The organism is Vibrio sp. T9, assembly GCF_003123985.1.
Classification (GTDB): Bacteria; Pseudomonadota; Gammaproteobacteria; order Enterobacterales; family Vibrionaceae; genus Vibrio; species Vibrio diabolicus.
Genome location: NZ_NIGY01000003.1, coordinates 288,357 through 346,027 on the forward strand (window position 1 = coordinate 288,357; position 57,671 = coordinate 346,027).

Below are 57,671 nucleotides of genomic sequence, written 5' to 3' on the forward strand. Positions count from 1 at the left end.
AACCATACCATCGGCAGTCAATTCGCTTAGAGTCGCAACTGGTAGAGCTTGGCCTTGTTGAATCATGATTTTATTCCTTTTTGTGTGCTAGTTTAGCTTTCTCAGTCTAGCGCTTATAAATGCGGTTAACCACAGAGCTTTTGTAAGGTTTTAGCACCTAAGTGTTTGACCCAAGATGTAGCACTGATGGCTTTATTACAACGCTTCATGCTGACTTACGTATTGACTAACGAGATGGCGATACTTCGCTTTCAACTCATTATCGATGAAGCTAGCATCAATCGCATTCATTGTGAATTGAGCTAGTTCATTCTTACTCATTGGGTGTGCGTTGTTGACGGCCAAAAAGTTATCTGTCATGTAACCACCAAAGTATACCGGATCGTCCGAATTAATTGTCACAGCGACACCTTTGCGCAGTAGCTCGACAATATTGTGATCGTTCATATCGTCAAATACACACAATTTAAGGTTCGATAATGGACATACCGTCAGTGGCATTTTGCTTTCAATTAACGACTCGACTAATGCTTCATCCTCAACACAGCGAACACCATGATCCACGCGGCTGACGTGAAGCATTTCAATTGCATCGGTAATGTTTTGTGCCGGACCTTCTTCACCTGCGTGAGCAACAGTCAGTAAGCCTGCTTCTACTGCTTGTTTAAATACTCGTTTGAACTTAGCTGGTGGATGGCCTTGTTCTGAAGAATCTAGACCGACACCAATGATCTTATCACGGTGTTTCAGAACGGCTTGCAGAGTCTCCATGGCGCTTTCTTCTGAAAGGTGACGGAGAAAACACGCAATGATTTGTGAAGTAATGCCGAGCTTCTCGTGCCCATCTTGTAGTGCGCGAGCGATCCCGTGGATAACGGTGTCAAAGTCAATACCGCGCTCTGTATGCGTTTGTGGGTCAAAAAAGATTTCGGTATGAATAACGTTATCCGCTTTACAGTGCAGTAAGTATTCCCAAGTGAGATCGTAAAAGTCTTGCTCTGTACGCAAAACATCCGCCCCTTGGTAATAAAGGTCAAGGAATGACTGTAAGTCTTCGAACTGATACGCGCTGCGTAGTTCACTCGGAGAAGAGTAAGGAATGTCGATGCCGTTTCGTTGTGCTAACTTGAAGAGAAGTTCTGGCTCAAGTGAACCTTCGATATGTAAGTGCAGCTCTACTTTTGGAAGACCTTGAATAAATGCGTTCATATTCCACCTTATGTGTATTGTGGATGCAGTTACTCTAAGAATAGGTATAGATAAGAATAAATCGAACGCTATCACAAAGAGTAAGACCCACGATGATCTCAACTCTTCGTAATCAGCACTTTGCGGGAACTGGTAGAGACCCCCAAACCATATCATTGGGGTTATACGAAGCAAACGAGGCGATTATACGCAAAATTCTCAATTTGGCTATACGCAAATAACCTAGTTGTCAGTAGTCGAAGGATTTTTCTAAGAAAAGTAACTGGCAACCGTATAAGTCACTTGGGTATAGAGGAGCAAATTGGTTTTTGAGCGTGAACGAGGCTTATCGTGTTGTTATAAGCGAGGAAAAGAGTGAGGCTTCGTTTGAGCAAAGGTAGGTGGCGGTACCTTGTACAACGATGGAGCAGAGAGAGAATTGAAAGAGTCAAGGATAGCTTATAGATCAAATAACTTGTCAAATTCTCTTTGTTCCATAATGTCTTCTATACGGCGTCGCGTTTTTTGTTTTACCGCCGCCGCGTTTTGCTCCGACTCTTTCTTGTCTTTTTCTGCTTGCTTCTTACTTTTTCTAGCCATTGGATACCTTCCAAATTAGTTGCATCATTCATTAATGCATGAAAACTGAATTAGTTAACAGTAAAACTTCCTAACTTTGAACCTGAATCACAGAGAATAGTTCCAGATTGCGTTTTCTCACAATATTCAAAATCGATCATGTAGCTATGAGAATGAAGCTTAGGTAATACGTGCCTTCGTAAAATATCACCATTTAATTGATGTATTTTAGCGTTCCAAGAGGTGTGAGGTTGTTCTAGATTAAATTCAATTTCTAACATTTATTCTCCTGTTTCTTAGTGATTTTGTCTTTGTTAAGTAATTGATACCAATGCCTTTGACGGCCTGTTCTTTTTGAGGACATGATTTTTCCTATAAATAATAAATTAAGCAGTACTATCCTATTTATTTTAGGTAGCACAAAGCAATGCCTGATATTAGGCTGAGTGATTAAAGTGAGAATATTTTTGAAGGAGAGAGATTTGGTGCAGCATGGGCATGCTACACCAAGAAAAGCAGTCTTATAGAGGAGTTACTTCAGTCGCTTGAGGACCTTTTTTACCTTGCTCTACGTTGAAGCTTACTTTCTGACCTTCAGTCAGTGTTTTGAAACCGTCAGAAACGATAGCGTTGAAGTGTACGAATACATCTTGACCACCGTTGTCTTGAGATAGGAAGCCAAAGCCTTTAGTTTCGTTAAACCATTTTACTGAGCCGTTTACTTTAGACATAAAAATACCTTTGAATTAAACATTAAAATTTGAATTTGTTTTGTGGATCTTTTCTAAGCTATTGAATGTTCAATCAAGAGGAAGTTGTACGCAGGTGTCTGAATTGGGGGATTCAAGATTTTACTGAGAGGAAACTTAAACTAAATGTTGCATTAACAGCTCTCTTCTAAGAGCCAAGGCCTACTATACACCTTGTTTAGGAAATAGCTACACTTATTTTTAAATATATGTCGACAGCTTGGATAAGTGGGCTGTTCGAAAAATTTGAATAAGTAGCTCAAATAGCAAGGCTCATGATTATTTTTCTTCAATCTAAAATAGAACCATATCGATAGCCATGGCTGAACATGCGGTTTGCAAGCGGCCACAAAGGTAAACGAGGAGAAATAGTATGAGCACATTCAGAGAAATTCGTCAGCTTATTCACTCACAACCCACTGCTGATGGTGACGGAGTGAAAATTCGTCGAGTAGCAGGGTTTAATAATGCGAGCTTTTCTCCATTTTTGATGATGGATGAACTTAAGTCTGACGACCGTGCTGATTATGTTGGTGGCTTTCCTCCTCATCCGCATCGCGGCATCGAGACGCTCACTTACATGTTGAAAGGTCATTTCCAGCATCGTGACCACATGGATAATGTTGGTGAGCTTCGTTCTGGTGGCGCTCAATGGATGGCGGCAGGAAGAGGCGTCATTCATAGTGAGATGCCTATTATGCAGGAAGGTGAATTGCATGGTTTCCAAATTTGGATAAACCAGCCTGCGAAAAATAAGATGGCACCGGCTCAATATCATGACTTTCAACCTGAAACGATAACGGAATTCGAAACTCAAAGCTCGGGCGTTGTGCGCTTGATTGCTGGTCATCTGACTATAAACAACGAACGTATTCAGGGGCCTTTAACAGAAACAGGTGTTGCTGCCACGGTAGCCGATTGGAGAGCGATGGTTGGTCACGCTTTGAATTTGACCACGGAGCAAGACCACAACATGATGATTTACGTTTATAAAGGACGTATTCAGGTAAAAGATCGTGAGATCAATCAAGGCGAAATGGCGATTCTATCGAAAGGTGAATGGGTTGAATTACAAGCCGAAAAGGAGAGTGGTGCTCTGATTTTTATTGGCGAACCAATCAATGAACCAGTGGTTCACTATGGCCCTTTTGTAATGAATAGCATGGAAGAAATAGAACAAGCAATCCAAGACTACAATTCAGGATTGTTTGAAAGCTACTAGCATCAACATCCTAACTCCCTTTTCTGTGAGTAGCGCAGTTATCAACAGTTTTGAGCCTGACCATTGGGCTCGACCAGAAGCAAATACGATAATCCACTGCCATCGAATTTGCGTTAGCCACGTCTAATCCACGTGGCTTTTTTCTACTTCTGATTCCATCGCATGATGGCTTCTTTTCCTGCTTCAATACCTAACTCATAAGCTTGACGCAATGGTGCTGGCGAGCGACTCAATCGTTTTAATTTAAATGATTCAGGAGGACAAACTTGGATGATTTCGACTCCCGATGGTGGATTGTCGATCAGTGCTAAAGTTTGATTGTAGCGAACTTCACGCGTCAACATCGGCTCAATTAATCCGGGCGTTTCTTTCAACATCCGTTTGGTTAGTGCGCTGAACTTTCCTTTCGGCTTTTGATAGCTAGAGGGTTGACTGCGTAAAACCATAATCTTTTTGGCTCCTCGCTTTATTGCTTCTGCGACAGGAAGTGCATCAGAAACCCCACCATCAACGTATCGGGTGCCGTTCAGTAAGACACCATTTCGGTAAAGCACGGGAAGCGCGCTGCTGGCTTTCATTGTTTCTGCGAGCTCGTCGACATTAGGAGTATGGTACTCGGCTTGGCCATTGTCTTGACGTGTTACGCCTAAAAAGAAAGGTCTCGAATCCGCTTTTAGTGCGGACTTGTCGATACCAAGCTCTTCGAGAGTGACGTTCCACATCCAATCTAAGTTCATCATATCGCCGCCACGTAGAATCTGAGATGGTGAGATGAATTCTTTCCTTAAACTGTAATCGAGATAGATTTTTAAGTTGCGCCCGGGCATTTTAGCTAAATACGCCGCCAAGTTACTTGCGCCCGCCGATACGCCCCAAAAGCTATCAAATGGAGAGAAATCGTTAGCGAGAAAATGATCGAGTATGCCGCAAGAAAATACACCTCGCATCGCACCACCTTCGACAATCAACGCACGCTCTCCTACTTGTTCCATCACTGTGTTCCATTCTTTACCTATTGGATGAATAGAATGCAGCTTAACGCATAACGGTTTTATACCCAAGTGGCCCTAAGTGCTAGGGCATCTCCTTAAGTAAAAGAAAAGGGCATCGATGGATGCCCTTTTCATATTAAGCCTAGGGAGTTACAGGTTATTGAGCAGCTCATTTAGTGAAAGCGCACTGAATAAATATGTCACTCCCACACAGAAAGCGGCGCCTGTAATTCCGATACTGATCGTTGTTGTAATTAAAAGAAGTGTCATCTTAGACATACAAGATCAAACTCCTTTTTTATATTTAAGTGGGGCGTTGTGCGTCTGGTTATCGTTTTGAATCATGATGCAAGCGCCCTAAGTTTATTGTTCTAATAAAAGTGATGATCACTTGTCAAAAAAGCAGATAAATAGCACCCAAACTGTCGTTAATGCGAGCAGCGGAGTGAATACTTTCTGTATAGAGGCGCCATCGGTTAGGTTGTAGATTTTGATGGATTCGTTATAGAACGCCCGCTTGAACGCCTTAAAAGAAATATCATTTTTCACATGAGATTGTTCATAGTGTAGGTGTGCTGCGTCTGACAGTTGGTATTCTAAGTCTTGGAGTTCGTACTCTTTGTTAAGAAATGCCTCCCAAGCCGAAAGACGGGCTATCGTTTTTGGAGATTGATTACCCTTTAACTTCTCTAGACGTTTGGCATAAGCAGCTTGATATTTATCCACGGTGTATTCCTGTCTGAATAGACGTTGAGTTAGAACATTTGTAAAAAGAAAAACGAGCAAAAAAAGGGGCTTTACGTTCTATGTCTGTGATAAATGCTAAGGAGCTCAATGATCTATTTCTCTGATGTCGCGAATAATATTGATTGAACTTAAATGCGACAAACAAAATAATTTACTCAAGATAACAACGAATATTTGTTGCCTTTTAAAGAAAAACGATAGTGATGCGAAGTGGTGGCTTTGATCGGGAAGAAACCTGCTTTCGTAACGGCTTGCGTTTACTGAGAAAAAGTAAACTCTGGAACTATCGCTGGATTGGTGTGAGTTATTTATCGTCAAAAATCATTAATATCAACTATGCTTATAGTTCGACTTTTCGTAAATGAACTCAATTTGGAGGAGCAGAAATAATACTTATTTTTGAGCGTGGGTGAGCTTGGAGAGTTAAGCTAATCCATTGATTAATAAAAAGTAAAGTAGTACAGAGCTAGGGTGAACTTCAACTTAAAGGTGACGGTATGGATATACAATCAACCATTATTGAATATGCGATAGCGATAATAGGCTTACTTTTGACGGGAGTTGCCCTCTGAGCACGATTGCCCAGAGGATAGAAAGTATATTGGCTGTTTGTTAGCGGTTGATATTGTACCGAGCCATTGCAGCTTCTTCTGACGACACAACCGTTTTACCAATTGGTGCGAGTGAAATAACCGCAAGCTTCAGGTGTTGGAGTGCAAACGGAATACCAATGATGGTTACAAAACACGCTGCGGCGGAAAGTACGTGACCGATTGCCAACCAAAGGCCTGCAAAGACAAACCAAAGGACGTTACCGATAACGCCTAGAGGGCTCGTACCAATGTCCATTTCATTGGTCAATTCATCGCGTGAAATGGCTTCTTTTCCGAATGGGAAAAAGGAAAAATTACCCATAACGATACACGCACGCCCCCAAGGTATTCCGATGATGCTAATAAAGGCTAAGATACCGAAAAACCACCATAGCAACCCCATAAATACGCCACCAAATACAAACCAAATGATGTTACCGAGTGTTCTCATTCTATTTCCTTTACTCTTGAATGTGATGATGCTGGTTCCTGAGGGGATCGTAATGTAAAACTAAAACCACCAACCGATCCGTTAATGAACGTGAGCCGTTCCCTCATTCACTTGCTTGATAGAATAGCCGCATAAGTATTAACAGAGAATGAATGACTCTCTGAAGCTACGTTTGTTTTAGTATAGAGCGTAATACTCGATTAAGCACATAGCCAAGAATTAAGCTACCTAGAGGTAACTTTCTCGATATATTGACAAATTTGCTCTGCTAACTGATGGCTAGCAATGTTGCGTTTCACTACTTCACTAGCGATTTTTCCAGATTCAACGACGCTAAACCAGTCGAGCAACATCGCATGAAAACCTTTGCTCGTCAGCATTGGCGTCCAATCTTTCAAATTGATTTTTTGCTCTTGGTTCGCTTGCCATCGTTTCCCTTCAACGAAAGAGTCGAATTCCACTGCTTTGTTAGCATAACAAGCTTGAACGCGCTCCATAGTCACACCGAAGTGACGATTCATCGAAGCGTGGAGTAAAGTATCTCCGTGTTGCCACTGAATGTCTAAACGCGCCAATTGGGCACCCTCAAGTTGATGCGTTATATAAGCCTCTTTTAAATCGGTCTTGGCTGTCACGTTAATACTGTCTAATGGGTGAATAAAATCATCAAATATAAAGGTACGAATATCGCCTGGTAGTTGGTGACGGTTCTTTTCCCAGCGTAGCGATTTTAGGTCAGAAATGTTGCCTTGCTGTACCTCTGGCATGTGTTGGTTGTAAAGCGGAATATGACGTCGGTTGAAGCCCACATAAAGTGGTTGTTTTTCTTTTTCGGCAATATCGTACAGTTTTTCCACGTCATCAGCATTGTCCGCTAATGGTTTGTCGACAAAGGTTGGGATTCCATGTTGCAAAAAGAATGCTGCGATTTGAGGATGTACGCTTGTTGCCGCATGAATCATGACAGCATCTACGCCAAAGTGCAGAAGCTGCTGGTAGTCTTGACAGGTCTCTGAGATTCGATATTGCTTAGCCAGACTCTCAAGTGCATTTGCGTTGCGGGTACAAAATACAAGTTCGATATTTGGAAGCTGAGTGATAACGGGAAGGTATGCTTTCTGAGCAATATCTCCTAAACCAATAATACCAATTTTCATCCTAGTCCTTATTTCGATGTATGGATGGCAGGTTGTAGTATAACGCTTGGCAAGCTGATGAGTTTAAATGCCTTGTTAGAAAAGAGCCTGACTCACATTTTGAGTCAGGCTTTGTTGGTCCACTTAGGAAGTCGTGCGGCAATCTTTGAATATATCCAACTTGCCGTCGTAGGCTTGGGTTTGTACATCCATAACGCCTAATAAAGAGTGGAACACGTTATCATGTGAGTACTGGCCTGCCTTTTGCGCTTCATTCGACAAACAGTCGGTGTTTATTTGTTTCACTTGCTTAAAGCCGGAAGATAGCCACATGAGCAAAGGAACACGTTTTTGGAAGTCTGGTGCAAGGCCGTAAGGCATGCCATGTAAGAACAATCCGTTTTCGCCTAATGATTCACCATGATCCGATACGTAGATGAGAGCGGTATTATATTGAGACTCTAATGCTTTGAGTTTGTTGATAGTTTCTGCCAACACAAGATCAGTGTAGCGTATCGTATTGTCGTACGTATTCACGATTTGTTCGACGCTACAGTTTTCTATATCTGCACGTGGGCAGTCTGGTTTGAAAAACGCTTTGTCTCTAGGATAACGCTGGAAGTAGGTAGGACCATGGCTTCCTATAAGATGCATGGCGACAACGCGATTGCCGTGCATATCCGCAACTTCTTGATCAAAGTGATCTAACAGCGCCATATCGTAACAGGTTTGACCGTTACACAGAGGACTTGCTTGCTTTCGGTTCACTTCAATTTTCTTGATCTTGTGGGCGACTTCTTTGTCTCCGCCATCATTTTCTTTCCAGATGAGGTCAACTCCAGCGCGCTGCATGATGTCGAGAGCATTATCTTGGTTATCTGCCTTGGTCCGTTCAAACTCGCTTCGCGTGAGCTGAGAAAACATGCAAGGCACAGATACTGCAGTTGCAGTGCCACAAGACGCAACCTCTTGAAATGAAATCACATCCAGCTTACTGGTGTAAGGGTTTGTCTCTCGCTTATAGCCATTGAGTTGGTAGTTCTGTGTTCGAGCGGTTTCTCCGACAACAAACACCAGTAGTGTCGGCTTGTTCTGTGCTTGCTTTACTGCGCTATCTGACTGCTTTGCATCGATTCCAATCTCGCGATACGGCTCTGGCGTGGTGAAGTATTTCTCCTTTACATACCCAGTCGCGCTGTAAACGAATTGAGTGGGAATAATGATTTTTTTCAGATAGCTGTTATTGCGACCGACAGATGCATAGTCTTGGTAGTAAACACTGGCAATAACAGCAATTACTGCAAGAGATGACAACATCGACACCAACTTCGTGAGAGAAAAATACAGCAATTGGTGGCGCTGAGATTGCAACTTGACCTTATAGACAATCATCGCAGGGACGCCCCCCATAAGTAGCGTCCAGATTACAGAATAAGCACTCAGGTAAGAGCTTGCCTCGCTCGAATCGGTTTCAGCAATATTAGCAATCATTCCAGAATCGAAAAGCGTGCCATAGTTGTAACTTGCGTAGCTCACCATACTCGAAATTATGAGCAAAATAATAAAGAATGGCTTTCCAACCCAAGGCCAACTAAATAAGTTAAAAAGGAAATTGAGCGCGGCAAGAAAGAAAATGGGTATCGTAATAATAAAACCAATTTTGACATTATCTAGGCTTGAAAAAATACCATTCAGCTCTTTGTAAATAGGAATGTTTACAACCAGCGCGAAATAGAGTGCCAACAAGAAAGTAAAGGTAACGTACGAGATACCTTTTTGTTGCAAATTATGTGTCTTCATAAGTAAATGTCTTGAATCAAAATTAGAGCAAGAACGAAGCCCAAACAAAAAGGGCAAGAGTGAGCGCAACAAATACTGCAGCCGAGCCGATATCTTTGGCTCTACCACTGAGCTCGTGCCAGTCATCGCTAACACGGTCGACAACCGCTTCTACGGCGGAATTAATAAGTTCGACGATCAGGACCAATAACAGGCTACTGATCATCAGTACTCTTTCAAATGTGGTGACTGGAAGGAAAAAAGCACAGACGGAAAGCACTAAGGCTAGAATCAATTCTTGTCTGAAGGCGGCTTCGTATTTCCATGCGGCTTTCAATCCCTGAAATGAATAGCCGGTCGCATCCATGACACGGCGTAGACCTGTTTTACCTGGCTTCAAAATATGACCTTACTACAGCTTAATAATTTAGATTGTGCATCTATCCAAACGATGAAATGAGACTAATCGTTCTTGCGTGAAACATTTGTGAATGGCATTCATCACACAACGATATAGGGTTTGAATAAGAAAAAAGAGTTGAATTACTCAAGGTCGTAGACGGTATAGCCTTTATTCTGAAGGCATTTTCGCAGTACAAGAGATTGTGTTTTGGTGGAGTCATTGCTTCCACTCAACGCTCCGGCCCCTGCTCCTACAGCACCGCCTGCAGCGGCACCCACAGCAGCCCCACCTATCCCGCTTTCTAGCGCTCCAGCTGCTGCCCCAATTAGTGCACCTGTAACTGCGCCATTAGCGGCTTCAGATTTTGCAGCTTCCGTTTTGTCTACGTTGTCCGCATACCCTTGGCAATAAAGAAAATCTTGTTCATATTTAGCAGGATCAACATTAGTCATGTCGACAACAGGCTTTTGATTATAAGTACAAGCGCTAAGAGTAGAGGCAAGCGTCATAACCAGAATAAAAGGTTTGTACATGAGTATTATCCATTTGTTCTGTGAATTTATGGATTAAATGTACACTGTTTTATTGTTGGGCTCTGTCGCTGGAGTGTATTGAAGTGTCGTCTTCTGTAAAGGAGGAAAGACGTTAACTTAACTGTCTGATTTTGGAAGACGAAGTGTGAAGCAAGCACCACCAAGTGGGCTATGAGAAATCGAAACCTCACCATGTTGAAGTTCCATTATCTGCCTGACGATCGCCAAACCGAGCCCAAATCCACTCGTGTTTTTGTTTCGGGATTCATCCGCGCTATAAAATGCTTCGAAAAGGTGAGGCCAATGTTGCTCTTCTATACCTATACCATCATCATGTACATGGATTAAACAGCTTTGCTGATCACTTTTTATCTCAACCATAATTTGAGTATTTGCGTATCGCATTGCATTGCGTAGCAGATTATCCAAGGCACGTTTTAGCAGTTTTGGATCAGCGAATGCGCGTGCGTTTTCAGAGTTTGTTTCATTGAGTGAGATAGATAATTTGGTCTCTTTTTGCCATCTCTGTTTTAACTCACTAACTAACTTGGCGAGTGCTACGTTTTCTGTTTGCAACGCCGTATCTGGGCGTTCCATTTTGGCGTAATAAAGCAGCTCTTCAACCATGTCTTCCATCTCGTCAATGTCCTCGACGATACTACGTACATGCTTTTTCTGTTGTTCGGTTAATGTAGAGTCCGATAACAAGTCAGCTTGCCACTGTAAACGAAAAATAGGAGTGCGTAATTCATGCGCAACTGCATTGGTCAGCATTTTATTGCTAGTGATCAGGCGAGAAACTTTGTCAGCCATCGTATTAAAGCTTTTGTTCAGTGTCCCAACGGATTTGGCGCTTGAGGTGCTTGCTCGTGCTTTGAAGTTGCCTGAAGCAAACTCGACCGTGACTCTTTCTAACTCACGAATTCGACGACTCAAAAACCAGATCAGCAGTATGCAATACAGAGCAAATCCGGCTAAAAAGAATAACCATACAATGTTGTCATCAAAGTTAATCGCCTGAATAACTGAGCTATCCGGATCATCGATCATTTTGAAAATAGGGGTGTCCGCATCTAGGCGGAACCATATATCCCTTTCTTCGTCGTAAGCCACGTTAACAGAGGTGTCACTTTCAAATGCTTTTCTGATGTCCTCTGGAAGTTCTTCGAGCGTGTGAGGAATCAACAAGCGATGGCTGGACGTGGCAAATTGCTCAAGCTGTTGTTGAGTGTATTCTAGTCCGTGCTCTTCGTAGATAGGATAGATAAGATCGTGGAAAGCTTGACCTTCTTGCTCTTGTAGCAGGTAATCGTAATCTGTGTTGATCTCATAGACCAAGAATTCGTAACCCCACAAACTCACCATAAATAGAATGATAAGACCGACAAAGCTTTCCAGATAAATCCGTCTCATTATTCATTCCATGCATCAGGCATAAATAGGTAGCCTTTGCCGCGAACCGTGATGATTTTTTGTGGAGAGCAAGAGGCATCGCCTAATTTTTTTCTCAATGTCACAATACGGTTGTCAATGGTGCGATCTGTACCGTCGTACTCAATACCACGTAGTGTTTTCGTTAACCACTCACGTGAGAGTGTTTTTTCTGCGTGTGTTGCGAGAACCCATAATAAATCGAACTCACCGTCAGTCAGCGCAATTTCTTCCTGGTTCATGACGCATGATTTACGTAATCGGTTTAAACACAGCACTCCAATTTGTAGACCGTTTTCGGACTCGGTAGAGGCTGCCTCTTTTCTTCTCAATAGCATGCGAATGCGCGCCAGTAGCACGCGAGGTTTGATTGGCTTGGTAACAAAGTCATCGGCGCCAATTTCTAATGCGGCGACGTGATCGAAGTCGTCATCACTCGCTGTCAGCATCAACACTTTGCCTTTGTAGCATTCACGGATTTGACGACATACGCTCAGGCCGTCTTGTCCAGGTAGCATCAAATCTAACAAAACCACGTCTGGCTGTGTGTCAATAATCGCTTCCGGTGCGTCTGTCCCGTTGTCGATACATTTGACCTGGAAACCTTGTTCAACAAAATACTCTCCCAGCATAGCTTGTAATTTGGGATCGTCTTCCACAATGATTAAAGATGGTTTGACTTGTTGTGCGTTCATTTGAGTGATGTATACAATATTTAATATCACTGGAACTTAAACAAATTTACGAATTATTTCAAATAAAGCTTTCTCAGAATAAGGTTATCGGATGAGTTGATTCGATAAATACCCCAAGTAATGATTCAAACTTAATCATTAATCACATTATGAAGTGTCTAAAAAAGGCGCAACTGTTGCGCCTTAATATGGAATATTAGAGTGAACTTACGTTTTATTCGGTGGTGCACACGACACTGTTGTCGCTGCCAAAAGCATTGGGAACATAAGCGTCGGCTTGAGGGTCGTTTTCCCACTTTGCATCATTGAGCAAGTAGCGGAACTGAACATTCTGCTCTTTAGGTAAGCGCGTTTTAAATTTAAATTGACGGCTTTTCTTCACTAATTTCATCGGTTCTGGCTGCCAGTTGTTAAAATCCCCAGCAATATGAATGGAGTCCCACTGGTCTTTATCTAGCTCGAACGTGACTTCAACTTCATCTTTTGTCTTAAAGAATCTCTTTTTAAGCATTGATCTTTCCTTGTTCGTACAAAAACTGTTCTAACTATTACTCGTGTTTCATAACGATTTCAAGTTTTATCGAATTGTCGCTGGTATCAGGTGAAGAACTATCTAAATGATGAATAGCTTAATCGCTATGAGTTCTTGTGAGAGGGGAGCGGTATTGAGAAGCCTCAAGGGTAAGGAACCGTTAACGTACCAAGTTTTTAGGCGAGGCGGAACTCAGAGTCCGTATCTTGAAGTCAAACCGTTATCATGTATTATCTTAAATCACCATTTTTGTTGATGTAGCTATGTTGAAGTTTAACCGTACATTGTTGACCGCGATAGTTTGTTTAGCCGCTATGCTTTTGAGCAGTGTCGCTCCTATGGCGAAGGCTTCAGCCCCGGTGAAAACAATTGAAGTACGCGATATTATTGTTCAACAGGCTGCTCTGCACAAACAACTTGGCGTCAATGACGACTGCGTAGAATTACATCACGATGAGTCAGCCATCAATAAGGCACAACAATCTCACACGAGTTGTAGCTCTTCCTGCATGGTCAAAATTCCCGCCAACTTATCTCAAAACGACTTACTGCTTCTTCCTTATAGCCTTGCATTGATTGATAGGCCTCTAGTCGAAAAAGTAGTGACAGTGATCACCAAGCTTTATCGCCCTCCGATTGTTTAATTTCCCATCTCAAATTACTTGGGGTCCCCCCTTTTTACCAAATGAAATGATTTGGCATTTGAATGCCACGAGGAAATAAACAATGAAAAAACTACTTGCCTTATGTAGTGCACTTTTACTGACTTTTACCGCTCACGCAGCGCAATTTGAAGAAGGGAAGCACTACAAAGTTCTGGATGTTAAGAAAGCATCGAAACCTGTTGTGACGGAATTCTTTTCTTTTTATTGCCCACATTGTTACAAGTTTGAGTCGCTTATTGAGCGTTTAAAACCTGCTCTGCCAAAAGAGGCAAAGTTTGAAAAGGTACATGTGGGGTTCATGGGCGGAGATATGGCGATTCCGATGGCCAAGTCCTACGCGACGATGGTGTCGCTCGGGGTTGAAGATACAATGATTCCTGCCATGTTTGCCCAAATTCATCAAAAGCGACAAGCGCCAAAAGATGAAGCTGAGCTGAAACAGCTCTTCGTTGATAATGGCGTAGAAGGTAAGAAGTTTGATGCCGCTTACAATAGCTTTGCCGTAAACTCAATGCAGAAGGGCTTTGATAAGCAATTCTCTGCCAGCACGTTAAGAGGGGTTCCGGGTGTGGTTGTGAACAATAAATACATTGTTTTGGCCAACGAAATTCGTACTTACGACGAGTACAATCAATTAGTTAATTACTTATTGACGCTGTAACTGTAAATAGCATTGATGCTTAAAAATGGCGACGGTAGAGTCGCCATTTTTTATGCTTATCACACTCGTATTATCTAAGAACGCTTGTACATGCTTGAGTCGGAACACTAGTCATAAATATGGCATGCGGATAAAACAAGCTAGCAGCAGTGATTGCAACATTACATGGCTGAGCAATCGTAGTTTTAATCACATGGTAAGCACGGCTCCTGTATTATTTACTGTTTGAGCGGCGGCTTGTTGTGCTTGGTAAGACACGCAACCTGTCGTTGCATTGATCATCGCAGTGCTAAACAAAAGTTTGCGAAAAAACATATTCATATCCTTTGTGAATGCTTTGAATTACTTATATGTGGATTGATTCATAAATGAAACAAAACAGTGTTCAAAATATGTGTGCATTCACGAAATGAACATTGTTTTATAAAAAGACGTTTTTTTGTGATCTTAGTACTGGACAGACCAGGTTATGAAACTAAAGCCAATCCGTGCATTACGATTACGCCGAAGGTCAGTTTGCTCCTCATTCCTTGATATCCCTTGGGCTCGGCGTCTTGTTCGACTTTCCTCACGAGTTTTTCTGCATACCAAACAGCAAGATACCCAATTGCTAAGAGTAGGGTAGCGACCGCGTAATGTTTGTGACCCTGCAGTAATGCGCCCCAAGCAAGTAAGACAAAAAGGTTGCTGAGAATTAATATATTTCTGCTAAGGCGGTGGTAGTAATGCTCAATGCCGTTACCCCAAAGGATGCCGGATAAAAAACTTAATATAACGGCGCTGTATGCGATGAAAAATTGCTGGCCACTTAAATTGAACAGTGAGATGTCAGTGAAAATCAGCCCTAAACTAAACACAAATGGAACCAGACCTAAGTAACCGAGTTGTAGCATGGTTGAGCGTGTTGTCATGGTCGTCACCTTACAATTGTTGCTCTATCATATTGGTAAGCGTAGTACTTGTCGGTGATGTGGAGCTTGGAAAAGTGGCAATAACTTTGCCTTCAGAGCTAATTAGAAACTTATAGAAGTTCCATTTTGGTTTGATGCCAGCTTGGTTAGTAATCTCGCTGAATACGGGGTTTGCATCTACGCCTAATACTGAGGAGCGAGCCATCATTGGAAAGGTGACCCCGTAATCGAGATAACATACTTTCGCAGTGTTTGTTTCGCTTCCTCTATCCTGTCGGAAGTCATTGCTCGGGAAGCCTATAACGGTGAAGTTTTGGTCTTTGTAAGTTTGATAGAGGGTTTCTAACTGTTCGAACTGAGGAGTGAAGCCACACTGGCTTGCTGTATTGACGACTAGTAGTGTCTTTCCCTTAAAGCTTTCGCATAGATCGACTTCTTCTGTTGAGTTTAACAACCTTTGCTTACCTTGAAGAATATCAGGGCACTCAGATGCAAGAGTAAGCGAATTCATGGAGATAAAGCCAACGAGAGCGACGAGTTTCAGTAATCCTTTCATGGTGTTGTTCCCTTTGTTTTCAATAAGTATAACTACTCAAGCGCAAAGAGGATCGATCAAAAAAGCCGCACAAATGCGCGGCTTTTTTCAGAGCTGGGATTTAATTATGCCAGTTTTAATTCGAACTGGTTGCGGTACATCACCATGTCTTCAATCGTCAGCACTGGCATGTTGTGCAGGCGACCAAACGCAACGATCTCTGGTGCTTTTGCCATCGTGCCATCTGGGTTGGTCACTTCACATAGTACGCCAGCGGGTTGAAGCCCTGCCATTTGCATCAGGTCAATCGTACCTTCTGTGTGACCACGGCGAGTCATTACACCACCTGGACGTGCGCGCAGAGGGAATACGTGGCCCGGGCGAGCAAGATCTTCAGGTTTCGCATGCGGGTTTGCCGCCGTTTTAATGGTCGTCACTCGGTCTGCTGCTGAAACTCCCGTTGTTACACCAACTTTCGCTTCAATAGAAACCGTAAATGCGGTTTGGTTTGCACTGTTGTTGTTTACCACCATTGGAGGCAGTTCCAGTTTGTCTGCTTGAGCATCTGTTAAGCACAAACAAACGATGCCGCTACATTCGCGGATCATCAATGCCATTTGCTCGTTAGTGAGGTGCTCGACTGAATAAATAATATCGCCTTCGTTTTCGCGATCTTCATCATCAAGAAGTAGTACGCCACGGCCTTCTTTTAAAGCGATAAGTGCGTTTTCAACGCGAGTAATTGGGTCGCCGAATTCGGCAAGTAGTGATGACTGATTCATGGTTAACTCCTAAATTTCACCAGAATCAGGGCGGTATGAGAGATCGTCGTAAAATACGATCAAAAAGAAGTGCACCAGCACTCTTAGCAATCTGACTCGCTATGCTGGTGTATTCTTATTCTCTTTCATCCGGACTATAACCGTCGGCTCTGGCATCTCACCAGATCTGCTGACCTCGACGAATCGAGCGCTCGCGGGCTCACTTGAAAAAGTATACCGCCGGTGGGGAATTTCGCCCCGCCCTGAGAACAATTAAAAATGTGCCACTTCATCCAAGTTGTGAGGAAGTGGAGCTAGGATAGTACTGCGAACTGAATAGCTTGGAAAGTCGATTCCATCTGTATGATGGAAAAGTGTGCTATCGACGGAAATAATCTGTGCGAATAAAGTGATCAATCTGCTGTGGCACGAAGGTGTTGTAAATCAGGCTCGTATGCGTTTGCTTCACTTCGATATGATCTTGCATACCGTCCAGTCTTGTCTCTTCTACGGTAACCGTACCGTCCGACATAGTGTTGTCATTACGGATCAACAATGGGCGAGCGCCAATCGGCATCGTTCCTGCGATACTGCCGAGTTTTTGAGGGAAATCCCAAGCGTCATCATGTCTGTTTAATCCGTGGTGTGGCGAATTGCCTAAAATTGCACCCAATCCGAGATCTTGAATCCGACCTACTATGGACGCGCCTTTAAGAGGCGAACCGATAGCGACAACATGAGAGACTAAGCTGGTGCTCGGTTGTCTGTTGGCGAGATAGCGCTTAATCATCAAGCCTCCCAAGCTGTGCCCCACGAGCACGTTTGCGGTCAGTGGGTTAAGCGAATGGTCAATAGAATCAAACAGTGAAGACTCATCGATAGCAACAGTGTTATAGCTGAGTACTTGCGTTTCGTATCCGAGCTTTCGCAGCTTTTGGCTAAGAGGCTGCATGACCAGCCCATGCATATAAAGACCATGTAAGATGATGATTTTCATAATACCTCCTAGATTTATGACGTTGTAGATATCCTACTCTAATTAACAAAGAACTACTTGTGCTTTGTGGTGCATATTTACGTTTTGCTGAAAAGTTTGATCGGTATAGCAAGCGTATTAGCCCAGTAAATCCTGTACTTGTTGTTGCAATTGATGACGATTTAAAGAAGCTGGGCTTAACACTTCACCAATAATAACGTCCACTTTTGACCAAATACGAGTCGGTCGTTTTGTGAGAGCATGTCCGCCTTTGTGGCTGAAAAAAGAACCCCAAAGCCCCTTTAACGCCATAGGGATGACAGGAACAGGATTACGTTCAAGGATTTTTTCCACACCAGGGCGAAACTCACCCAATTCACCGTTAGACGTTAAACGACCCTCAGGGAAGATACAGACAACCTCACCGTCGTTAAGCGCTTGTTCAATCTGTTCAAATGCTCGACGGTAAGTGTCGGCACACTTACGTGGAGAACAGATCGGGATAACACCGGCATGACGGAAAACATATTTAAGAACAGGCAGCTCGCTGATGGACTTGTCCATCACAAAACGAACCGGGCGAGTAGAGGTTCCCATCAAAATCAACGCATCGACATAGCTAACATGGTTAGCCACGATTAACGCAGCACCTTGTTCAGGAATATGTTGGCGCCCCTGTACTGACACACGATACATACAATGGCTGAGTAAATAACTGATAAAGCGTTGTGTAAATTCCGGTACTTGACGATAGACATAGATTGCCACGAAGAAGTTACCTATTGCCATCATGGCAAACAGTTCCACAATAGAAAGCTCTAGTGCGCTGAGTACAACGATCGAAACCAAAGCAGACACCACCATAAACAACGCATTCATGATGTTGTTAGCAGCAATGGCACGTGCACATTCCCCTTTGTTTGAACGCGATTGGATGAACGCATAAAGAGGAACAATAAAGACACCGCCGCTTACACCAACAAGGAACAGGTCAATCATGACGCGCAGATGTTTGGATTCAGCAACGAAGCTTTGCACATCATAAAAGTGAATCGGAAGTGATGGATAACTAGGGACGGCCCATAGCAAGTCGACGCCAAAGACTGTCAGACCAAGGATACCGAATGGCAAAATACCAAGCTCAACGTGGTTGAAAGAGAGCTTTTCACACAACCAAGAGCCTGTAGCGATACCAATGGAAAACAATGCCAACAGTAAAGAAACGACAGTACTGTCTGCAAACAAATGTTCACGCGCAAAGTTAGGGAATTGAGTCAGGTAAGTCGCACCCATGAACCAAAACCAACTGATGGCTAGAATAGACATCCAAATGCCTCTCTGTTTTTTTGCCACTTTTAACGTGTTCTTTAAACCAGAAATTGGTTCAAACTTCGCTTTGTCAGTCGATTGGCTAGGCATCGTTGGAATATTCACACTGCTCATAAAACCAAGCAAAGACAAGGCAATCACGACACAAGAAGCAATCAAGGTACCATTAGGAATGGCTAGCAGCAGGCCTGCGCTTAGCGTACCTATAAGAATCGAAAGGAACGTGCCCATTTCAACCCAAGCATTTCCTTTAACAAGCTCATTTGGTTTGAGCGCTTGTGGTAGCAAGGCGTATTTCACGGGACCAAAATAGGCCGATTGAGTGCCTGTCATAAACAGCAGAACCAGCATCAGCATGGCACTTTGAGTGGCAATAGCGGTTGCAGCGCAAGACATGATAGCCAGCTCGATGAGCTTTAAACGTCGTATTAATTTGGCTTTGTCCATGCTGTCAGCGACGGCACCAGCATGCGCAGAGAATAGAAAGAAAGGTAAGATGAATAAGCCTGCCGCCAAATTAACAAATAGATTAACGGATATTGGTAGGTTATCAATTTGGCTGTAAGTCACCATCAATAACAGAACGTTTTTGTAGATGTTGTCATTGAGTGCGCCAAGGCATTGCGTCACAAAGTAAGGAAAAAAGCGTTTTGAGAAAAACATGCTGGCCCCGATTAAACAAAGTCGAATGAGATAGGAGCACTTTATGCTCAATGGACGATTAAACCAGCTTTCTCTTTCAAGTGACGTTGCATGCCACCAAAAGTAACGAAATTCGTTACTTTCATTTTCATTTGTTTGTTGAGTTACTAATTTCGAGACTTCTGAGTGGGTTTTCTTTCCCATGGTTCAAATAGAGGGAACGTCCAGCGACGCATCGCAATAATGAGAGAGGTGCCGTGTTTCTCTTCCATATCGAGAGAGCTATCACTTTGGCAAGCCTGATAAAACTCATCGATGACCTTTTGCAGTTTCTGTTGCAGCTTCTTGTTGGTTGGTACGCTCATCAATCCTGTTGCCATGGACAACTGTTCATCTTCACCGGAAAAGTAGCTTTGGAAAAAGGCGTCTTGAACTTGCTGTTGGAAGAACCGTTGAATAGGGCCGCCCACCTGCCACTTAAATGTCGGAGATATACGCAAACGAATTTTGTTATTTGGCTGCAAGTCGATGATGTTCAGACGATCCAACTGAGCAAGTTTTTGCACCAGTTCCAACTCATTGAAGGTGTATTGCTGAACGATTTGTTCAAACTGATAGCCATTTACAACACAGATCGCCACGAGTAGCAGGGCTTTATCGTCAACCAACTGCTTTTCTTGCTCTAACGTTAGCGACTCTAGACCTTTATTGTGCGCAGCCGCGAGCTTAAACAGTTCCGCCATTTCTAAACCAATCAATTGGCAAATTCGTTCTAAGCGTTCAAGGCTAATGTGTTGACCTTCAGCCAGTAACCGTTTGACGCTGCCTTCACTTAAATCAAGGTGTTGTGCAACATCGATATAATGCAGCCCAGCTAATTTTAGCTGGCGTTTAAGCTCTTTAATTAACGTACGGCTTTCAGACATTTACGCTGTCACCTCGTCGTGTAATTGCTCTATATACGCTTGCATAAAGACTTTGCGTTTTTGCGCTTCGCGTCTCGCTGACTCCGTGTTCATAGTTTCAGCGATTTTGAATAACTTGGTTTGAAAGTGATCCAGAGTGAATTGTTTATCGTCGAGTTCTCGCTGTTGAGCAAAGATGTCTTTGTCATCGTAAAGTTGCGCATCAAACTCAGTGCTCACTTGTATACAGCGAGTAATGCCAATTGCGCCTAAAGCGTCCAGACGGTCGGCATCTTGAACGACTTTTGCCTCCAATGTGTTGGGTCTGATATTAGCGCTAAAGCTGTGTGCTTCTATCGCATGGGCAATGGCATCATGGTATTGCTGCGGATAATCGATACTTTCTAAAAACGCGACCGCTTTTTTGGCTGCAATGATTGAGCTCTGCTTGCGGTTGGGATGACCTTTCGGATAGGTAAAACAATCATGTAAATAAGCGGCGGGAAGCACAATAGATAAGTCGGCGCCTTCTTCCATAGCCAGTTTTTTTGCGGTGTTTACGACCCGTTGAACATGGCTTATGTCATGCGCCGCATCGACTTGCATCTCTTGCTGCATAAATTCCAAAAATTGCGATTCTATCTGGCTTAATAAGGTCATGAGTTATATCTACAACTAAAGTGAAGGCAGAAGTATGCCGAACGCAGAGAGGAATTTCCAAGTTCAATAGTGTAATTGAGATTTAGCCATCAGAACCTTATGCAACCTAGTGAGTTTCGGGTCATCTTAAATAGCATTTTTGTGCGTTCGGTTGGCTACTAAGGTGGTAAGACACAGAACAGCAGTGACGTTTGCCAATAGCAAAAGGGCCTGAAGATTTCGTCAGACCCTTTTTCGTTTTAGTAGGTACTTTTACGAACCTTAGCGCTTGAACGTCACTTGCTCTGCTTGTTCAAGATGAATATGAGTCGTCGCAGGCTGTGTCTCTGCAATGACTTTACCGTGACGAACCGAGTAGCGAACCGGCACTTGGCGACGTACTGCATCAAAGCCATTTTCAGCTGGAAGAATCAGAAGACTACCTGGTTTGCCTTCTTCAATTCCGTACTTGTCTTGAATGTTCAATGTGCGCGCTGAGTTGGTACTGATGAGATCTAGTGAATTATTGATTTGCTCGTAACCCATGACCTGACATACATGTAGGCCCATGTGTAGCACTTGCAGCATGTTTGCTGTACCAAGTGGATACCATGGGTCGAATACGTCATCGTGTCCAAAGCAGACGTTGATGTTGGCATTCAGCATCTCTTTTACTCGTGTTACGCCACGACGTTTCGGATAATCATCAAAACGGCCTTGTAAGTGAATGTTCACCAGAGGGTTTGCCACGAAGTTGATACCGGACATGCGTAATAAACGGAACAGGCGAGATGCATACGCGCCGTTGTAGGAACCCATCGCTGTTGTGTGACTGGCCGTGACTTTACTTCCCATATCGAACTTGTGCGCTAATGCTGCCAACGTTTCAACGAAGCGAGATTGCTCGTCATCGATTTCATCACAATGCACGTCGATCAGACGGTCGTATTTTTGTGCTAATTCGAATACGTAGTGCAGTGATTCAATGCCATATTCGCGTGTGAATTCAAAGTGTGGAATCGCGCCAATAACGTCCGCCCCCAATTTGACGGCTTCTTCTAGCAGCTCTTTGCCATTTGGGTAAGAGAGAATACCTTCCTGCGGAAACGCAACGATTTGGATGTCTACCCACTCTTTCATCTCTTCACGCACTTCTACCATCGCTTTTAGGGCAATTAGGGTAGGGTCTGAAACGTCTACGTGAGTTCGAACGTGTTGTACGCCGTTTGCGATCTGCCATTTTAAGGTTTGTTTTGCGCGCGTTTTCACGTCTTCAATCGACAGCATTTCTTTGCGCTCAGCCCAACGTTCAATACCCTCAAACAATGTGCCAGAGATGTTCCAGCTTGGCTCGCCTGCGGTTTGCGTTGTATCTAGGTGGATGTGCGGCTCGCAGAAAGGCGCCACCGCCATGCCCCCTTCAGCATCGATGGTGTCACCGTTATGATTAAGCTCCACATCGTTGCTTTCAATGCGCTTGAATTGACCATCTTCAATCAAAATTTGCTGCAGACCTTTTTGTCCTTTTAGCGTTACGTTTTTGATCAGTAGTGTTGTCATGATGGTTCCTTACGCTGGCTGTGTAGCCAGTGCTTTTTTGTTGAGAATAGGATTAAGAATCAGGAAGCTAATTGCGCCGCCAAGTACAGCGTTAATCGGTACTACGCCAGGAAGGAAGTGTCCCGCACCAACGCCAATCACGACAGCGATAATGCCAGCCCAGTTTATGCTTTGGAACTGGGCGGCTTCAAAGTTTGCGTAGCGCTTACGGTTCGTGAAGAAGTCAGCGATGATCACGCCGCCAATCGGTGGAATTGCCAACGATAAGAAGGTCAGCCAGCCAACAAAGTTATTGTAGAGCCAGAGAGCGCAAAGTGTGCCAACAAGACCGTTCGCCATTGAGATGTATTTACTTGGTAAGCCCGTGATGTTGGAAAATCCAAGACCCGATGCGTAGAGCGCGTTGTCGTTAGTCGTCCAAATGTTTAATCCAAGTACGATGATGGCGGGAATTAATAAGCCTTGCGCAATCATCACTTCAGAGATGTCTGATTGACCAGTCACCGACGCACCTGCCGCGCCAAAGATAAACATTAACGAGTTACCGATGAAAAATGCCACCATTGTGATCATCACAGCGCTGCGCGGCTTTTTGCCAAAGCGCACGAAATCTGCCGTTAATGTACCAGCACTGACAAAAGAGCCGACAACCATCGCGAGAGCTATTGAAAAATCGAGTGGCTCGGTTGGTTGAACCTGTTGTAGTTCGCTAATACCGCCAACGCTATTTACTGCCTCGATGACAGAGTAGCCGCCAAGTAGCGCAATGGCAGGAACGGCAATTGCTGACAACACCATCAGTGCTGAGATGCCAAAGTAAACGGTCGCGGTCATGAGCAAACCGGAGACAAGGATCAAAGTATTGGTATCGATGCCCGTTGCTTTATGCACCGGAATCGCAAACATCGCGACACCAACTCCAAACCACCCAACTTGAGTACCGCCAAGAAGAGCAGAAGGAAGCCAAGAGCCTTTAGAACCAAAAGAGAAACGAGCAAGAAGGTGAGTAGAGAGACCAGTAGAAGCGCCGATGTAACCGAGGAAAGAAGTGTAAATACCGAGGATTAGGTTACCGATGAGAACAGCGAGGAAAAAATCATTAAAGGAGAGCCCAGTACCGAGAGAACCCCCTGTCCACATACTTGCGGAGAAAAAAGTGAGTCCTAACATCACCATGGTTAGTGATGCCACGCCTTTTCTGGCCGTGTTGGGAACTGGTCCAAGACTGTAGTTATTGTCTCCAGCCATTATTACCTCCGCACATTGAAATATTAAATTATAGCACCTGGTTTTCAGGCAAACGGCGCGTATTATCGTGATGTAAATTTAATAGTCAATGATAAAATTGCAATTTAAACGTTTGCTTGGTTTTTGGCGTCTGTTTTTTCTTTAAATAACAATGGTTTGGTTTTTAAGTTCTAAAAATTAAAAGTTTATTTTTACGTGTTTTATATGATTTATAGACAGGTTTTCTATGTGAAATGAATGTTTTGAATTGCTATTTATGTTTATGGATTAAATTTATCTATAACTCTAGATTGTTCAGTCGATTTCTATGAAAAGAAAACGATTTCATGATGAGCGTTTTGGTTTGGACGTTATTTTTTCTTTTTTGGGTATGTTTTCTTGGTTTTATTTTATGTAGGTAATTTGTTTTTGTTGAAGCTGGTATTTCTAATGGTTTAGTGGGCGAATATTTGAATTTTATAAACAGTAAACAATCTGTTGTGGGCAGGAAAAGTACAACCGAGCTCGGTCAGAGGATAAGAGAGCAATAGCCACATAAAAAAATAGCCAACCGCAAAGAGTGCGATTGGCTTATATACATGTGAACAAAATCAAGTTCACTAACAACGTCAGTTGGCTAGGTGACCCTCGGCTTAAGAAGGGTCGATTTATATAATGCAGTTACTGTGCCAACTTTAATATGCCCTAAAATACGTAGTTTCTGTGACATGCGTTGCTTAAAGTTTGAGTTTGTTTGCAACTTGCAACTGCGTTATGCAATTTGACTCTATTATGCTAATGATTGATTAATAAACAGTGGGCTTTTTAGAGCATGACTAAACTCGCCGTTCCCAAAAAGGCGAAGAAACCAACCACATCTGTCACCGTCGTTAGAATAACCGAACCTGCTAAGGCTGGATCCAATTTAAACTTATCCAAAATAATGGGTATCAACACGCCAAATAAAGCAGCGGTAATAATGTTGACGATAATGGCCAGCGCGATGGTTCCACCTAAAACTGGCGATTGGAACCACAATCCGGCTAACCCGCCGATGATTAGCGCCCAAGCAATGCCGTTCAGTGAGCCAATACCCAGCTCATTTTTTAAGAATTTGAATCGGTTACCTGGGGTAATCTGATTAAGCGCCATCGCACGAACCATTAGAGTCAGCGTTTGGCTGCCTGCAATGCCACCCATCGATGCAACAATTGGCATTAGTACGGCCAAAGCCACCACTTGAGCAATCACGTCTTCAAATAGCCCGATAGTGACAGACGCTAAAATTGCAGTCAGCAAATTGATGCCCAGCCACACGCCGCGTTTTTGTGAGCTTTTTAATATTGGCGCAAACAAGTCATCGCCTTCATCCATACCAGTACCGGCCATTAAGCGCGCTTCGTAGATTTCACGTTGCGTACTTAATGCAAATTGCCAATCGACTTCACCAATCAGAGTTTGGTCTGCATCAGTCACAGGCAGAGCGGGCAGTGTGCTGTGCTCTAATGCTTCTACCGCTTCGGGAAGCATCATCTTACTGTCTAGCACCGTCACCGCTTCAATAACGAGTGTTTTCAAGCGAGTATCAGGATTACTACGTAAAATTTCGTAGTAATTGACTGTCCCTCGATACTGTTTATTACGGTTGATCAGGTAGACCTGTTGAGGCGTGTCGTAGCTATAGCGCTCCATTAACTGCTTAGCCGTTCCAATCGTAATATTAAAGGGCAGGGTGATGATTTTACGCTCAGCCCAGTGGCCGAGTTCTTCATCTTCATATTCGTTTGCTTGATCGTAAAGCTCTAACTCATCTTTTTCGATTAACGCGAGCGCTTCGTTGATGATCGACTCAGGCAACGAATCCGCCCATTCGATCAGCGATAAGTTATCAAGTTTAGCGAGGGTGAGTTTTAGCTCGACTTCAGATAATGCATTGATGATAGAAAAACGTACGTCGGCACGCATTTCCGTTAACACGTCGATATGCAGTTCTAGTGGCAAAGCTCGCCATAAGCGAACACGATCATCGATTGGAAAGGCTTCCAGAATTAGGGCGACTGCGCCAGGTTCGAGACCCGCTTCAATAGATTCATTGAGCGTTGCGACTTGATCCGCTTCTTCGGCTTGGCCAATTTGCTGGATTAGAGTGGAGAGATCTTGAAACTTGCTCACCTAGTACCCCGATAGTTAATTCGTTTTATGGAAGTATGGCATGTTATTGAGATGCACAACTATGCATCTTAACCTTGCTCAAGGTACTTGAAAGTAACAGAAAAACAATAGGCTATTCGCTGTTGATAGTGAGATATGGCTGTACCAATTGGCGAATGTTCACTTTTGCGCCAATTCTCGCTGCGAGCAAATACATGCCACCAATTTTACGATGTAAAAATAGGGCATCGGCAGGTGGGGTATGCCAGTACTCTTGTTCCATGCTCAAAATAGTGCCAGCTTCGCGAAGTTTTTGCGCTAAGCCACTGGCTTTAAAATCATATGGCTCATCGACTAACATGGGTTCACATGCCATTTTTACTAAATCGAGAATCGCTTGGCGCTGATCAGGTAAGATGGTTTGGCTGAAGAAGCCAATTTGCTCAAGCGCGTCATTCAAGCATTGTTCGTCATTATTCATGACGGACGCAAAGGCTTGGCGATAGCCGGCACTGAATCGTTCGCTGTATTCGCGAGTTGCACCGAAATCTAACAAGCCGATTTGGCGAGTACTTTCAATGTACAAGTAATTGGCGAAGTTAGGATCGGTTTGCACCATCTTGAATTCGAACAGCTCTCTGAACAGCAATTCGAGCAAACTGTGCATGACAAAATCTCGCGTACTTTGATCATAATGTTCGATGTGTTCAATGGGTACGCCGTCAATAAATTCCATGGCGAGAACGGAGTCTGAGCAACTTTCAGTGTGAATCTTTGGTACGACAAAGTGAGGATGCTCCTTCAAAGCATCATGGTAACGAATCGCAAATTGCGCTTCTCGGGTGTAATCGGCTTCATCATGCAGTTGCTTTTTGGCTTCTTCTAGTAACCCTTTGTAGTCGACGGATTCTGGAATCAACCCAACCACTTTAAGCAGCGTACCTACGTTGTCTACGTCGCTATCGATACTTTTTCGTATGCCCGGATATTGCACTTTGACGGCTAGGTTATCGCCCGCATCGCTGTAGGCTTGGTGCACCTGTCCTATTGATGCACTGGCGATTGGTTTGAAGTTAAATGATAGAAACTCAGCTTTCCAACTCGTTCCTAGCGAACTTTCCATAACTCCGTTCAGTTGCTTTGCAGGCATTGGGTCTGCGTTGGAGCGAAGGCGGGAGAGAATATCGGCGAGTTCAGGTTCTAAAACATCACCAGCATCCATTGAAAGCATTTGACCAAGCTTCATTGCAGCGCCACGTAGGTGAGCAAGTTGGTCTGTCAACCGTGCGATGTTTTGTGGCGTCAGCAAGAGGTCTTTCGCTTTTGGTTTATTGCCTTTGGCGATTTGTTTCGTGCCTTCTGCAATCACATTGCCTGCGACACGGGTAGCAAGTGAAGCGAACTTGCTGAACCTTGAGATACGATGGGTAGGTAGGCTTCTTTCCTTTGCCGACATGAATCTTCTCCGCTGTCTACTAACTAATTGTTATACGGGAAAAGGATGTGTTTGGATACAAATGAAAAAACCGCCAGCGAAACTGGCGGTTTGTGAGTTTAGATGGAGTAGAAGAAGTACAGCTGAGACTTCATTCGAATGATGATCCCGCGAATCACATCTAAGAAGGCCATGAAGCCTATCGGTTTTTCACCGCTGACCCATGCGAGGCCAACAGAGCCAACAGGAATGTCGTAGCCTTCTGGCTCATCAATCTTAAGACGAACAAAGTGGTGTTTGTTCTGTAAATTCTTTCCAGTGGTGATACGTACGGAATCATCGAAACCCAGCAGATTACCTTGTGACTCACCTGTTGCTTCAACAATGCCTTCGACGGTCGCTGAGAAGATCTTACCTGGGTAAACGGACGAAGAGAATTCCGCTGGCTGACCCGGTTTGATGTTACGAATCGCCTGGTGGTTGACTCGCATCAGCACATACTTCTCGTTAGTGTACATGTTGATACGCGGCATTATCGATACACGCTGACCTTCACGCAGGATAAAGTTGGTGACAAAGCCATCTGTTGGGGCATGAACTTTTGTGCTATTCAAATCCCATTGCGCTTTTGCAATTTGCTCTTCAGCTTGGCGCAGTTCGGCTTGTTTGGTTTCAACTGCAAGTTCCGCTTTATGAATCGCCAGTTTTGCACGGGAAATATCGACTTGTTTCTTCTTAATTTGAGACTCAAGGGTAAACACGTTGTGACGTGCCATATCAACCGCACTCGATTGTTTGTCGATATCGCTTTCCGTGATGGTGTTTTGCACCACTCGGTTTTGCTCAAGATAACGATCTAGCATTTTTTTCTGCAATTTGTAGTCAACTTTCGCCGCTTCCAACTGGCTCTTGGATGTTTCTAGATCTTGCACTAGCGCTTTGTGGTTAGCTTCTTCAATCTCGATGTCGCCTTTTGCCGTAGCTAATGCGACTCGTGCAGAATCGGCGGATACGCTCGCCTGATTTAATGCGATTTCGTATTGTGTTGGGTCAAGTTCATAAATAAGCTGACCTTCTTTAACTTGTTGATTTGGCTTAATGTAAATGTGGTCAACTTTACCCTTCACATTGGTTGAATCCGGACGCAACTGGATGTGTGGTGACTGCACCACTGAGCCGCCGGATAGATCCATCGGCGTGAAGTTGATGAGGCCTACCCAGACGAACATTAACCAACCCAAGCCGCCTAGGTAAGCGAACGATTTGGTTGCTTTGTTCCAAGGCATGCCGACTAAACGGAGCAGATAGATGAAGAGTGCCCATACCGCTAAACCTTCTAACATTATGCCTCCTCTTGTGGCTGTGTTTCTGTTTGCGGTTTACTTTTCCATGTATCACGCAGATTGATGATGGCTTTTTCCATATCAACGAATGCAAAGATCACGGCTAGCACCCATACCCAGTGCCAGACAAACCCTATCCAGGTCAGCGCAGTGATGAGCCCTATCTGATGATGGTCTTTGCTGTGTGCTTTATTGATAGGTAATTCATGGATTTTCCAAAAGCCGTAACACGCGCCCGCGACACTCGCGATTAAAACGACAGCAGCGACAACATGTAACGCCGTATCTGCGCCTGTACCGACAAATGGGACACTCAGTAAACTCATTAAACACTCCTCTATCAAACGGTTGGCGTATTGTGATCTGGATTTGATTTAGGTCTTTCTTTGTGACAGATTCAATCAATAGAGAGTTAAATTTGATGTGATTGGTAATGAAGACGGTTCGATTTATTCGCGCGATGGGCATTCTAAACATGCATAACCTCGCGTTATCTAAATATAATTTGGGCTCGGATGAACTGGGGATTCCGTCGTCGGTGTTTCACAACCCAATGACACTGATCCCGCTAACAGCAGTCGCAGAATGGTATCGTTGTGTTGAACAAGCCAGTGGTGACCCGGATGTGGTGTTGAGTCTCAGCCGAGGAATTGAACTGCAAAAGCTTGGACCTGTGGGACGCTGGCTATTTTCTGGGAATGATTTAGCCAGCGCGATTCGACGCGTTAATTATGGTGCGAGTAACTTACAATCTGGGGCGTTTTTTGCTGGCGAACAGTCGGGCAAAATCATCAAATGGACTTACCACAATCCGTTTATAGAAACGTCAGTAAAGGTGCACGATAGTATCCGCTGTGCGGTATTTATGATTAAAGTGCTACGCGAATTTCTTGGTAAAGACTATCAGCCTTTGCGCGTCAAGATTTCAGGGTCGAGAAAAAATACTGAACCATACCGAGAATATTTCGGCTGCGAGGTGGAATGGAGTCAGCCAAAAACAGAAATATGGATCCCGGGAGATGACCGATTAGCTTCCCGCCAAGTGAGCCATCGCGAAGACAGCCGTCTAGCGATGAGTTTTTCCGATTTGGATGATTTGCTTAATATGCCCGACCCAGAAGATGAGTTGAAAGTGATTTATGAAGTGGTGAACTACAGCAGCCATTATGGATTGCCAACGTTAGAGCGCGTTTCTTCTCTGCTTGATTTATCTGAACAGCAGTTTCAACGTCGTTTGCACAAATTAGGCCTCAACTTCTCGATGGTATCCGGCTATGTATTGAGTAATGTTGCGGCTGGATTATTGAGTAAGCGCGTGAGTATTGATGACATAGCTATGCGCCTTGGTTACACCAATGTGGCGAGCTTCAATCGTATGTTTAAGAAGCATCGTGGATTAACACCCAAGCAGTACGCAGGAAGATTAGAAAAGTAATGCTTCACTTGTCTTTATGAAAACAAGCAATAAAAGCCCTCAAGGTAGAGGGCTTTATTATTTTTTGTGTGGTGTTGTTTAATGTAATGGCTATTTCTTAGGGCGCCAGCTTAGTGCACTTGCAACAGCGCCGATGGCAATCACATCCTTTTTTTGTTCACTAAGTTCTGGGAGCATCTGTACCGCAATGGTACCGTTCGTCTGTACAGCGGCAATTTCTTGTGTGCCTTCCTTAAAGCTATAACCCAATGGAATGTCTACCGCCATCATGGCGTCGGGACTAGTATGTACGGTTTCTACATTAAAGTGGGTGCTGCCGATACGCACTACGCCAGTCTCTTTTTTCTCGAAGCTGATGTCGATGAGAGCGGATTTTGGCTCCATAGCAAATTCTCCCACTTTGACGCCATCTTGGGTGATATCACAGGTGTAAGGATCATTCCCACCAAAATCGACGCCCATGTAGTTAACCGACATACCGCCCCCAGTGCAGTTCAAAAGCCAAGTTTCCCCGTTGTCGATACGAGTCACTTCTGCGCCCATCGCACCTTCTTTGAAAGATATATGGTTAAACCAACTTGAGTTAGAAGCACTGCGTGAATAGTTGCCTTTGTACTTACCAGCAAAATCAAAATGACCATCTGCACCGAATCCCCAAAAATCTCCGTCGGTTTTGATCAGCATTTCTGGTTGTGCTTTTACGGCGTCAGTACGATCCATGACGGCTAGGCCACCACAACCTACAAGGAGTAGGGGAGCGAATAGAGTAAGTTTCTTCATGTTTTTCATCGTTTATAGCTCGGTTACATCTAAGATTTGGTCGGTGAATTGGATCTTTTGAATGTCGTACAACTCATCAGAGCCTGTACTCGGGCACTTAACAGAAACGCTCTTTGCTTTGATAACAGTACATTCTGCCAGTTTGTGTGGCACGATATAGGTGTTGATACCACCTTCACCATAAATGCTGTTGTCTTTGCTGTTGCCTTCAAAGGTATTGTCTTGGTCATTACCGATGACATTCATCGCGTCGTCGCCAATGATCTTCACTTTTGTCAGCCACTGAGATTTGTAGGTGTATGCTTCTATCAAGCCGTCTTTGTTGGGAGCCATACGAAAGGTAGGCACTGTGCCTGGATTTGTCTTTTCTGTGTAAAGTTTGACGCCCGCAGAGTCGATGTTCGCGGTGTATTGCAAGTATCCGTGGAATAAGCCGCTGATCCAATCAACGGCTTGTGGATCTTGAGTTTGCATTTCTTCACGTGTTAACGCTTGGTAGCCATCTAAACCTTGTCCGTTTGCTTTTGCTACACCCATGTAAGCTTCAAAAGCGGCAGCAAAGTATTCGTGAGAATATGAAGGGCCCGTTTGTTTAACACTTTCAGGATCGAAGTCGTCCGATTTCCAATCGTCCCAGTCATACTGAGTTGGGCGCCACACCGTCGGTTTGCCCGCTTGAATATCGTTATAGATTTTTAACGCATGAGCTTGAATGTCATTTTGCAGTGCCGCAGTCCCCGTGTTAGGTGCAATACCTTGCGCTTGGACCAAGTGTAAAATTTCTTCAAAAGCGGCGTCTCGTTCGGCTTTTTTACCAAGATTGGCACAGTAATCGGCAAAATTACTCATGTAATGGCAATCGCCTTCAACTGTCAGTTCTCGATACATCAAAGATTGGCTGTTCCTTAGCCAGTTTGGTGTTTCTTTACTATTTACTAATGTTGCCACGATAGATGTGACAAGTGTATCCATATCTTCTTCGTTAAGTACCATCATACTTACAACAAACTTTTCTAGAGAACTCGTATCAAAAGAGTGTGCTAAGCCCGAGTTTGTCACTGCATCGTTCAGTTTGTCTTGGCGAATCAGTTCGTTGATAAAGATTTTGGTTAACATCTCATCATTCTGTTCGTCGTTTTCGGTCAGCATTAGTGTGGCATCACGCTCGGCTAATGTCTTAGCGATACGAGACTTGTCAGCACCGTACTTAGAGTCTGGTTGGTTTGTTAGAAGGTGTTGGATGATTTTGGCTGCACGAAAGATTTTTTCATTATTCGCACCGTCATCAACAGCCACAATGTGAAATGCATCATTGTTATTTGCTTCAGAAAGGGAGATTTTCACATAGTGGGTGAAGCCCGCATCAGCAGCCACTTTTAACTTGGCTGGAAGCTCTGTAGAAACGACAGTTGGGATTGTGACAGTGCTCAATGTTGGCGCTGGTGGTGTTGGAGGTGTCGTTGTCGATGGTTTCGAATTAGATTCACTGCCGCCGCAAGCAGTTAGACTTATCGCGCAAAATATGGCTAAAGGTGTTAATTGGGAATATCTCATTTCATGTTACTCGTAGACTTTATTAGAGCAAGAAACTTAGAAGTAACATAAAGTCCTGTCTATATAAGCAAATAAAGTCATATATATCGATGTTGTTTTTTGGTAAGGAATATCATTCGATACATTTAAAAATATAGTAGATTTTTATTCCGAAATTTATTTTTATGTGAAGCTATATTCTGCCAATAAATAAAACATCAGGTTATTGCATGGTTTTAGGGGCGTAGAATGATTAGGATTATCGTATATGTATGGTTTGTAAGCGTATGTAAGCCTGCTTTTTATTAAAATTATCACTTAAGTGGTTTGCGCAGTATAGGACGAGCGATATACTCCCTCCATCATATTGGTGGAGTAAATGATTCATGGTGGGCAATACAATCTTACTGGTAGAAGACGACTCTGAGATTGCTCGATTAACCAAAATGTACCTCGAAGCCGAAGGCTATACAGTAACTGTTATCGATAACGGTCAAAATGCATTAGAAACGATTAAGGAACTCAAGCCGGACCTAGTGCTGTTAGATTTGATGTTACCAGGAAAAAATGGCGCAGAAATATGCCAAGAGGCACGTAAATTTTATCATGGGATTATCATTGTTTTGACTGCAACCGATGATGAAATGAGCGAGGTGAGCTTATTTAAGTTCGGTGCTGATGATTACCTTACCAAACCGATAAAAGGCAACATCCTTCTCGCCCGTATTGAAGCGGCGTTGCGTCGCTATCGTCGTCAAGTTGATACCGTTGAAGAAGAAAAGCTGAGCCGATATGGCATTAGCCTTTGTCTTCGTCGCTCCCAAGCATTTTATTTGCAAAAAGATATTGGTTTGACGAGTTCTGAGTTTGAAATTTTAGAGCTCCTGATGCTGAATGTCGATAAGCCAGTATCTCGTGAATCATGTTGCCGTCTTGCCAGAGGTATTGAATACTGCATTACTGATCGTTCGATTGATATGCGTATATCCTCACTAAGGAAGAAATTCTCTAAGGCTCATATCCATACCGCTACCATTAAGACCATACGTCACCACGGCTATATGCTGACAGGTAAATGACGCATGTTTTCCCTGTTTACTCGTCTATATGTGGGGTTAGTTACTGGCCTTGCGCTGACTGTTGCTTTGTTTCTCTTTATGGGGGAAGAGTACATGCGCAAAACAGAAGTCGGTGTTTTTTTGAGTGATGGTGCTTATTTTGTCGATCAATACATTGAGCAACGAGGCACTCCGGATTCTCTCTACAAGAAGTTAACCGAAAACGGCAAGCAAGATTTCTTTATCTTTGATTTAACATTGGTTGAAAACTGGGACGGATCACCGCCTTGTCGAGATTGTAAGCTGCTGTACCGAATACAAGGGGTACCTGTTTATCTTATTGATGGCAGTACTTATGCTGCGGTATTCCCTTTACCTAACACCTCGAAGAGTTTAGTTTTCAAAGAAAAAACGGATTTCTTTAGCCCAGATGTTGATTGGAATGAAGATTCTGAGATTGTATTTATACTGACTCTACTTTTGGTTGTTGTGTGCAGTTTAGGCATTATGGTTTACATACCTGTACGACGTCTTGACCGCCAAATTCGACAACTAACGGCTGCACAACAACAATTTGGTTATGGTGAGTTGAATACGCGAGTCGATCTAAAGCAATTTTCGCAACCCGTGAAAGAGCTCGCCCAAGGCTTCAACTGCATGTCTGAAGAGATTGAGAGACGAGTACGTCAAACACACATCTTTACTCAAGCTATTCCTCATGAAGTGCGCACTCCGCTGAGTCGTATTCAGCTAGCGACGGATTTAGCTAGGCGCACGAGTGGTGAAATGCAGGCAGAGTTACATGACGATATTGAACGATACGTTGATGTAGTGACGGATTTAACGTCCGACATTGTCATGCTGTCTCGCTTGAGTGTGAAAAACCATTCTTTGAGCGATTCTGTTGAAACCATGGAACTGCCTCTTTGGTGTAAAAGCCGCATGAATTACCTAGGCTTAGAGTCCGCCATGTTGAGAGCAGAAAATGAACTCGCGAGCCAATTGATTCACTTTCAGCCTACTTTGGGTAACCTCGTCCTCGATAATTTATTGCAAAACGCCAAGCGTTACGGTGAATCCTGCGTTGAGGTGACGATTCGAATGGTAGCGGATTGCTGGAGCATCGATATTGAGGACGATGGTCCGGGCGTACCTGAAGCGATGCGAGAAGAAGTATTTATGCCATTTTCGCGTTTAGACAAAAGCCGCAACGCCGACGTGAAAGGCTTTGGTTTAGGGCTTGCCATCGCTACCAGTGCAGCGAGGCAATTAGGTTGGGAACTTTCTGTCGGCGAGAGTCACTTAGGCGGCGCACGTTTTACGGTGCTTATTCCTGCCAACGATTAGAGTAGGCACTGTGGTAGTCTGGTTCAGCGATACCTTCATACAAATCTTCACAAGCTTGCAGTGGACCTACGACAGTTCGGTAGGGTAGGACACCTGCCCAAACAGGAATGTCCATGTCTTCCGCATCGTCGTTGACGCCAAAATTGCTGATTTTCACAGATGCCTCTGTGAGTGGGATACGCAGCAGCATGGTGGCTTTGAGCTCTTTTTCATTGCTCAAACGGACTTGTTTTGTTCTCCCTGGAGCGATCTGTTCGATAAAGTGATTCAACAACCTGTCTTTCTCTTGGTTATCCTCCACCATCTCAAACTGGCCAAAGACCACTGCACTGCGATAATGCGCACTGTGGTGAAATGCACTTCGAGCCAATACCCAACCATCAAGCAAAGTAAAGGTTAAGCACGTTTGCACTCCTTGTTTGAGTGAGCGTAACAGTCGACTGTTGTTGGCACCATGGATATACACGTAATCATCGACACGCCATGCCAGCATAGGGATGACCACAGGGCCTGACTCGTTGGTTATCGCAATATGAGCGATTAGGCTTTCATCTATGATGGCGTGCAGTTTGCTAACATCAGAGACGGCTTTATGTGCGCCTTTCTTAATTTCCGTTCTATTGGTGTTGGATAGCATTTTCTCTCCTTGTTTGCTCACGATTACGAGCGATTGATCCTCATTCTTTGATTGCAATGTAGCGTTTAACTGGTAGCTTAAAGAGAGCCACTTTTAACTAATGGATGGATCCAGTTTGTCTTTGATTGATATCGGTGACCTGCATTTAAAAGACAGTGATGGAACGCGTCAGCAAGCGTTGTTTTTTGCTATTCGCAAGAAAATTGTTCAAGGATTGTGGGTGAAGAATGGGAAGTTGCCTTCTACGCGGAAGCTTTCACAAGCGCTTAATCTAAGTAGGAATACCGTGATTTCTGCTTACGAGCAGTTAGTGGCGGAAGGTTACTTGAACAGCCAAAAAGGTTCGGGTTTTTATGTTGCCGTAGAACTGCCGGAGCAGTACTTGCCTGAACCTAATTCAGTTCAGAGAGACTCACCACCGAAAACCAACTTTGACATCAACCGCGCATTTGCACCGGGTGTGCCGGATTTGGACGCATTTCCGATGGCGCAATGGCAAAAGTTACTTGCTCGCCACATGTCCCGCCCCTGCTTGTTGGGGAATCAAGATATTCAGGGTAGTTGGGCATTGCGCAGTGCTTTAGCTGACTACCTCGCATCAAGTCGCTCAGTGAATTGTTCTCCAGAGCGCATTATTATTACCTCTGGGGCACAGCAAGCGTTGTCAATCGCGACGATGGTAGCTCTAAAACAAGGTGATAAGGTTCTGATGGAGCAACCGGGTTACGCGCAAATGCGGAAGTTGATTCAGTTCCAAAACTATCAATTTGAGCCTTTGTTCGTAAGAGAGAAATTAGGCTTTGATGTGGAAGCTGTGACCTCAAGCGATGCCGATGCGCTGTATATCACACCAAGTAATCAATATCCGATGGGGACCACACTCAATACCGAGCAAAGAGGAAAGATCATCAACTGGGCGGTCGAGCAATCAAGTTGGATCATCGAGGACGATTATGACAGCGAATTTCAGTTTGCTCATCGTCCCTACACCAGCTTACAGGGGCTAGCCGCTCAAATGGGTCGAGATGAGCATGTGTTGTATGTGGGTTCCTTCAGTAAAGTGATGTTTAACGGATTGCGGCTTGGCTACCTGGTGGTTCCTGAACGTTTAGTAGAGCAATGCTTAGTGGTTAAAGATGCGTTAAGTGGTGATTCACCGACGCACACTCAAGAAGCGTTGGCAGATTTTATTACCGAGGGTGGGTTGTTGCGCCATATCCGAAAAATGCGCCGACTATATAAAACCAAGCATGAACAGATGCATTTATCCATTCAACAGCATTTTGGCGACAGTGTTTGCGTCGTTAGCCAAGCGGCTGGGCTTCATATTACGTTGAAATGGCAAAACGGTATAGATGAGCTGCGTTTTACAAAACTGGCAGAGCATGAAGGGATCATATTGCGACCTTTGAGCTATTATGAACATCCAGGTTTCCAAGCACGTCACTGGCATGGTGCCGTGCTTGGTTATGGTAATATCGCGTTAGAGAACATAGACGCTGGTATCCAACGTTTAGCCCAAATTTTTCGACATGGGAAGCGGTGACTATTCAACTGCGCGTGTTTGTCGTTTATGTCGCCACTGTTTCCAAGGCAGTAAAAGTAGAGTGAAAATGCCAAGTGCATAAAACATTGACCAGCCTAAACATATAAAAACACCGGTACAAAGCAGTAGAGAAAGTCCCGCAAGCGCTTTACCAAACCCACGGAGCAATTTATAAGCGGCTAACATCGCCAACATGTAAACCAAAACGAATACACTATTTGCTAGTTTTAGGAAAAACTCCAGATCGAGCTGCGATAGCGTTCCTATCACGCAAGATATTAGCAGTACGCCGCCAACTAATAAGGTGGCTGAGAAAGGGACACCACGACGCGAAATCTTGGCTAGTGGGCTGTAAGGACGATGTTCCCGAGCTTGAGCCCAGACCATTCGCGCTAGGCTCTGTGTGTATAAGTTAACGCTCGCGAAACAAGCGGAGAATCCGATCAAACTGATTATCCATTTGGCCCCATCGCCAAGTAGTTGAGCACTCAACCATGGAATCGATGCATTATCGAATTGAGCATTACCATATGCACCAAACTTTAAAATAACAACAGAGCAAGCCCAGTACGTAGCTCCCGCTACAAAACAACCGACAATAATGGCGATAGGGAAGTCTCTTTGAGGGTTTTTGAATTCTTCCCCCATATGAGCAAAAGCCTCTATGCCAACAAAACACCAGAACATCACGCCAAGCGCTGCGGTAATAGGCCAAATTGACTCTTGTGTGATAGCTGGCATCACGAGATCGGCGCTGTTAACGTCACCTTTCCATAAAAATGTTCCAACGAGCGCAAAGACACTCAAAGCAATAAGAGTTTGTAAATGACCTGATGACTTAGTGCCCATCAAGTTGACGAACACAAGAAGTAATACCGTTAGAATTTGTGCAAACAGATTATTGCTAATAGGCTCTGGCAATATTTGCTGTAGAAAGCCTGCGGCGAGTGCAATCGCGGCCGGAACCCCTACCGGAATGACACTAACAAATAGCCAAGCTACACTACTTTCCAGCTTGGCGTTAAATGCTTTACGCACAAAAAATGCGGTTCCGCCCGCGTTGGGATATCGCTTGCCTAGCTGGGCAAAAGTCAGCGCAATAGGACAAATGGCGATGAATAATAAAATCCAGGCCCATAGTGAAAAATGACCCGCTATGCCTGCTGCAATGGCTGGTATCATAAAAAGCCCCGTTCCCATTAATGTTGTGGATAGTTGGGCGATACCGGATGTGAGTGAAATGTCTTTTTTGAGCTGTTCCATGCTAATTGATTCATCCAATGTTGTAGGTCTTATGACGAAAACGCTTGTGGCTTCTAATTATCTCATTTATTGGAGTTTAATGAGCCCGCTAGTGCGCTGAGTGCATAAGAAGCGTATTTGATTTCAATGCGTTATCGCTCTTTTATTTGAATGGATAACGGTGCTCATCTCATGCTTACCAAATAGCATATCCAAAATCTTAATAACAAAATGATTTACTGAACCGTCAATATGACGGTTGTTTTAAATATTTCCAACAAAATGTTGGTTTCTTATGCAGTTAGAATCGGTATAGAATGAGAAAAATAAGGAAAGCTTGGTAAGTATATGGACAAGTTTGATCACAAGATTGTGGATCTTCTCCGACACAACGCTCGGCTGTCGGTGACTGAAATTGCGGATAAAGTGAACCTTTCTCGTTCTGCGGTGACGGCTCGTATTCGTAAGCTAGAACATGACAAAGTGATTCTCGGGTATCACGCTGAAATTGCCTCTTCAGGCGGGGACTCGATTTGTGCTTATTTTGCTCTAAAGTTCGATAAATCTACATCCACGTATTATTGCGAATCATATGCCGACGAACTATACAAAATCGATGGCGTAAAATGGTGCCATGCAATCAGTGGTGAAACGGATATGATGGTTTTTGTCGAAGTACCTACGATGACTCGTTTGAACGAAATCAGAGATCAAATTCAACGTTACCCAGAGCTAAGGCACCTCATGACTCATACCGTTTTAGCTGAGTTCTTTAATACGACTGGCAACCAGTTTGTGAAATAAGCATCATGGGTGCCATTATTTATTAAACCTTCTTGAGCCGGTATGTTAAACAACATCAATTTGAATCTACTTAGGTCCTTGCATGTACTTTTAGAAGAGTGTCATGTCAGCCGAACTGCAGAACGTTTGCACATTACGCAGTCTGCGGTTAGTCGACAGCTTGCACAATTGCGCGATCTGTGTGGTGACCCACTGCTTATTCGTCAAGGTAATCAGCTGATACCAACTCCGCGAGCAATAGCGTTAAAATCAAAGCTTGATGCGTTACTGGCTGAGTTTGACCATTTACTCGATGACAAACCTTTTGAGCCGCAACTGTGGCAAGGCGAGCTGGTTATTGCCTCAAGCGATTACGTGGCACAATACGTTTTGCCCGATATTGCATCTCACTTGGGTGAACAAGCACCACAATTGGATTTGGCGTATCGACTGTGGCAGCTAGATTTTATCGATAAGCTTCACGAGTTAGGAATCCACCTTGCTTCTTCTATGTATCCCACTCAGCCTGAAGGTGTATCTAGCATCAATATTGGTTCTGATAAGTCAGTTTGTTTGATGAAGGCATCTCACCCTTTAGCTGGTAAGGCTTCGATTTCTGTAGAGGACCTCATTAGTCATTCGCATATTCAAGTGACGGGTGGGGGAGACAAAGACTCAAGTACCGATATGGCACTAAAAGACAGGGGGCTGATGCGTCATGTTACCTTTAAAGTGCCTTTTTTCTCTGCGGCGGTAAATCGTTTGGTCTCAAGTGAGCACTTAATGGTAGTTCCGGAGCACATTGCAAATAATTTGGCCAAGCACTGGCCTTTGGTTCATAAAGCGTTTCCTTTTGAGACACCTACCCATGAATACTGGCTGATGTGGCATCCTAAATACGACAATGATCCAGCTCATCAGTGGGTGCGAGAGCAAATCCACGCGGTGATGAAAATATCGGAATACTCCATTCATTAGGTTATGATTTTAAATCATGACTTTTATGCGAAACTTTGATTTCAAATTATAGCTCTTCAATTGATAGATTGAGTTCAAATGGAGAGAGGTTACTTATGACACTAACAGTTTGGTTATCACTTTTTACCGTGTGTTTACTAGGCGCTATGTCTCCTGGGCCTAGCCTAGCGATTGTGGCAAAACATGCCCTGGCTGGTGGACGCATCAATGGTTTGGCAACGGCTTGGGCACACGCTTTTGGAATTGGCATTTATGCCTTTATTACTTTGATTGGCCTCGCTGTTGTTTTGCAGCAAAGCCCGATGTTGTTCAAGACGATCAGCCTTGCAGGCGCGGCATATCTTGCATATTTAGGGTTCAATGCGCTGCGTTCGAAAGGCGGTGTGGCGGCGAAGTTGGAGTCAGGAGAAGAAACAACGGTAAGTCAGTCTGCACGGGAAGGCTTTTTTATCTCGATTTTAAGCCCCAAAATTGCCTTGTTTTTTATCGCACTATTTAGTCAGTTTGTAGCGCTAGGTAATGATTTGAGCAATCAAATGATCATTGTGGCTACACCATTTGTTGTGGACGGGCTTTGGTATACTTTTATCACCCTAGTGTTATCGAGCTCTAAAGTAGTGGACAGAATTCGTTCTAAAGCGGTGTTAATTGATCGTTTGTCAGGGATTGTTCTCATGCTATTGGCACTTCGAGTGGTCGTAACCGTATAAATTTGCAAATACAACAAAATATTAAAGGCAGCCCGGATGGCTGCCTTTTTCTGCTCTCAGTAAACCCTCATATAATTTACGTAATCTTGACGCTAAATGCTGCTAAAGTTAATACTATCAATAGTGTTACTTTGGTTCACATTATCATTTGTAGTAAGCGCAGCTTTCCAACGCACTGTTATAATTAGAACGAGAGCCACTTAACGTTAATACTAACAATGTCGCATATTAAGTCGAGAATGCTTTATTGGGTAAAACGGACTTTCCTCTTACTTATCCTATGAAAGGGGTAGAGACTTCATGACCGTTTAGAAGGTGAGAGAGCAATATGCAAAGAATAGTAAATCTAGCTCTAGTAGTAATTTTGACCAGTGTTTGCAGCGTTGCTTGGATATTCCTTTCAACAAAGAGCATATGGGTGTTTTTTGAACTGTTTGTATTCACGATGCTTGGTTTTGGGCTTTTGTACGCGCTACTACAAAAGGTTGATCCTCAGCACTTTGACTTCGTTTTAAATCACATAGAAGAAATAAAGAGAGAAGGCAGAGAAGCTTGCCAAAATGGGACCCCGAAAGAATCTAACCCATACTCTGGTGTTGATGGCGATTTGTGGGAGGCTGGCTACACAGTCTCTCACAACACAAAGATAAAACAATAAGCCGCTAGTTGCTTATTTGACGTTGTGCTTTTCAAAAAAAGCACCCTGTCATTGTAAAGACAGGGTGAAAGCAAGAAGTTTCTCAGGAGCGGTCGGGGGAGAGAAACTTATATAAATTCTATTTACTTATCGGCGAACCTCTTCGAACTCACCTTCGATAGCATCGGCTTTACCAGTATTGAATTCATACTCTTCATGCATTTCTTTCTGCATTTTCTTCACGCGCTTCTCAATACGTTTGCCTGTAATTAATGCTGCGATGGTCAACGGAATCGCAATGATCAAGCTAAATACTAATGTAAAAAAGCCCGTAATCAGTGCTAGTGCGGTAACAATAATCCGATTCATAATCATGACCTCTCTGTAATTTATGTGTTCAGATTAATGCTGTGAACATGAACAAAACATGAATGATAGTCTTCACTTTGTCCGGAGAGTGTCAAATGAGCGAAATGAAAAAACGCCTGAGGGTGATCAGGCGTATAAACGGGGAAAAATATTAGTAATGCGCTTCGCGCTTATTATTTAGAACAAATATGAGATATTGTCCGTTACGCTATGTGGTTAACGTTGTGGAGCAAAGTTCACCTATCGAGGGAATGTTTGGTAACGAACACCCATCATTTGTTCCATACAGTGCACAACTTGGCAGCTGTAACCGAATTCGTTGTCGTACCAGATGTAAAGTACGCAACGTTTGTCTTGTGCGATAGTCGCTTGACCATCCACGACGCCTGCATGGCGAGAACCAACTAAGTCAGTTGATACAATTTCTGTTGAATCGGTGTAGTCAATCTGTGCCGAAAGCTCAGAGTTCAACGCCATTTCACGCAAGTAATCGTTCAGTGAATCACGGTCTACGTCTTCACCTAAGTTTAGGTTAGCGACTGCCATCGAAACGTTTGGTGTCGGTACGCGAATTGCGTTACCTGTTAGCTTACCAGCTAGCTCTGGCAGTGCTTTTGCTACTGCTTTAGCTGCGCCAGTTGAAGTTAGAACCATGTTCAGAGAAGCACTACGTCCACGGCGGTCACCAGAGTGGAAGTTGTCGATCAAGTTTTGGTCGTTTGTGTATGAGTGCACGGTTTCGATGTGACCAGAAAGGACACCATATTTATCATTCAGCGCTTTAAGAACCGGCGTGATTGCGTTTGTGGTACAGCTCGCTGCAGAGATGATGGTGTCATCTTCTTGAATAACTGATTCATTTACACCGAATACAACGTTTTTGATATCGCCTTTACCTGGTGCCGTTAGCAGCACTTTCTCTGCACCTTGACACGCTAAGTGTTGGCTTAGGCCTTCAGAATCACGCCAAACACCTGTGTTATCAACAACAAGCGCGTTGTTAATACCGTAAGCAGAGTAGTCCACTTCGCTTGGATTGTTTGCGTAGATGATTTGGATGTAGTTACCGTTAACGATCAGAGCTTTACGTTCCTCATCGATCACGATGCTGCCGTTGAACTGACCATGGACTGAGTCACGACGCAGTAAGCTAGCACGCTTCTCTAAATCGCCTTTTTTACCGCCACGAACCACAATCGCTCGCAGTCGTAGTGGGTAACCTGGGCCACTTTTCTCGATCAGAAGGCGAGTTAGTAGTCGACCAATGCGACCAAAACCGTAAAGAACTACATCACGTGCTTTCAATGAAGAGTCTGCATCGCGTGCGCCATCAAGTGCAGTGATAAGGAAATCATTTAGAGAGGCAGTATCGTCATGCTCATTCCAGTACTTAGTTGCCAATTGGCCAACATCTACACGACACGAAGAAATGCTCATTTCACATAGCGCTTGAATGATAGGCATCGTGTGCTCAAGTGAGAGTGGGCTGCCTGTATAACGTCTTGCAACGCGATGAGTTTTGAGAATGTCTATAGTAGTAGCATTGATAAGCGTTTTACCAAACAGAACCACTTCGATTCCTTTTTGACGATATAGCTTACCAATTAGAGGGGAAATAGATTCAGCAATCGTTTGGCTAGTTTGCCAGTCTTGGAGATATTTCTCTGGACTCATTGTTGTATTAGACCTTTCACGTTTTGGGGGCTAACCATACTCTCTGCTGTTGCCTCTTCGGCAGCGTGCAAGAGTGTGGTGGGTTATGTAATCGGGTTGTAATAGTTATGTGTGCGGATTCTAAGGTCGGAGCCCTTATTCTGCTAGGAAAATTAAATCCAGTGTAAAACACTAGTTAAGGTCGTGTTAGTGGTGAATTAATGTGACTAAAGCGGTGGTTTTCACGTATTGACATTTAAAAAGTCATCCACTTTTTTCGCGATGATAATGTGTGTTTTCAAATTAGTTTTGTTGTCACTGTGAATTCGTTTGCATTTTTGTGTGATTTGTCTCTATAAGGCAACGAAATAGGTGAACATATGGTTTGGAATTTTATGAAAAGTGATGTGCATCTTAGGTATGAGTGAAACTTCACTGTTTGAACTCAGCTTGAAGATCAAAAAGTATGATTCGAGTCACAATTACCATTTCATTGACCGATGGCGAAATAAGCGGAATGACCATGGTTTTGGTAGGTGAATGTTGTTTTAAAGTAACCATGTCGTATATGCCTTTCAATGCCAGAAACTAGTCTAGTATTAAATAATCGGATGAGATCAACCATTGGGCTGATGGATGTTGAGATTATCAATAAAAACACGCTTAGCACTCCTCGCACTATTACCCACAGTGGTGATAGTGGTTTTTGCAGTCCAGCAGTTTTCTGACAATGCGTTGCGCGTAAGCCGTCTCAATCAAACGGTAATCAATATCCAAGGTTTCCAGTTGATATCCCAAGCCTCTCATTTTATATACTCCATAGAGAAAGCACGCCGCCAGCCTACGCTTCAAGCATCAGCCGCACTTAATATAGAAGAACAAGACGGTGTTATTTCTTCCATGCATCAAAAATTCGTCAGTAACCCCAATACCGCTGAATATGCTGATGAGCTGAAAGAGGCCATGCTAGGGGTATTATCCGGTAGGTTGGACGAGATGGATGACCTTGGCGATTGGGCATTTCAACTGCTTCAAAATATGTCGCGCTCTTTGCTACAAAATCATCAGTGGTATGGCAGTGAGGACGGCATTCGAATGCAGAATTTTATTGCTTACCTTGCTCAGCTGTCTTTTTGGACACAGAAAGAAGCCTGGTTGACACATCGCCTAGTTCAAGATCCTAAGAGTCGGTTGAGTCAGAGTCTGTTTTTTCAGGCTATTGATCGACAGCAGCAAAATTTGGATGCGTTTTTAAATTTAGGAGGGTCATACGATCAAGTTGATAAATTGCTAGGCTTGTTTACGTCGCCGAGATATCAGAGAAATTTGGCATCTCGTGGGCGATTAATGTCAGGGGACATGTCACGTAGTGACTATGAAGCGTATTTGAGAGAACTCGATTTCCGTGTGCAACGCTTGCAAGTACTCATTGATGGGTTCACGAAACAAACAGAGCAGTCGCTCCTAACACAAGTTCATGAACAAAAGACCAATATTGCGATGATTACCTCTGGCGTTATTTTGGTTATCGTCATGCTTTGCTGGCTTGGCTTTGGCACTTGGTTTCGGGTTAATAGCAAACTAGATGCGATTATTCATACCTTAACGGCGCTGATCAACGATGAAGAGAAACAGACGAAAGTCAAAGTCGATGGCAGTGATGAACTGACGATTTTCGCTCAGCAAGTGAATCGAGTGGTTGAAGAAAAGCAGAGACAAACAGACGAAATACTCCATGCTAAAGAGTCAGCAGTGTCTGCTAATCGCGCTAAATCAGTATTTCTTGCCAACATGTCGCATGAAATACGTACCCCCCTAAACGGTATTATGGGCATGACGGAGATACTCTCTCAAAGCGAGTTATCTTCCCATCAACAAGAAGTCGTTGATGACATTGACTCTTCATCTCAAACATTACTTACCTTGCTTAACGATATTTTAGATCTTTCTAAAATCGAATCTGGTCGACTGGAGTTGTCGCTAGTCGAGGCCGATATCCGAGAAGTGGTGTACCAATCGATGGTTTTATTTCAATCCAAAGCCACATCTAAACAGCTAGAGCTGGGGATTAACTTAGCTGAAAACATTCCAACTCGAGTGATGGTTGATGATCATCGCATCAAGCAGGTCATCACGAATCTGGTATCGAATGCGGTCAAGTTTACCGAAAGCGGTCATATACGTGTTGATGTCAGTTATGACGAGTTACCTGAGAACGAGCGCGGAACGCTGATGTTTAAAGTCGAAGATACCGGGATAGGCATTGAACAAGATAAGTTAACGACGATTTTTGAACCCTTTACTCAGGAAGATGAAGGGGTGTCGAGGCAGTTCGGTGGAACGGGACTGGGATTGGCAATTTGTCGTCAACTGGTATCCATGATGGGAGGGCAGCTTATAGCGACATCCACCAAAGGAGTGGGCACATGCTTTGAATTCTCTATTGAGGTTGACGTTATTCCGATGTTTGGCTGGCGCTCGGACGTGATAAATAAAGGGCTCTTGATCTGCACAAATTACGATTACGCTGATCAACTTTTGAAAGAGTGTCGATTAGCGAAAATCAATCTCTTTGGTGCGAATAATGTTAATGAAGTAAAAGCAATAAACGATGACTTTGATGTCATATTTCTGTGCCATAGTGACGACTCCAATACGGATGAAGCCTTAGATGAGTTGTCACTCAAGTATGATCTTCGTCGTGTGATTATTTGTCAGCATCATCTATCCACTCCCTACGACAATGCAGAAAGAGTACATGCTGTGCTCACATTGCCTTTTCTTGGCAATCGATTTAAGCATGTCATTGACGATTTAGCGAAGGTAGAAAAAACCATTTCAAGTGACGCTGTCACTAATAGTATTCCAAAGTCTGAATATCGCACGTCGCGCTCTCACAGGAGGATCTTAATCGCGGAGGATAACTTGATGAATCAGAAAATCGCCAGTTTCTTTCTGGATAAAGCAGGGTATGACTATTTGATAACAAGCAATGGACAAGAAGCGTTGGAAGCCATCACAAAGGGAGAAGAATTCGATGCAATTTTAATGGATTGTATGATGCCGGTGATGGATGGACTGACCGCGACGAAAGAAATTCGTCGTTGGGAAAAGAAAGCCGGGCGTGAGAAAACGACCATTATTGCGCTCACCGCGAGTGTTTTGGAAGAAGACATTCACAACTGTTTTGCTGCAGGTATGGATGCTTATTTACCTAAGCCTTATAAATCGAATCAGCTATTTGAGCTCTTCAATGAATTAAAACTCGCCTAAATCGATAACATTTCAAGACGATAAAGCCCCAATCAAAGGGGCTTTATTTTAACCATGCATTGTTATGCGTTTGCTTGAGCGCCAGCGAGTTTACGTATGGTTTGTCGGTAGGTTAGGTAAGCGGAAATGCCCGCCAGAATGTTGCCCATACAAGCGCCTAAAAGTAGACCTCGGATTCCCCCCATTTGAGCGCCAACCCATAAGCAAGGAAGGAAAAAGACAAACAAGCGTAGCGCTGAAATGGTGAGCGCGGTGTAAGACTTACCTAATGCATTGCAAAGAGAAACCATCAACATACATACACCTAGTGAACCTAAGCTGATAGGAACAATCAGCAAATGCATTTCTAATACTTGCTCTACTTGAGCATCACTGGTCATCAGTAGTGCAAGTGGGTTTGCGACGGCAAACGTAATGGCTGCGATCAAAAGTTGAAAGCCCAGAATGAATTTTACGGCAATACTGACTAGCGATTGGATATCTTGGTAGTTCTTTGCGCCAAGTAAGCGCCCGACCATTGGGGGCATAGACATTGTCAGCGCTAACACCGAAACGATAGCAAAGAATTCGTAGCGTGAACCGAGCGCCCAAGCGGCGACTGCTGCGGTCCCGAAGCTTGCCAATAACTTTGTTGCTAACATGGACGACAACGGAGGCAGCAGTTGGCTGATCATCGCAGGTCCCATGATGTTACCGATAGACGCAACACTTTTAGTTACGTTGAGGTCTTGCCACTGCGTTGTTGCCCAGTGATTCTTCTTTACGCGAGGCGCGACGACTAAAATACCAAACCCAAAAGCAACGATGGTTGCTATTGCGGCTCCGTTAATACCCAAGTCAAACGTGAAAATAAATAGTGGATCGAGCACAAGGTTCACGCCGCTGGTCACCATCATCATTGTGCCAGGCAACATGGTGTTGCCGTTAGCCCGGCAAATACTGTAGTAAAAATATAAAACCGCTCCAGTCCATGAACTTAGCAGCCACCAAGGCCAGTAGCTGTCGATAATCGGCATCACAGATTCTGGAGCACTTAATAGAGATAAAATGGGGTAGCGCAAAAGCCAAATTAGCCCTCCAAAAACGGCTACACCGATTGAGCCAATCATCAAAACTAAGCCACCGAGCTGTTTGGCATAACGACTTTCATTCGCACCAAGCGCTTTAGAAATGACAGCGGTCGTGGCGATACCTAAACCGACTTGAATGCCGATAATGACCATTTGCAACGGAAGAGTAAAACCTTGAGCGGCCAAAGGTAAAACGCCGAGCTGACCGATAAACGCACTATCTACAAGCTGAAAGCTCATTAAAGATAGAACGCCAAATAGCATTGGCCAAGTCATCGTAAATAATTGTTTTGCAAGTGTTGGTTGTGTACTTGTCGTAGTTGAGGACATAGAAAGCTGAATGCGTTAGGAATAAGAGTTGGATTGATTGTACACGGCGCTTAGTTTAGAGACAAAAATAAACCCCGAGTAAGGTAGCTTTACTCGGGGTTGGAAAATCTAGCTTAAGCGTTTATTTTTTGCCGCTAGTTTGCTTGTCTTCTTCAGTCAGTTCGCGAATACGACGGCTGATGTCACGACGTGCTTTAGAGATTTCTGCACTTTTGATGATGTGGTCATCAACACGATCTTCGTAGTCTGCTTTCATATTTTTGATGATTGCGACGATTTCATCGTGAGTCATTTCTGGTTTGATGTAATCTAGAAGGTTTTCTAGAAGGTCAACACGTTTGCGGTTATCACGAACTTTCTTTTCGTTATCAAGCAGCTCACGTTTTAGTTTGTTTTTACGACGAGCTTGGTTAACGATTTCAAATACGCTACTCATAGTTCTCTTTCCTAATTTTATGGATATCTTCCTCGATTAAAGCACAACATCCAGTGGCATAACAGTCTTTAGATCAATCACAATGCAGAGTTGAACATTTCTCAACCAATTGCGATGTGTCCACATAATCACGCTTCTCTAATCGAGTTTTGGGCAACATCGTAGAATCCATCGATTCATTGTCATAACGTGGCCTTCACTATATTATCAACACCATTGAATGCAAAATGATGAACTTGATATGGACTCTGGGAACACTGCGGAGCAAGTAAGTAGTCAAGATAATGAGCAAGCCACTCGCTCTGTGGCTGAAAAGTTAAAAACAGCGTATATCAACGCTCGCGAGCAACTCGAAATCATCGAAGTTGAGCTGAATCGTTCAAAAATAATGATGGTTGATCAAGATGGCAATTTGACGAAAGTGCCAATTCTCTCGGAGCATTGATACCTGACCCGATTCGCAAAGGGTGCCAGGTCTTGCGCTATGCTTTAGCCTGACACCGACACCTGAATCGCTAACGCTTCTTGCATCTCTTTGCCAATGTATGATGCATGATATCGAAGCGATTTAGGTACCAAGTCAAATGCAAAAATAATAAGGAAATGCATTATGAAAGTTGAGCTAACGGCAATTGAAGCACGAGTCATTGGTTGCTTGATCGAAAAAGAAGTCACCACCCCAGATCTTTACCCCCTCAGCCTAAACGCATTAACCAACGCGTGTAATCAAAAAAGCAACCGTGATCCCGTAATGTCGCTCTCTGAGTCAGACGTTCTCGATGCCGTTGATGCTCTAATTGAACGTAGGCTCGTCAGTGACGAAAGTGCGTTTAACAGCCGTGTTAGCAAGTATCAGCACCGTTTCTGTAATACGGAGTTTGGTGATTTAAAACTGACAGAACAAGAGAAGGGAATCGTATGTTGTATGCTTTTGCGTGGTGCTCAAACGCCTGGGGAAATTCGCACTCGTACCAATCGTCTCGCGACATTTCATGATGTAAAAGAAGTTGAAACGGTTTTGGAGCACTTAACAAGCGAAGAAAAAGGACCATTAGTGGTCAAGTTACCGCGTGAAGCCGGGAAGCGAGAATCACGCTATATGCATTTGTTCTGTGGCGACGTTGACGTCTCTGAGCTAGCAGTGCCAGTGTCAGCGGCTGGCTCTAATTCTGATCGAGTCAGCCAGCTAGAGCTCGAAGTTGCTCAGCTTAAAGAAGAGCTCGATGAACTTAAAGCTAAGGTCGAGTCACTACTTTCATGATTGAAAATACAGCGCAGCGTTGGAGTGTCTATTTGATACGAAATAACCGCAATGCGCTGTATTGCGGTGTCACAAACAATGTTGAGCGAAGATTCAATCAGCACCAAACGGGCAAAGGAGCGAAAGCTTTAAAGGGAAAAGGTCCCTTGGTATTGGAGTGGTCTTCGGATTTTGATTCAAAGACACTTGCCATGCGGGCTGAGTATTATATTAAGCAACTAACAAAAGCTAAGAAAGAGCTGCTTGTTACGTCAAAAGCAAGTATTGTCGTTGATGAAAATCAGCAGATGATGTTAGAAATGGCTTTATCGAAATAAGCGTTCGCGACATGCCGAATAACAAAGAAACCGTCCACTGAGGCGGTTTCTTTTTAGTTTTGGAGTACCATGTAAGAACAAACTGACGCATAATGGGTTGGTGTTCTGTTTAAACACTCAGAGTATGAAAAGGAGAAATGATATTTTGTGACCTTACAATTAGGTACACAATAAACGTTTATTCGTTCCAACTCAGACTAAGAACCAATTTATTATTGAAACAGGCACTCAGAGGAAGGTAGATTACAAGAGTAAAGGATGACTCGGCTAGGTAACGAATAGAGCTGAATTAGGCTCATAAAAAGCTAAAAGAGCAGTAGATGAAAAAAGCGTTAGTATTCTCCCTGATGTCAATGGCCACTGTCGCGCCGATAGCGCAAGCCACTCAAGTCCTCAATGGGTATTGGGCATATCAAGAATTTTTAGACCAGTTTCCAGAACAGAAGCAGTTAACGAATGCGTTGGCTGACGCCGTACGAGAGACTCCTGTTCCGGTTGAAAGAGACAAAAAACGTCCGTTAAAAATTTCTGTGGTTTATCCAGGCCAACAGATTTCGGATTATTGGATTCGAAATATAGACGCATTTGAACAGCGTTTAGATAAACTCGATATCGACTATCAACTTAATCAAGTATTTACCCGTCCCAACGCAGATATTAAGCAACAAAGTTTGTCTTTAATGGAAGCGCTGAAGAGCAACTCCGATTATCTTATTTTCACTCTCGATACCACTAGGCATCGTAAGTTTGTTGAACACGTCTTAGACTCAAAGAAAACCAAGTTGATCTTACAAAATATCACTACACCGGTAAGAGATTGGGAGGATCACCAACCGTTCCTTTATGTTGGTTTTGATCATGCTGAAGGCAGCCGTGAGCTTGCAGTGGAGTTTGGTAAGCGTTTTCCAAAACAGAGCCATTATAGTGTGCTCTACTTTTCAGAAGGGTATATCAGCGATATCAGAGGCAATACCTTTATCAATCAAGTCAACCGTGATAACAACTTTGAACTACAATCTGCTTACTATACTAAAGCGACAAAGCAGTCTGGGTACGAAGCAGCAAAAGCGAGTTTGGAAAAATACCCTGACGTCGATTTTATTTATGCGTGTTCTACAGATGTGGCGCTAGGGGCTGTTGATGCGCTGAAAGAATTAGGGCGTGAAGATGTCATGATCAACGGCTGGGGTGGCGGCTCTGCAGAATTAGAAGCGCTTTCGAAAGGGGAGTTAGACGTTACTGTTATGCGTATGAACGATGATACTGGCATTGCAATGGCAGAAGCGATTAAGTGGGATCTTGAAGGGAAACCCGTTCCAACCGTTTATTCTGGTGATTTTGAAGTCGTCACGAAATCTGATTCTCCAGAAAGAATTGAAGCATTAAGAAAACGCGCATTTAGATACTCAGACAATTGATGACAACTACATCAAAAACAAGAAAGCGTCGCTCATTGTCGACGCTTATTACGAAAATAATCATTCTCGTACTTGCTCCGATCATTTTAGGCATCTTCGTTCAGAGTTATTACTTCTCGAAGCAAATTATTTGGCAAGAAGTGGATAGAACTAAGCAACAGACGTCAGCGCTGATTCTTAATATTTTTGATAGCCATTTTGCTGCGATTCAGATTCATCACAACAGTAACTCGAAGAGTGATGTTGTTTTAGATTTTTATACAGAACGGGATGAAGAAGCTCTCAATTACTTTTTCATGAGTATTGACCAGAGTGATCCTTCTCATACGCCAGAGTTTCGCTTTCTCACCGATCATCAAGGCATTATTTGGGACGATGGGAATGCGCATTTCTATGGCATCAATAACTTGATTCTCAATGATCTCGCGAGCCAAGTGACTTTTAGCAACAATTGGTATTACCTTCCTTCACATACCCCAATGGGAACTCGCCATCTGTTACTGCGTCGTGTACCGGTTTTACAACCTAAAACCGGTGAAGTGATGGGGTATTCTTACAATGTTGTTGTTCTAGATAACAACTTCGGGTTGATGGAAAGACTAAAAAACGAAGGAAACGTTGATAATGTTGTTTTGGTGGCCAACGATACGCCACTAGCTAGCTCACTAGTCGGAGATGAAGCGTACAAGATATTTGATGTTCTGAAGCGGCGAGAGTCTCAGCAAAAGCTTGACCAGTTGTTGATCATTAAAACCCCTATCGAAGTCAATGCTGCCACGACGGATTTGTGTTTGCTAACCGTGCAAGACAATCAGAGTGTTGTGACACTGCAAATCCAGCACCTTTTGGCGATGTTGGCTTCAGTTATCGGGATGGTGATGATTGCGTTGATGACCAAAGAGTGGATTGAGAATCGAGTCGTCGAAGAGCTTGGCTCGTTGATGGCATATACTCGTTCGGCTCGTGAAGAAAAAGGGTTCGAACGGTTTGGCGGGTCTGATATCGAGGAGTTCGATCATATTGGTTCGACACTAGAAAACACCTTTGAAGAGCTGGAAGCGCAAAAGCGTTCATTCCGCGATCTGTTTAACTTTGCGTTATCGCCGATTATGGTGTGGTCAGAGTCTGGCGTACTCATCCAAATTAATCCGGCAGCCCGCAAAGAATTGGTCATGGAAAACGACATTGAAACCATGCACCCAGTGTTTAAAGGCTTCAAAGAAAAGTTGATGCCGCACCTGCGAATGGCAGCTCAAGGAGCCACGTTAACTGGCGTCAATGTACCAATTGGAGACAAGGTATATCGCTGGAACTTATCGCCGATTCGAGTTGACGGTGATATCAGCGGTATCATTGTTCAAGGTCAGGATATTACGACGCTTATTGAAGCGGAAAAACAAAGTAACTTGGCACGTAAAGAGGCAGAAAAATCCGCTCAAGCACGTGCCGATTTTCTGGCTAAAATGAGCCATGAAATCCGAACGCCAATCAATGGCATTCTAGGAGTTGCTCAATTATTAAAAGACTCGGTCGAAACGGAAGAACAGAATAACCAAATTGACGTACTTCGACATAGTGGTGAGCACTTACTTGCTGTTTTGAATGATATTTTGGATTTTTCGAAGATTGAGCAGGGTAAGTTTAATATTCAAAAGCACCCGTTTTCTTTCACTGACACGATTCGAACGTTAGAAAACATTTATCGTCCAATTTGCGAAAATAAAGGCGTTAACCTCGTCATTGAAAACAAGATTGATCCCAATGTTGAAATCTTTACTGACCAAGTTCGTCTGAACCAAATTTTATTCAACTTAGTCAGTAACTCAGTTAAGTTTACCCCCTCGGGCAGCGTACGCTTGCATGCGGAACTGGAGCAGTTCTACGGCGCCGAAAATAGTGTGTTGGTAGTGGAAATTACGGATACGGGCATCGGCATAGAGCCCGATAAGCTCGACCAAATGTTCGAACCTTTCGTTCAAGAGGAAGCAACGACCACTCGAGAATACGGTGGCAGTGGCTTGGGACTGACCATTGTGAAAAGCCTCGTCGATATGCTGGAAGGTGACGTTCAAGTACGCAGTCAAAAAGGTTTAGGCACGACCTTTGTTATTACAATGCCAGTTAAAGATCGTGAGCGAGTGCTCACCCCTCTTGATTCAAGCTTGAGAGTTAAACCTGGTGAGTTATTCGCAGAGAGTCTAAAAGTACTGTTGGTAGAAGATAACCATACTAATGCCTTCATTCTCAAAGCATTTTGTAACAAGTACAAAATGCAGGTTGATTGGGCAAAAGATGGATTGGAAGCGATGGAGTTCTTAAAAGATCATACTTACGATTTGATTTTGATGGACAACCAACTGCCGCATCTTGGAGGAATTGAAACAACCAAAGAGATCCGACAGAAGCTGAAGTTAGGCACGCCAATTTATGCTTGTACTGCCGATACGGCGAAAGAAACCAGTGATGCGTTTATGGAGGCGGGCGCGAATTACGTATTGCTCAAACCGATTAAAGAAAATGCGCTCCATGAAGCCTTTGTTGACTTCAAGCAGCGATTCTTAATTGAACGAACGTGATGAACTCATTCGCTATGAGCCTTAATTGATAATTCAATCGCTCACTAAACCGAAAAGCACAACGCCATAACTTAGGGTTGTGCTTTTTTGTATCTCAATGCTTCACTTGTTGATAAGCCTGGAGTGCTGATATCACCTTTAGTGTCGTATATCACTACTATTACAACCCAAGTACTACGTTGCGTTACGCAAACTTTTTCCCCAATGGCATATTCTATGTGATTTAAATCACAAAAACTTATTTACTTAGCGTGCTAACTATTTTATATTACTTAGCAAGCTAAGTAATTGAGTAGATCTTATGATTCAAGACATCAACAGTTTGCGCGACCTTTCTCTGGCTGAAAAGTTATCTCGTGTTGCCCGTTTGTGGAAAATGGTTGCAGATCGCGAGTTGGAGCCTTTAAACCTGACGTACCCGCGTTGGACTGCGTTATGGAAACTTTATCGAATGGGCGACAACGTTAGTCAGAAGCATTTGGCTGAAGCGCTTGAGATTGAGTTGGCATCGCTGATGCGCACATTAAAGCTATTAGAAGAGCAATCTCTGATCACTCGCCATTGCAGTGAGCATGACAAGCGAGCACGTATTGTTAGCCTTACAGAAGAAGGTAAAACCCTACTCAAGCAAATGGAGACTCGAATTCTTCAAGTACGGAGCAAGCTACTGACGGAAATCAATGACCAAGAGCTTCAAAAGCTTTCATTGATCCTAGATCAGATTGCTCACAATGCACTTGATTCACTTAGCGAATAAGTCAGAAACCCGAATTAAAAGAGAAGTAAACGCCTATGACTCCAGATCAAAAATTCGCACGTTGGATCAAGTATTCTTGCGTCGCGTTTGTCCTTGTCTTTGCCTATTTTCTAGTCGCAGATCTCGCCATGCCATTGACGCCTCAGGCAATGGCAACGCGAGTGGTAACTAAAGTAGCTCCCCGTGTGAGCGGACAGATTACGCATCTTTATGTTGCCAACAACCAAGAAATAAGCCAAGGCGATCTACTATTCCAGATTGATCCACAGCCTTATCAGCTCGCCGTAGAAAAGGCTCAACTTAACCTTGAGCGTGTGATTCAAAATAATGAACAGCTTGATGCCTCTATTGCAGCGGCAAAAGCGGACGTTGAAGCGAGCAAAATTGTCGCCGAGCAAAAAGTTCGCGAAGCCAAACGTCTTGATACATTGTTTCATCGCAATGGCACCTCGCAACAACAGCGTGACGACGCACAAAGTAGTGCAACGGCAGCCAGAGCAAACTTACTGGCCGCGCGCGCTCGTTTAAAAGAGTTGGAAGTAAACCGAGGCGATTTAGGTGCAACGAATGTAAATATCCGCGTGGCACAAAACCAGCTAAAACAAGCGGAACTTAATCTGTCTTACACTCAAGTAATTGCTGAGCATGATGGCGTTGTCGCTAACTTGCAGCTGGAAACGGGTGCCTATGCGGCAGCTGGTACGCCTCTTGTGGCTTTAGTCTCGGATGACGTGGATATTATTGCCGACTTTCGTGAAAAGAGTCTGCGACACTTCAATCAGAACAGTCGGGCGTTAGTGGCCTTTGATAGCTTGCCAGGTGACGTATTTGAAGCTCGTATTACGAGTGTGGATGCGGGGGTAAGCTCGGGCCAGTTTGATGCGGATGGCCGTTTAGCGACACCGACAGACTCAAACCGTTGGGTGAGAGACGCGCAGCGTTTACGTTTACATTTAGCTATCGATGAACCTCAACAGCGCGCATTTCCGGCCGGGGCACGTGCGACTGTGCAACTGTTGCCAGAAAACTCGTTATCTGGCTGGTTAGCGAGATGTCAGATCCGATTTTTGAGTCTTCTTCATTACATTTATTAACGGGGAGGCGATATGAAGTTATGGGATCATCCCATGTCGGAAAACGACTTCCGTCAGTGTTTGCGCATTGCAACTGGCGCGACCATTGGCTTCACCTTATGTAAGGTCTTTGGCTGGAATTATGGCGTATTTTTTACCGTAACACCGATGTTGTTACTTGGAATGGTACCAGTCATGAGCCTGCATGCCGCACGACAGCTGATTTTTTCAGCGGTCGTATGCGGATTAGAGGTCGGTATTCTTGGTGGGCTATTTGGTGGACATCCTGGCATGATGACGATCATCGCCTTCGGGTTGTTTTTGTATAAGTTCGCCTGTATGTCAAAAGGGAGCTTATTCCTGTTTGGGGCAAATAGCGTGCTGAGCTTGAGCATCATGCTGCATTTTGCGAGTTATCCAACAACCGACTTAAATGATCTGATATTCAGCAACCTACAAGCGAATGTTATTTCAGTGATCGTGGCCTACGTCGTGACATTTTTGATCCCTGATGCAGAGCCTCGTCAGCCACCGGCAAAACCATCTCAGCCTAAACAGAGTCACCGCATGCGTCATGAAGCCCTTATGGGGGCGAGCATCGCTACAATGTCTTTCCTTGTATTCCAGCTATTTGACCTCAGTGATTCTATGTCCGCTCAGGCGACAACCTTGCTTTTATTGTTTCCTATGCATTGGAACGGTGCTTTAGGGTATGCGCGCAAAAGAGCAATGGGGACCTTGATGGGGGTAACCTTTGGTATTGCTGGGCAGCTCGTACTATACGATTGGTCGGATACCTTGCTGTTTATCGTCCCATTGCTGTGGATTGGCGCGATGATGTTCAGCTATATGCATGTAAAAGAGTCTAGTGGGTCAGGAGCTGGGTTTGGCGGATTAACTACATTAGGTATTTTATTTGGCCAATACCTGACCCCGGATGGCGATTTAATGTTCAGCGCGCTGTATCGCGTGAGTAGTATTTTGTTTGCTATTGTTGTCACTCTGCTCTTGACCTATGCGGTGCACAGAGTGCTCAACAGCTTTGAGGCGACGCGCTTTAGCCAGCAGTAAGTTCAGACGTTACTGGTTAGAAAGGACTGCTCCAGTAACTCTGTTTTTAGCTCGTGACTCATCGCTATTGGGCTTTCAAACTTAATTCCTATTACCCAGCCTTTCAGCAACTTCTTAATGTTGGCAATGACACACCGATTTTCTTCTCCGATATAGTGACTTAGAGAAGAGTCGATAGTGACACTTTCACCAACGTTGAATTCAGGCTCTATAAAGGTTGAGATACCAATACCTGCCAGTGAGAAGTCGATAAGGCTACCGTCGTAAACATTCCCCGCATGAACAATCTTACAATCCATTTGCAGCTTATATCGTTCGTGTTCCCGGACTGGTTTGGTTGCAAATGTTCCTGGAATTCGAATAAATAAAAGGGGCGAAGGACGAACCGCAGTTGTTAGAACACTGGATTTAAATGCAATGACATGGCCTAACTCCGTATCTGATACACCACGCACGATGACATCGGCGTTTGGGAGTTTTCTCATCACTTGCTCTTCAAGCAAACGCATCGGTATATCAAGAATCAAATACGTGTTCTCTTTCATCCCAAGATAGGTGGTGGAATACGTATACTGGTCCTTAGGCCCAAACTCGAAATTAGTCGAAAGTTT

At 43.8% G+C, this 57,671-nt stretch carries 57 protein-coding genes, 1 pseudogene and 2 riboswitches (2 of these 60 cut by a window edge); of the genes and pseudogenes, 20 read left to right on the forward strand and 38 right to left on the reverse strand.

Going from position 1 to position 57,671, the window contains the following annotated elements:
- The 5 genes from CBX98_RS08140 to CBX98_RS08160 all read right to left on the reverse strand — a co-directional run.
- Window positions 1-66, reverse strand: the beginning of a protein-coding gene (locus CBX98_RS08140; protein WP_109168945.1) for a peroxiredoxin. The gene continues 408 nt to the left of window position 1, outside the view; the window shows 66 of its 474 coding nt (coding positions 1-66); it begins with the start codon at window positions 64-66; the stop codon falls past the left edge of the window.
- Window positions 67-195: 129 nt separating this feature from the next.
- Window positions 196-1,209, reverse strand: coding sequence for an adenosine deaminase (locus tag CBX98_RS08145; protein ID WP_104973475.1), 1,014 nt, complete (start codon window positions 1,207-1,209; stop codon window positions 196-198).
- A gap of 89 nt (window positions 1,210-1,298) precedes the next feature.
- Window positions 1,299-1,398: riboswitch (purine riboswitch) on the reverse strand.
- Between the two features lie 249 nt (window positions 1,399-1,647).
- Window positions 1,648-1,788: a hypothetical protein gene (locus tag CBX98_RS08150; protein WP_005396335.1), complete on the reverse strand. Its 141-nt coding sequence runs from the start codon at window positions 1,786-1,788 to the stop codon at window positions 1,648-1,650.
- 50 nt (window positions 1,789-1,838) lie between these two features.
- Window positions 1,839-2,048 (reverse strand): hypothetical protein, encoded by a 210-nt coding sequence (locus tag CBX98_RS08155; RefSeq protein WP_053807947.1) that lies wholly within the window; start codon window positions 2,046-2,048, stop codon window positions 1,839-1,841.
- 240 nt (window positions 2,049-2,288) lie between these two features.
- Window positions 2,289-2,498 (reverse strand): cold-shock protein, encoded by a 210-nt coding sequence (locus CBX98_RS08160; RefSeq protein ID WP_005396336.1) that lies wholly within the window; start codon window positions 2,496-2,498, stop codon window positions 2,289-2,291.
- 391 nt (window positions 2,499-2,889) lie between these two features.
- On the opposite strand from CBX98_RS08160, the gene CBX98_RS08165 reads away from it, so the two are divergent.
- Window positions 2,890-3,738 (forward strand): pirin family protein, encoded by an 849-nt coding sequence (locus tag CBX98_RS08165; RefSeq protein ID WP_047008088.1) that lies wholly within the window; start codon window positions 2,890-2,892, stop codon window positions 3,736-3,738.
- Window positions 3,739-3,881: 143 nt separating this feature from the next.
- Here the strand turns inward: CBX98_RS08165 and CBX98_RS08170 are convergent, their stop codons facing one another.
- The 10 genes from CBX98_RS08170 to CBX98_RS08215 all read right to left on the reverse strand — a co-directional run bounded on the left by CBX98_RS08170 (window position 3,882) and on the right by CBX98_RS08215 (window position 13,009).
- On the reverse strand, window positions 3,882-4,730 hold the full coding sequence (locus tag CBX98_RS08170) for a patatin family protein (protein WP_048624804.1): 849 nt from the start codon (window positions 4,728-4,730) through the stop codon (window positions 3,882-3,884).
- Between the two features lie 387 nt (window positions 4,731-5,117).
- Complete coding sequence (locus tag CBX98_RS08175) at window positions 5,118-5,456, reverse strand: hypothetical protein (RefSeq protein WP_006741201.1); 339 nt, start codon at window positions 5,454-5,456, stop codon at window positions 5,118-5,120.
- 633 nt (window positions 5,457-6,089) lie between these two features.
- Window positions 6,090-6,521, reverse strand: coding sequence for a YccF domain-containing protein (locus CBX98_RS08180; protein WP_005373685.1), 432 nt, complete (start codon window positions 6,519-6,521; stop codon window positions 6,090-6,092).
- A 224-nt stretch (window positions 6,522-6,745) separates the two neighbouring features.
- Window positions 6,746-7,678 carry a Gfo/Idh/MocA family oxidoreductase gene (locus tag CBX98_RS08185; RefSeq protein WP_046875851.1) on the reverse strand — a complete coding sequence of 311 codons (933 nt, stop codon included), beginning with the start codon at window positions 7,676-7,678 and terminating at the stop codon, window positions 6,746-6,748.
- A gap of 123 nt (window positions 7,679-7,801) precedes the next feature.
- Window positions 7,802-9,457 carry a phosphoethanolamine--lipid A transferase gene (locus tag CBX98_RS08190; RefSeq protein ID WP_046875852.1) on the reverse strand — a complete coding sequence of 552 codons (1,656 nt, stop codon included), beginning with the start codon at window positions 9,455-9,457 and terminating at the stop codon, window positions 7,802-7,804.
- A 22-nt stretch (window positions 9,458-9,479) separates the two neighbouring features.
- The gene (locus tag CBX98_RS08195) at window positions 9,480-9,836 is read right to left on the reverse strand and encodes a diacylglycerol kinase (protein WP_012842368.1); all 357 of its coding nucleotides are present in this window, start codon (window positions 9,834-9,836) and stop codon (window positions 9,480-9,482) included.
- A 143-nt stretch (window positions 9,837-9,979) separates the two neighbouring features.
- Complete coding sequence (locus CBX98_RS08200) at window positions 9,980-10,372, reverse strand: glycine zipper family protein (protein ID WP_109168946.1); 393 nt, start codon at window positions 10,370-10,372, stop codon at window positions 9,980-9,982.
- Between the two features lie 117 nt (window positions 10,373-10,489).
- Window positions 10,490-11,785: an ATP-binding protein gene (locus CBX98_RS08205; RefSeq protein ID WP_006741195.1), complete on the reverse strand. Its 1,296-nt coding sequence runs from the start codon at window positions 11,783-11,785 to the stop codon at window positions 10,490-10,492.
- A complete protein-coding gene (locus CBX98_RS08210) occupies window positions 11,785-12,498 on the reverse strand; it encodes a response regulator (RefSeq protein WP_005396348.1) in 714 nt (237 codons plus the stop codon). Before CBX98_RS08210 ends, CBX98_RS08205 begins: the two co-directional genes overlap by 1 nt.
- A 214-nt stretch (window positions 12,499-12,712) precedes the next feature.
- Window positions 12,713-13,009, reverse strand: a complete 297-nt coding sequence (locus tag CBX98_RS08215) for an isoamylase early set domain-containing protein (protein WP_005396349.1) — start codon at window positions 13,007-13,009, stop codon at window positions 12,713-12,715.
- 284 nt (window positions 13,010-13,293) lie between these two features.
- Here CBX98_RS08215 and CBX98_RS08220 point away from each other — a divergent pair, with 284 nt between their 5' ends.
- Both CBX98_RS08220 and CBX98_RS08225 read left to right on the forward strand, forming a co-directional pair.
- A complete protein-coding gene (locus tag CBX98_RS08220) occupies window positions 13,294-13,674 on the forward strand; it encodes a hypothetical protein (protein WP_074190469.1) in 381 nt (126 codons plus the stop codon).
- 82 nt (window positions 13,675-13,756) lie between these two features.
- Window positions 13,757-14,356 carry a thiol:disulfide interchange protein DsbA/DsbL gene (locus CBX98_RS08225; RefSeq protein ID WP_005373667.1) on the forward strand — a complete coding sequence of 200 codons (600 nt, stop codon included), beginning with the start codon at window positions 13,757-13,759 and terminating at the stop codon, window positions 14,354-14,356.
- 70 nt (window positions 14,357-14,426) lie between these two features.
- Here the strand turns inward: CBX98_RS08225 and CBX98_RS26810 are convergent.
- The 14 genes and pseudogenes from CBX98_RS26810 to CBX98_RS08300 form a co-directional block, all read right to left on the reverse strand.
- A pseudogene (locus CBX98_RS26810) lies at window positions 14,427-14,671 on the reverse strand (hypothetical protein).
- A 152-nt stretch (window positions 14,672-14,823) separates the two neighbouring features.
- Window positions 14,824-15,267 carry a DUF3429 domain-containing protein gene (locus tag CBX98_RS08235; protein ID WP_005396352.1) on the reverse strand — a complete coding sequence of 148 codons (444 nt, stop codon included), beginning with the start codon at window positions 15,265-15,267 and terminating at the stop codon, window positions 14,824-14,826.
- A 10-nt stretch (window positions 15,268-15,277) separates the two neighbouring features.
- Window positions 15,278-15,823 (reverse strand): glutathione peroxidase, encoded by a 546-nt coding sequence (locus tag CBX98_RS08240; protein ID WP_053807940.1) that lies wholly within the window; start codon window positions 15,821-15,823, stop codon window positions 15,278-15,280.
- A gap of 104 nt (window positions 15,824-15,927) precedes the next feature.
- Window positions 15,928-16,584, reverse strand: coding sequence for a 3,4-dihydroxy-2-butanone-4-phosphate synthase (gene ribB, locus CBX98_RS08245; RefSeq protein ID WP_006741191.1), 657 nt, complete (start codon window positions 16,582-16,584; stop codon window positions 15,928-15,930).
- Window positions 16,585-16,697: 113 nt separating this feature from the next.
- Window positions 16,698-16,838: riboswitch (FMN riboswitch) on the reverse strand.
- 104 nt (window positions 16,839-16,942) lie between these two features.
- A complete protein-coding gene (locus CBX98_RS08250) occupies window positions 16,943-17,560 on the reverse strand; it encodes a cobinamide adenolsyltransferase (RefSeq protein WP_054866975.1) in 618 nt (205 codons plus the stop codon).
- 117 nt (window positions 17,561-17,677) lie between these two features.
- On the reverse strand, window positions 17,678-19,531 hold the full coding sequence (locus CBX98_RS08255; RefSeq protein WP_109168947.1) for an MFS transporter: 1,854 nt from the start codon (window positions 19,529-19,531) through the stop codon (window positions 17,678-17,680).
- A 146-nt stretch (window positions 19,532-19,677) separates the two neighbouring features.
- A complete protein-coding gene (locus CBX98_RS08265) occupies window positions 19,678-20,436 on the reverse strand; it encodes a helix-turn-helix transcriptional regulator (RefSeq protein ID WP_109168948.1) in 759 nt (252 codons plus the stop codon).
- A complete protein-coding gene (locus CBX98_RS08270) occupies window positions 20,437-21,075 on the reverse strand; it encodes an HD domain-containing protein (protein ID WP_109168949.1) in 639 nt (212 codons plus the stop codon). It abuts the gene before it with no gap.
- Between the two features lie 261 nt (window positions 21,076-21,336).
- The gene (locus tag CBX98_RS08275) at window positions 21,337-22,614 is read right to left on the reverse strand and encodes a cytosine deaminase (RefSeq protein ID WP_109168950.1); all 1,278 of its coding nucleotides are present in this window, start codon (window positions 22,612-22,614) and stop codon (window positions 21,337-21,339) included.
- A gap of 9 nt (window positions 22,615-22,623) precedes the next feature.
- Window positions 22,624-23,862, reverse strand: a complete 1,239-nt coding sequence (gene codB, locus CBX98_RS08280) for a cytosine permease (protein WP_109168951.1) — start codon at window positions 23,860-23,862, stop codon at window positions 22,624-22,626.
- Window positions 23,863-24,666: 804 nt separating this feature from the next.
- A complete protein-coding gene (locus CBX98_RS08285) occupies window positions 24,667-26,013 on the reverse strand; it encodes a magnesium transporter (RefSeq protein ID WP_109168952.1) in 1,347 nt (448 codons plus the stop codon).
- Between the two features lie 112 nt (window positions 26,014-26,125).
- Window positions 26,126-27,448 carry an AarF/ABC1/UbiB kinase family protein gene (locus CBX98_RS08290; RefSeq protein ID WP_109168953.1) on the reverse strand — a complete coding sequence of 441 codons (1,323 nt, stop codon included), beginning with the start codon at window positions 27,446-27,448 and terminating at the stop codon, window positions 26,126-26,128.
- Between the two features lie 98 nt (window positions 27,449-27,546).
- Window positions 27,547-28,770: a biotin/lipoyl-binding protein gene (locus CBX98_RS08295; RefSeq protein ID WP_109168954.1), complete on the reverse strand. Its 1,224-nt coding sequence runs from the start codon at window positions 28,768-28,770 to the stop codon at window positions 27,547-27,549.
- Complete coding sequence (locus CBX98_RS08300) at window positions 28,770-29,096, reverse strand: MFS transporter (protein ID WP_005433326.1); 327 nt, start codon at window positions 29,094-29,096, stop codon at window positions 28,770-28,772. The genes CBX98_RS08295 and CBX98_RS08300 overlap by 1 nt, the downstream gene beginning before the upstream one ends.
- Window positions 29,097-29,203: 107 nt before the next feature.
- Here CBX98_RS08300 and CBX98_RS08305 point away from each other — a divergent pair, with 107 nt between their 5' ends.
- Complete coding sequence (locus CBX98_RS08305) at window positions 29,204-30,205, forward strand: AraC family transcriptional regulator (RefSeq protein ID WP_109168955.1); 1,002 nt, start codon at window positions 29,204-29,206, stop codon at window positions 30,203-30,205.
- A gap of 90 nt (window positions 30,206-30,295) precedes the next feature.
- On the opposite strand, the gene CBX98_RS08310 is transcribed toward CBX98_RS08305, so the two are convergent.
- Both CBX98_RS08310 and CBX98_RS08315 read right to left on the reverse strand, forming a co-directional pair.
- Complete coding sequence (locus tag CBX98_RS08310) at window positions 30,296-30,985, reverse strand: hypothetical protein (protein WP_109169007.1); 690 nt, start codon at window positions 30,983-30,985, stop codon at window positions 30,296-30,298.
- Between the two features lie 12 nt (window positions 30,986-30,997).
- Window positions 30,998-32,539, reverse strand: a complete 1,542-nt coding sequence (locus CBX98_RS08315) for a hypothetical protein (protein WP_109168956.1) — start codon at window positions 32,537-32,539, stop codon at window positions 30,998-31,000.
- A 365-nt stretch (window positions 32,540-32,904) separates the two neighbouring features.
- Between CBX98_RS08315 and CBX98_RS08320 the strand changes: the two genes are divergently transcribed.
- Together CBX98_RS08320 and CBX98_RS08325 are read left to right on the forward strand one after the other, a co-directional pair.
- Window positions 32,905-33,597 (forward strand): response regulator transcription factor, encoded by a 693-nt coding sequence (locus CBX98_RS08320; protein ID WP_005396371.1) that lies wholly within the window; start codon window positions 32,905-32,907, stop codon window positions 33,595-33,597.
- A gap of 3 nt (window positions 33,598-33,600) precedes the next feature.
- Entirely contained in the window at window positions 33,601-34,923 is a 1,323-nt protein-coding gene (locus tag CBX98_RS08325; protein ID WP_109168957.1) for an ATP-binding protein, read from the forward strand.
- Here the strand turns inward: CBX98_RS08325 and CBX98_RS08330 are convergent.
- Complete coding sequence (locus CBX98_RS08330) at window positions 34,904-35,560, reverse strand: pyridoxamine 5'-phosphate oxidase family protein (RefSeq protein ID WP_109168958.1); 657 nt, start codon at window positions 35,558-35,560, stop codon at window positions 34,904-34,906. The genes CBX98_RS08325 and CBX98_RS08330 overlap by 20 nt on opposite strands.
- A gap of 100 nt (window positions 35,561-35,660) precedes the next feature.
- Between CBX98_RS08330 and CBX98_RS08335 the strand changes: the two genes are divergently transcribed.
- Window positions 35,661-37,106, forward strand: coding sequence for a PLP-dependent aminotransferase family protein (locus CBX98_RS08335; RefSeq protein WP_109168959.1), 1,446 nt, complete (start codon window positions 35,661-35,663; stop codon window positions 37,104-37,106).
- On the opposite strand, the gene yjeH is transcribed toward CBX98_RS08335, so the two are convergent.
- Window positions 37,107-38,369, reverse strand: a complete 1,263-nt coding sequence (yjeH, locus tag CBX98_RS08340) for an L-methionine/branched-chain amino acid transporter (protein ID WP_006741172.1) — start codon at window positions 38,367-38,369, stop codon at window positions 37,107-37,109.
- A gap of 327 nt (window positions 38,370-38,696) precedes the next feature.
- Here yjeH and CBX98_RS08350 point away from each other — a divergent pair, with 327 nt between their 5' ends.
- The 4 genes from CBX98_RS08350 (at window position 38,697) to CBX98_RS08365 (ending at window position 41,477) form a co-directional block, all read left to right on the forward strand.
- Window positions 38,697-39,152, forward strand: a complete 456-nt coding sequence (locus tag CBX98_RS08350; protein ID WP_005396378.1) for an Lrp/AsnC family transcriptional regulator — start codon at window positions 38,697-38,699, stop codon at window positions 39,150-39,152.
- Between the two features lie 42 nt (window positions 39,153-39,194).
- Window positions 39,195-40,109 (forward strand): LysR family transcriptional regulator, encoded by a 915-nt coding sequence (locus tag CBX98_RS08355; protein ID WP_109168960.1) that lies wholly within the window; start codon window positions 39,195-39,197, stop codon window positions 40,107-40,109.
- Window positions 40,110-40,204: 95 nt separating this feature from the next.
- Entirely contained in the window at window positions 40,205-40,819 is a 615-nt protein-coding gene (locus CBX98_RS08360; RefSeq protein WP_046875874.1) for a LysE family translocator, read from the forward strand.
- Window positions 40,820-41,237: 418 nt separating this feature from the next.
- Window positions 41,238-41,477 (forward strand): hypothetical protein, encoded by a 240-nt coding sequence (locus tag CBX98_RS08365; RefSeq protein WP_242446578.1) that lies wholly within the window; start codon window positions 41,238-41,240, stop codon window positions 41,475-41,477.
- A gap of 126 nt (window positions 41,478-41,603) precedes the next feature.
- Here CBX98_RS08365 and CBX98_RS08370 read toward each other — a convergent pair whose 3' ends face one another.
- Window positions 41,604-41,825, reverse strand: coding sequence for a hypothetical protein (locus CBX98_RS08370; protein WP_005397748.1), 222 nt, complete (start codon window positions 41,823-41,825; stop codon window positions 41,604-41,606).
- Window positions 41,826-42,065: 240 nt separating this feature from the next.
- Entirely contained in the window at window positions 42,066-43,499 is a 1,434-nt protein-coding gene (locus tag CBX98_RS08375; protein WP_006741169.1) for a glyceraldehyde-3-phosphate dehydrogenase, read from the reverse strand.
- 615 nt (window positions 43,500-44,114) lie between these two features.
- Here CBX98_RS08375 and CBX98_RS08380 point away from each other — a divergent pair.
- Entirely contained in the window at window positions 44,115-46,751 is a 2,637-nt protein-coding gene (locus CBX98_RS08380; protein ID WP_109168962.1) for an ATP-binding protein, read from the forward strand.
- A gap of 62 nt (window positions 46,752-46,813) precedes the next feature.
- Here CBX98_RS08380 and CBX98_RS08385 read toward each other — a convergent pair whose 3' ends face one another.
- Window positions 46,814-48,151 carry an MATE family efflux transporter gene (locus CBX98_RS08385; protein ID WP_109168963.1) on the reverse strand — a complete coding sequence of 446 codons (1,338 nt, stop codon included), beginning with the start codon at window positions 48,149-48,151 and terminating at the stop codon, window positions 46,814-46,816.
- A 121-nt stretch (window positions 48,152-48,272) separates the two neighbouring features.
- On the reverse strand, window positions 48,273-48,587 hold the full coding sequence (locus tag CBX98_RS08390) for a DUF496 family protein (RefSeq protein WP_005373603.1): 315 nt from the start codon (window positions 48,585-48,587) through the stop codon (window positions 48,273-48,275).
- Window positions 48,588-48,828: 241 nt separating this feature from the next.
- Here CBX98_RS08390 and CBX98_RS08395 point away from each other — a divergent pair, with 241 nt between their 5' ends.
- The 8 genes from CBX98_RS08395 (at window position 48,829) to CBX98_RS08435 (ending at window position 57,060) form a co-directional block, all read left to right on the forward strand.
- Window positions 48,829-49,032, forward strand: coding sequence for a hypothetical protein (locus tag CBX98_RS08395; RefSeq protein WP_031780656.1), 204 nt, complete (start codon window positions 48,829-48,831; stop codon window positions 49,030-49,032).
- A 165-nt stretch (window positions 49,033-49,197) separates the two neighbouring features.
- A complete protein-coding gene (locus CBX98_RS08400) occupies window positions 49,198-49,848 on the forward strand; it encodes a YceH family protein (protein WP_109168964.1) in 651 nt (216 codons plus the stop codon).
- Window positions 49,845-50,165, forward strand: a complete 321-nt coding sequence (locus CBX98_RS08405) for a GIY-YIG nuclease family protein (protein WP_012842363.1) — start codon at window positions 49,845-49,847, stop codon at window positions 50,163-50,165. The genes CBX98_RS08400 and CBX98_RS08405 overlap by 4 nt, the downstream gene beginning before the upstream one ends.
- 320 nt (window positions 50,166-50,485) lie before the next feature.
- The gene (locus CBX98_RS08415; protein WP_005397733.1) at window positions 50,486-51,583 is read left to right on the forward strand and encodes an autoinducer 2-binding periplasmic protein LuxP; all 1,098 of its coding nucleotides are present in this window, start codon (window positions 50,486-50,488) and stop codon (window positions 51,581-51,583) included.
- Window positions 51,583-54,159 carry a quorum-sensing autoinducer 2 sensor kinase/phosphatase LuxQ gene (luxQ, locus tag CBX98_RS08420; protein ID WP_005397731.1) on the forward strand — a complete coding sequence of 859 codons (2,577 nt, stop codon included), beginning with the start codon at window positions 51,583-51,585 and terminating at the stop codon, window positions 54,157-54,159. The genes CBX98_RS08415 and luxQ overlap by 1 nt, the downstream gene beginning before the upstream one ends.
- 301 nt (window positions 54,160-54,460) lie before the next feature.
- A complete protein-coding gene (locus CBX98_RS08425; RefSeq protein WP_005397727.1) occupies window positions 54,461-54,916 on the forward strand; it encodes a MarR family transcriptional regulator in 456 nt (151 codons plus the stop codon).
- Between the two features lie 35 nt (window positions 54,917-54,951).
- Window positions 54,952-56,010 carry an HlyD family secretion protein gene (locus CBX98_RS08430; protein ID WP_053807920.1) on the forward strand — a complete coding sequence of 353 codons (1,059 nt, stop codon included), beginning with the start codon at window positions 54,952-54,954 and terminating at the stop codon, window positions 56,008-56,010.
- Window positions 56,011-56,022: 12 nt separating this feature from the next.
- On the forward strand, window positions 56,023-57,060 hold the full coding sequence (locus CBX98_RS08435; RefSeq protein WP_109168965.1) for a DUF2955 domain-containing protein: 1,038 nt from the start codon (window positions 56,023-56,025) through the stop codon (window positions 57,058-57,060).
- A 2-nt stretch (window positions 57,061-57,062) separates the two neighbouring features.
- Here the strand turns inward: CBX98_RS08435 and CBX98_RS08440 are convergent, their stop codons facing one another.
- On the reverse strand, window positions 57,063-57,671 hold the 3' portion of the coding sequence (locus tag CBX98_RS08440) for a flagellar brake protein (protein WP_109168966.1). Its footprint extends 54 nt past the window's final position; only the last 609 of its 663 coding nucleotides appear in the window; the start codon falls outside the window, past its right edge; its stop codon occupies window positions 57,063-57,065.

Coding starts and splice junctions, on each gene's coding strand:
- CBX98_RS08145 (WP_104973475.1), bottom strand. CDS start 1,209: ATGAACGCATTTATTCAAGGTCTTCCAAAAGTAGAGCTGCACTTACAT.
- CBX98_RS08150 (WP_005396335.1), bottom strand. CDS start 1,788: ATGGCTAGAAAAAGTAAGAAGCAAGCAGAAAAAGACAAGAAAGAGTCG.
- CBX98_RS08155 (WP_053807947.1), bottom strand. CDS start 2,048: ATGTTAGAAATTGAATTTAATCTAGAACAACCTCACACCTCTTGGAAC.
- CBX98_RS08160 (WP_005396336.1), bottom strand. CDS start 2,498: ATGTCTAAAGTAAACGGCTCAGTAAAATGGTTTAACGAAACTAAAGGC.
- CBX98_RS08165 (WP_047008088.1), top strand. CDS start 2,890: ATGAGCACATTCAGAGAAATTCGTCAGCTTATTCACTCACAACCCACT.
- CBX98_RS08170 (WP_048624804.1), bottom strand. CDS start 4,730: ATGGAACAAGTAGGAGAGCGTGCGTTGATTGTCGAAGGTGGTGCGATG.
- CBX98_RS08180 (WP_005373685.1), bottom strand. CDS start 6,521: ATGAGAACACTCGGTAACATCATTTGGTTTGTATTTGGTGGCGTATTT.
- CBX98_RS08185 (WP_046875851.1), bottom strand. CDS start 7,678: ATGAAAATTGGTATTATTGGTTTAGGAGATATTGCTCAGAAAGCATAC.
- CBX98_RS08190 (WP_046875852.1), bottom strand. CDS start 9,457: ATGAAGACACATAATTTGCAACAAAAAGGTATCTCGTACGTTACCTTT.
- CBX98_RS08200 (WP_109168946.1), bottom strand. CDS start 10,372: ATGTACAAACCTTTTATTCTGGTTATGACGCTTGCCTCTACTCTTAGC.
- CBX98_RS08205 (WP_006741195.1), bottom strand. CDS start 11,785: ATGAGACGGATTTATCTGGAAAGCTTTGTCGGTCTTATCATTCTATTT.
- CBX98_RS08210 (WP_005396348.1), bottom strand. CDS start 12,498: ATGAACGCACAACAAGTCAAACCATCTTTAATCATTGTGGAAGACGAT.
- CBX98_RS08215 (WP_005396349.1), bottom strand. CDS start 13,009: ATGCTTAAAAAGAGATTCTTTAAGACAAAAGATGAAGTTGAAGTCACG.
- CBX98_RS08220 (WP_074190469.1), top strand. CDS start 13,294: ATGTTGAAGTTTAACCGTACATTGTTGACCGCGATAGTTTGTTTAGCC.
- CBX98_RS08225 (WP_005373667.1), top strand. CDS start 13,757: ATGAAAAAACTACTTGCCTTATGTAGTGCACTTTTACTGACTTTTACC.
- CBX98_RS08235 (WP_005396352.1), bottom strand. CDS start 15,267: ATGACAACACGCTCAACCATGCTACAACTCGGTTACTTAGGTCTGGTT.
- CBX98_RS08240 (WP_053807940.1), bottom strand. CDS start 15,823: ATGAAAGGATTACTGAAACTCGTCGCTCTCGTTGGCTTTATCTCCATG.
- ribB (WP_006741191.1), bottom strand. CDS start 16,584: ATGAATCAGTCATCACTACTTGCCGAATTCGGCGACCCAATTACTCGC.
- CBX98_RS08250 (WP_054866975.1), bottom strand. CDS start 17,560: ATGAAAATCATCATCTTACATGGTCTTTATATGCATGGGCTGGTCATG.
- CBX98_RS08255 (WP_109168947.1), bottom strand. CDS start 19,531: ATGTTTTTCTCAAAACGCTTTTTTCCTTACTTTGTGACGCAATGCCTT.
- CBX98_RS08265 (WP_109168948.1), bottom strand. CDS start 20,436: ATGTCTGAAAGCCGTACGTTAATTAAAGAGCTTAAACGCCAGCTAAAA.
- CBX98_RS08270 (WP_109168949.1), bottom strand. CDS start 21,075: ATGACCTTATTAAGCCAGATAGAATCGCAATTTTTGGAATTTATGCAG.
- CBX98_RS08275 (WP_109168950.1), bottom strand. CDS start 22,614: ATGACAACACTACTGATCAAAAACGTAACGCTAAAAGGACAAAAAGGT.
- codB (WP_109168951.1), bottom strand. CDS start 23,862: ATGGCTGGAGACAATAACTACAGTCTTGGACCAGTTCCCAACACGGCC.
- CBX98_RS08290 (WP_109168953.1), bottom strand. CDS start 27,448: ATGTCGGCAAAGGAAAGAAGCCTACCTACCCATCGTATCTCAAGGTTC.
- CBX98_RS08295 (WP_109168954.1), bottom strand. CDS start 28,770: ATGTTAGAAGGTTTAGCGGTATGGGCACTCTTCATCTATCTGCTCCGT.
- CBX98_RS08300 (WP_005433326.1), bottom strand. CDS start 29,096: ATGAGTTTACTGAGTGTCCCATTTGTCGGTACAGGCGCAGATACGGCG.
- CBX98_RS08305 (WP_109168955.1), top strand. CDS start 29,204: ATGAAGACGGTTCGATTTATTCGCGCGATGGGCATTCTAAACATGCAT.
- CBX98_RS08310 (WP_109169007.1), bottom strand. CDS start 30,985: ATGAAGAAACTTACTCTATTCGCTCCCCTACTCCTTGTAGGTTGTGGT.
- CBX98_RS08315 (WP_109168956.1), bottom strand. CDS start 32,539: ATGAGATATTCCCAATTAACACCTTTAGCCATATTTTGCGCGATAAGT.
- CBX98_RS08320 (WP_005396371.1), top strand. CDS start 32,905: ATGGTGGGCAATACAATCTTACTGGTAGAAGACGACTCTGAGATTGCT.
- CBX98_RS08325 (WP_109168957.1), top strand. CDS start 33,601: ATGTTTTCCCTGTTTACTCGTCTATATGTGGGGTTAGTTACTGGCCTT.
- CBX98_RS08330 (WP_109168958.1), bottom strand. CDS start 35,560: ATGCTATCCAACACCAATAGAACGGAAATTAAGAAAGGCGCACATAAA.
- CBX98_RS08335 (WP_109168959.1), top strand. CDS start 35,661: ATGGATGGATCCAGTTTGTCTTTGATTGATATCGGTGACCTGCATTTA.
- yjeH (WP_006741172.1), bottom strand. CDS start 38,369: ATGGAACAGCTCAAAAAAGACATTTCACTCACATCCGGTATCGCCCAA.
- CBX98_RS08350 (WP_005396378.1), top strand. CDS start 38,697: ATGGACAAGTTTGATCACAAGATTGTGGATCTTCTCCGACACAACGCT.
- CBX98_RS08355 (WP_109168960.1), top strand. CDS start 39,195: ATGTTAAACAACATCAATTTGAATCTACTTAGGTCCTTGCATGTACTT.
- CBX98_RS08360 (WP_046875874.1), top strand. CDS start 40,205: ATGACACTAACAGTTTGGTTATCACTTTTTACCGTGTGTTTACTAGGC.
- CBX98_RS08370 (WP_005397748.1), bottom strand. CDS start 41,825: ATGAATCGGATTATTGTTACCGCACTAGCACTGATTACGGGCTTTTTT.
- CBX98_RS08375 (WP_006741169.1), bottom strand. CDS start 43,499: ATGAGTCCAGAGAAATATCTCCAAGACTGGCAAACTAGCCAAACGATT.
- CBX98_RS08380 (WP_109168962.1), top strand. CDS start 44,115: ATGTTGAGATTATCAATAAAAACACGCTTAGCACTCCTCGCACTATTA.
- CBX98_RS08385 (WP_109168963.1), bottom strand. CDS start 48,151: ATGTCCTCAACTACGACAAGTACACAACCAACACTTGCAAAACAATTA.
- CBX98_RS08390 (WP_005373603.1), bottom strand. CDS start 48,587: ATGAGTAGCGTATTTGAAATCGTTAACCAAGCTCGTCGTAAAAACAAA.
- CBX98_RS08395 (WP_031780656.1), top strand. CDS start 48,829: ATGGACTCTGGGAACACTGCGGAGCAAGTAAGTAGTCAAGATAATGAG.
- CBX98_RS08400 (WP_109168964.1), top strand. CDS start 49,198: ATGAAAGTTGAGCTAACGGCAATTGAAGCACGAGTCATTGGTTGCTTG.
- CBX98_RS08405 (WP_012842363.1), top strand. CDS start 49,845: ATGATTGAAAATACAGCGCAGCGTTGGAGTGTCTATTTGATACGAAAT.
- CBX98_RS08415 (WP_005397733.1), top strand. CDS start 50,486: ATGAAAAAAGCGTTAGTATTCTCCCTGATGTCAATGGCCACTGTCGCG.
- luxQ (WP_005397731.1), top strand. CDS start 51,583: ATGACAACTACATCAAAAACAAGAAAGCGTCGCTCATTGTCGACGCTT.
- CBX98_RS08425 (WP_005397727.1), top strand. CDS start 54,461: ATGATTCAAGACATCAACAGTTTGCGCGACCTTTCTCTGGCTGAAAAG.
- CBX98_RS08430 (WP_053807920.1), top strand. CDS start 54,952: ATGACTCCAGATCAAAAATTCGCACGTTGGATCAAGTATTCTTGCGTC.
- CBX98_RS08435 (WP_109168965.1), top strand. CDS start 56,023: ATGAAGTTATGGGATCATCCCATGTCGGAAAACGACTTCCGTCAGTGT.